45 protein-coding genes and 1 tRNA gene (1 of these 46 running past the window's edge) are annotated in these 57,671 nt (G+C 52.9%); 16 read left to right on the top strand and 30 right to left on the bottom strand.

Annotation, left to right across the window (positions count from 1 at the left end):
* From pgk to L975_RS13070, 6 genes are all read right to left on the bottom strand, one after another.
* Positions 1-350 carry the start of a phosphoglycerate kinase gene (gene pgk / locus L975_RS13095; protein WP_047708985.1) on the bottom strand. 814 nt of this gene lie to the left of the window's left edge, so 350 of the gene's 1,164 nt are visible here — the first part of the coding sequence; the start codon lies at positions 348-350; its stop codon lies beyond the left edge, outside the window.
* A gap of 104 nt (positions 351-454) precedes the next feature.
* The gene (gene epd, locus L975_RS13090) at positions 455-1,468 is read right to left on the bottom strand and encodes an erythrose-4-phosphate dehydrogenase (protein WP_010864408.1); all 1,014 of its coding nucleotides are present in this window, start codon (positions 1,466-1,468) and stop codon (positions 455-457) included.
* Between the two features lie 320 nt (positions 1,469-1,788).
* A complete protein-coding gene (gene tkt, locus L975_RS13085; RefSeq protein ID WP_047708984.1) occupies positions 1,789-3,786 on the bottom strand; it encodes a transketolase in 1,998 nt (665 codons plus the stop codon).
* Positions 3,787-4,043: 257 nt separating this feature from the next.
* Positions 4,044-4,490, bottom strand: a complete 447-nt coding sequence (locus L975_RS13080; RefSeq protein ID WP_047708983.1) for a flavodoxin — start codon at positions 4,488-4,490, stop codon at positions 4,044-4,046.
* 63 nt (positions 4,491-4,553) lie between these two features.
* Positions 4,554-5,387 carry a tRNA pseudouridine(65) synthase TruC gene (truC, locus tag L975_RS13075; RefSeq protein WP_081995692.1) on the bottom strand — a complete coding sequence of 278 codons (834 nt, stop codon included), beginning with the start codon at positions 5,385-5,387 and terminating at the stop codon, positions 4,554-4,556.
* Positions 5,387-5,710 (bottom strand): YqcC family protein, encoded by a 324-nt coding sequence (locus L975_RS13070; RefSeq protein WP_010864412.1) that lies wholly within the window; start codon positions 5,708-5,710, stop codon positions 5,387-5,389. Before L975_RS13070 ends, truC begins: the two co-directional genes overlap by 1 nt.
* Before the next feature lie 108 nt (positions 5,711-5,818).
* Here L975_RS13070 and L975_RS13065 point away from each other — a divergent pair, with 108 nt between their 5' ends.
* The gene (locus tag L975_RS13065) at positions 5,819-6,856 is read left to right on the top strand and encodes a DUF3549 family protein (protein WP_047708982.1); all 1,038 of its coding nucleotides are present in this window, start codon (positions 5,819-5,821) and stop codon (positions 6,854-6,856) included.
* 2,002 nt (positions 6,857-8,858) lie between these two features.
* Positions 8,859-9,143 carry a hypothetical protein gene (locus tag L975_RS13050; protein WP_047708979.1) on the top strand — a complete coding sequence of 95 codons (285 nt, stop codon included), beginning with the start codon at positions 8,859-8,861 and terminating at the stop codon, positions 9,141-9,143.
* Between the two features lie 105 nt (positions 9,144-9,248).
* On the opposite strand, the gene syd is transcribed toward L975_RS13050, so the two are convergent.
* Positions 9,249-9,815 (bottom strand): SecY-interacting protein, encoded by a 567-nt coding sequence (syd, locus tag L975_RS13045; protein ID WP_052181470.1) that lies wholly within the window; start codon positions 9,813-9,815, stop codon positions 9,249-9,251.
* A gap of 60 nt (positions 9,816-9,875) precedes the next feature.
* On the opposite strand from syd, the gene queF reads away from it, so the two are divergent.
* The 5 genes from queF to xni all read left to right on the top strand — a co-directional run bounded on the left by queF (position 9,876) and on the right by xni (position 17,555).
* Positions 9,876-10,739 (top strand): NADPH-dependent 7-cyano-7-deazaguanine reductase QueF, encoded by an 864-nt coding sequence (gene queF, locus L975_RS13040; protein ID WP_047708978.1) that lies wholly within the window; start codon positions 9,876-9,878, stop codon positions 10,737-10,739.
* A 119-nt stretch (positions 10,740-10,858) separates the two neighbouring features.
* Positions 10,859-13,201 (top strand): lipopolysaccharide assembly protein LapB, encoded by a 2,343-nt coding sequence (locus tag L975_RS13035; protein ID WP_047708977.1) that lies wholly within the window; start codon positions 10,859-10,861, stop codon positions 13,199-13,201.
* A gap of 51 nt (positions 13,202-13,252) precedes the next feature.
* Entirely contained in the window at positions 13,253-14,800 is a 1,548-nt protein-coding gene (locus L975_RS13030) for a diguanylate cyclase (RefSeq protein WP_010864419.1), read from the top strand.
* Between the two features lie 131 nt (positions 14,801-14,931).
* Complete coding sequence (gene ppnN, locus L975_RS13025; RefSeq protein ID WP_010864420.1) at positions 14,932-16,296, top strand: nucleotide 5'-monophosphate nucleosidase PpnN; 1,365 nt, start codon at positions 14,932-14,934, stop codon at positions 16,294-16,296.
* A 464-nt stretch (positions 16,297-16,760) separates the two neighbouring features.
* Positions 16,761-17,555, top strand: a complete 795-nt coding sequence (gene xni, locus L975_RS13020; RefSeq protein WP_047708976.1) for a flap endonuclease Xni — start codon at positions 16,761-16,763, stop codon at positions 17,553-17,555.
* A 77-nt stretch (positions 17,556-17,632) separates the two neighbouring features.
* Here the strand turns inward: xni and rlmM are convergent, their stop codons facing one another.
* From rlmM to L975_RS13005, 3 genes are read right to left on the bottom strand one after another with little or no spacing between them, the layout of a single operon-like run.
* Entirely contained in the window at positions 17,633-18,754 is a 1,122-nt protein-coding gene (gene rlmM, locus L975_RS13015) for a 23S rRNA (cytidine(2498)-2'-O)-methyltransferase RlmM (RefSeq protein WP_010864422.1), read from the bottom strand.
* A complete protein-coding gene (locus L975_RS13010; RefSeq protein ID WP_039045194.1) occupies positions 18,747-19,136 on the bottom strand; it encodes a DUF423 domain-containing protein in 390 nt (129 codons plus the stop codon). The genes rlmM and L975_RS13010 overlap by 8 nt, the downstream gene beginning before the upstream one ends.
* Positions 19,137-19,194: 58 nt before the next feature.
* Entirely contained in the window at positions 19,195-20,109 is a 915-nt protein-coding gene (locus tag L975_RS13005; RefSeq protein ID WP_010864424.1) for a transcriptional regulator GcvA, read from the bottom strand.
* A gap of 378 nt (positions 20,110-20,487) precedes the next feature.
* On the opposite strand from L975_RS13005, the gene csdA reads away from it, so the two are divergent.
* Together csdA and csdE are read left to right on the top strand one after the other, a co-directional pair.
* A complete protein-coding gene (gene csdA / locus L975_RS13000; protein ID WP_047708975.1) occupies positions 20,488-21,705 on the top strand; it encodes a cysteine desulfurase CsdA in 1,218 nt (405 codons plus the stop codon).
* A gap of 21 nt (positions 21,706-21,726) precedes the next feature.
* Complete coding sequence (gene csdE, locus L975_RS12995) at positions 21,727-22,167, top strand: cysteine desulfurase sulfur acceptor subunit CsdE (protein WP_047708974.1); 441 nt, start codon at positions 21,727-21,729, stop codon at positions 22,165-22,167.
* A 140-nt stretch (positions 22,168-22,307) separates the two neighbouring features.
* Here csdE and L975_RS12990 read toward each other — a convergent pair whose 3' ends face one another.
* From L975_RS12990 to mltA, 3 genes are all read right to left on the bottom strand, one after another.
* Complete coding sequence (locus L975_RS12990; RefSeq protein WP_047708973.1) at positions 22,308-22,505, bottom strand: hypothetical protein; 198 nt, start codon at positions 22,503-22,505, stop codon at positions 22,308-22,310.
* Positions 22,506-22,719: 214 nt separating this feature from the next.
* Complete coding sequence (tcdA, locus tag L975_RS12985) at positions 22,720-23,544, bottom strand: tRNA cyclic N6-threonylcarbamoyladenosine(37) synthase TcdA (protein WP_047708972.1); 825 nt, start codon at positions 23,542-23,544, stop codon at positions 22,720-22,722.
* A gap of 57 nt (positions 23,545-23,601) precedes the next feature.
* Positions 23,602-24,663: a murein transglycosylase A gene (gene mltA, locus L975_RS12980; RefSeq protein ID WP_047709010.1), complete on the bottom strand. Its 1,062-nt coding sequence runs from the start codon at positions 24,661-24,663 to the stop codon at positions 23,602-23,604.
* 440 nt (positions 24,664-25,103) lie between these two features.
* Between mltA and L975_RS12975 the strand changes: the two genes are divergently transcribed.
* The 4 genes from L975_RS12975 (at position 25,104) to L975_RS12960 (ending at position 28,150) form a co-directional block, all read left to right on the top strand.
* Positions 25,104-25,180, top strand: a tRNA-Met gene (locus L975_RS12975).
* A gap of 635 nt (positions 25,181-25,815) precedes the next feature.
* Positions 25,816-26,547, top strand: coding sequence for a nucleoside recognition domain-containing protein (locus L975_RS12970; RefSeq protein ID WP_010864430.1), 732 nt, complete (start codon positions 25,816-25,818; stop codon positions 26,545-26,547).
* 11 nt (positions 26,548-26,558) lie between these two features.
* Complete coding sequence (locus tag L975_RS12965) at positions 26,559-27,020, top strand: YjiG family protein (protein WP_010864431.1); 462 nt, start codon at positions 26,559-26,561, stop codon at positions 27,018-27,020.
* Positions 27,021-27,037: 17 nt separating this feature from the next.
* Positions 27,038-28,150 carry a M20 family metallopeptidase gene (locus L975_RS12960; protein ID WP_218185601.1) on the top strand — a complete coding sequence of 371 codons (1,113 nt, stop codon included), beginning with the start codon at positions 27,038-27,040 and terminating at the stop codon, positions 28,148-28,150.
* 400 nt (positions 28,151-28,550) lie between these two features.
* On the opposite strand, the gene L975_RS18210 is transcribed toward L975_RS12960, so the two are convergent.
* A complete protein-coding gene (locus L975_RS18210) occupies positions 28,551-28,769 on the bottom strand; it encodes a hypothetical protein (protein WP_133240532.1) in 219 nt (72 codons plus the stop codon).
* Between the two features lie 383 nt (positions 28,770-29,152).
* Between L975_RS18210 and argA the strand changes: the two genes are divergently transcribed.
* Complete coding sequence (gene argA, locus L975_RS12955) at positions 29,153-30,487, top strand: amino-acid N-acetyltransferase (protein WP_036769944.1); 1,335 nt, start codon at positions 29,153-29,155, stop codon at positions 30,485-30,487.
* 142 nt (positions 30,488-30,629) lie between these two features.
* Here argA and recD read toward each other — a convergent pair whose 3' ends face one another.
* From recD to L975_RS12895, 12 genes are all read right to left on the bottom strand, one after another.
* On the bottom strand, positions 30,630-32,567 hold the full coding sequence (gene recD, locus L975_RS12950) for an exodeoxyribonuclease V subunit alpha (RefSeq protein ID WP_047708970.1): 1,938 nt from the start codon (positions 32,565-32,567) through the stop codon (positions 30,630-30,632).
* A gap of 11 nt (positions 32,568-32,578) precedes the next feature.
* Positions 32,579-36,436 (bottom strand): exodeoxyribonuclease V subunit beta, encoded by a 3,858-nt coding sequence (gene recB / locus L975_RS12945; protein ID WP_047708969.1) that lies wholly within the window; start codon positions 36,434-36,436, stop codon positions 32,579-32,581.
* 191 nt (positions 36,437-36,627) lie between these two features.
* Positions 36,628-39,504 (bottom strand): pitrilysin, encoded by a 2,877-nt coding sequence (gene ptrA, locus L975_RS12940; RefSeq protein ID WP_047709009.1) that lies wholly within the window; start codon positions 39,502-39,504, stop codon positions 36,628-36,630.
* A gap of 62 nt (positions 39,505-39,566) precedes the next feature.
* Positions 39,567-43,022 (bottom strand): exodeoxyribonuclease V subunit gamma, encoded by a 3,456-nt coding sequence (gene recC, locus L975_RS12935; RefSeq protein ID WP_047708968.1) that lies wholly within the window; start codon positions 43,020-43,022, stop codon positions 39,567-39,569.
* 354 nt (positions 43,023-43,376) lie between these two features.
* Entirely contained in the window at positions 43,377-44,351 is a 975-nt protein-coding gene (locus L975_RS12930) for an ABC transporter permease (RefSeq protein ID WP_039045202.1), read from the bottom strand.
* A complete protein-coding gene (locus L975_RS12925) occupies positions 44,351-45,454 on the bottom strand; it encodes an ABC transporter permease (protein WP_047708967.1) in 1,104 nt (367 codons plus the stop codon). Before L975_RS12925 ends, L975_RS12930 begins: the two co-directional genes overlap by 1 nt.
* The gene (locus L975_RS12920; RefSeq protein WP_052181468.1) at positions 45,451-47,061 is read right to left on the bottom strand and encodes an ABC transporter ATP-binding protein; all 1,611 of its coding nucleotides are present in this window, start codon (positions 47,059-47,061) and stop codon (positions 45,451-45,453) included. Before L975_RS12920 ends, L975_RS12925 begins: the two co-directional genes overlap by 4 nt.
* A 152-nt stretch (positions 47,062-47,213) precedes the next feature.
* Positions 47,214-48,209, bottom strand: coding sequence for a BMP family protein (locus tag L975_RS12915; RefSeq protein WP_047708966.1), 996 nt, complete (start codon positions 48,207-48,209; stop codon positions 47,214-47,216).
* A gap of 234 nt (positions 48,210-48,443) precedes the next feature.
* A complete protein-coding gene (locus L975_RS12910) occupies positions 48,444-48,842 on the bottom strand; it encodes a prepilin-type N-terminal cleavage/methylation domain-containing protein (RefSeq protein WP_047708965.1) in 399 nt (132 codons plus the stop codon).
* The gene (locus L975_RS12905; protein ID WP_047708964.1) at positions 48,832-49,896 is read right to left on the bottom strand and encodes a hypothetical protein; all 1,065 of its coding nucleotides are present in this window, start codon (positions 49,894-49,896) and stop codon (positions 48,832-48,834) included. The genes L975_RS12910 and L975_RS12905 overlap by 11 nt, the downstream gene beginning before the upstream one ends.
* Positions 49,893-50,702 (bottom strand): prepilin-type N-terminal cleavage/methylation domain-containing protein, encoded by an 810-nt coding sequence (locus L975_RS12900; RefSeq protein ID WP_218185600.1) that lies wholly within the window; start codon positions 50,700-50,702, stop codon positions 49,893-49,895. The genes L975_RS12905 and L975_RS12900 overlap by 4 nt, the downstream gene beginning before the upstream one ends.
* Positions 50,702-51,238, bottom strand: a complete 537-nt coding sequence (locus tag L975_RS12895) for a prepilin-type N-terminal cleavage/methylation domain-containing protein (RefSeq protein ID WP_047708963.1) — start codon at positions 51,236-51,238, stop codon at positions 50,702-50,704. Before L975_RS12895 ends, L975_RS12900 begins: the two co-directional genes overlap by 1 nt.
* A gap of 104 nt (positions 51,239-51,342) precedes the next feature.
* Here L975_RS12895 and L975_RS12890 point away from each other — a divergent pair, with 104 nt between their 5' ends.
* On the top strand, positions 51,343-51,714 hold the full coding sequence (locus tag L975_RS12890; RefSeq protein WP_039045206.1) for a type IV pilin protein: 372 nt from the start codon (positions 51,343-51,345) through the stop codon (positions 51,712-51,714).
* A 27-nt stretch (positions 51,715-51,741) separates the two neighbouring features.
* Here L975_RS12890 and L975_RS12885 read toward each other — a convergent pair whose 3' ends face one another.
* A complete protein-coding gene (locus tag L975_RS12885; protein ID WP_047708962.1) occupies positions 51,742-52,584 on the bottom strand; it encodes a M48 family metallopeptidase in 843 nt (280 codons plus the stop codon).
* Positions 52,585-52,763: 179 nt separating this feature from the next.
* On the opposite strand from L975_RS12885, the gene L975_RS12880 reads away from it, so the two are divergent.
* Positions 52,764-54,026, top strand: coding sequence for an MgtC/SapB family protein (locus L975_RS12880; protein WP_047708961.1), 1,263 nt, complete (start codon positions 52,764-52,766; stop codon positions 54,024-54,026).
* Between the two features lie 177 nt (positions 54,027-54,203).
* On the opposite strand, the gene dnaJ is transcribed toward L975_RS12880, so the two are convergent.
* The 3 genes from dnaJ to L975_RS18465 form a co-directional block, all read right to left on the bottom strand.
* A complete protein-coding gene (gene dnaJ, locus L975_RS12875; protein ID WP_010864449.1) occupies positions 54,204-55,337 on the bottom strand; it encodes a molecular chaperone DnaJ in 1,134 nt (377 codons plus the stop codon).
* Between the two features lie 91 nt (positions 55,338-55,428).
* Positions 55,429-57,348, bottom strand: coding sequence for a molecular chaperone DnaK (gene dnaK / locus L975_RS12870; protein WP_010864450.1), 1,920 nt, complete (start codon positions 57,346-57,348; stop codon positions 55,429-55,431).
* A 43-nt stretch (positions 57,349-57,391) separates the two neighbouring features.
* The coding region (locus tag L975_RS18465) for a hypothetical protein (RefSeq protein WP_047708960.1) at positions 57,392-57,671 on the bottom strand (280 nt) is incomplete at its 5' end.

The raw sequence follows: 57,671 nt of genomic DNA, 5'->3' as shown, positions 1-57,671 counted from the left end.
CCTTTGTTAAAGCGAACGTTTTCCAGTACCACCAGCTCACCGGCAGCCACTTCTACGCCATCCAGGTAGTCTTTCGCCAGACGTACTGGTACAGACAGCACGTCTTTCAGGTAGTTAACTACTGGCAGCAGGGAGAATTCTTCGTTGTACTCACCTTCGGTCGGACGACCCAGGTGGGAGGTCACCATTACTGCTGCGCCTTGTTTCAGCGCCAGTTCAATGGTAGGCAGGGAAGCACGGATACGGGCATCAGAAGTCACTTTGCCTTCTTTTACCGGTACGTTCAGGTCAGCACGGATCAGTACGCGTTTACCAGCCAGATCCAGATCAGTCATGTTGATAACAGACATGGTGAGTCCTCTATTTAATTCCATGAAGATTTTCAATGCCGACCATCAACGTGTGCGTGGCCGACACCTAAACAATCAGTCAGTTTCCGTTTACTCTTCGCGAGTCACCGGGCTGTAGCCATGGCCAGCGTGGTATCGAGCATGCGATTCGCAAAACCCCATTCGTTATCACACCAAACCAGCGTCTTCACCAGACGCGTACCGCTCACCCGGGTTTGTGTCCCGTCCACGATAGCGCTGTGGCTGTCGTGGTTAAAATCAATTGAGACTAACGGCGCTTCCGTATAATCCACTATACCACGTAATACCCCTTGCGCTGCCTGCGCGAGGGCGTGGTTTACGTTGCAAACTTTCACATCCGTGCTCAAGGTCACACTTAAATCCATCGCGGTGACGTTTATTGTGGGCACCCGCACAGCGATGGCTTCAAACCTGTCGGAAAATTTCGGAAAAATCCGACCAATCCCGCGCGCCAGTTTGGTGTCTACCGGAATGATAGACTGGCCCGCCGCGCGAGTCCGACGCAGGTCACTGTGGTATGCATCAATCACCGGCTGATCATGCATCGCCGAGTGAATGGTGGTTACCGTGCCCGAATCAATGCCGAAGGTTTCATCCAGCACTTTAATAATCGGCACGATGCAGTTAGTGGTACACGAGCCGTTGGAGACGATCCGGTCGCTGGCTTTCAGCAACTGATGGTTCACACCATAAATGACCGTCGCATCGATATCGGTATCCGCCGGATGCGAGAACAGCACCTTGCCAGCACCGGCGCGCAAATGCGCTTCGCCATCGGCACGACTACCAAATTTACCGGTACAATCGAGCACCACATCCACCTGCAATTCTGCCCACGGCAGTTGTTCAAGTTCGCGGATATGCAGTAGCTGAATCGTATCACCATCTACATCTAATGTCTCGCCATCAATGCAAACCGAACGCGAAAATCGTCCATGGGTCGAATCGTATTGCAACAAATGTGCGATCCCTTCCGGTGCGGCGAGTTCATTAATCGCCACTACCTGCATCTGTTCGCGTTTTCCACTTTCGTACAGCGCGCGCAGAACGCTACGTCCGATCCGGCCAAAGCCGTTAATTGCCACACGGATAGTCATAATTATGGGGTGTCCTTTAAACAGAGGTCTTCCGGCAGGAAGCAAAACCTTGAGTATGCGGGATCTATTGTCTGATGAAATTGATTAGACTGGCAATCTGCCATGATTTTACCCAGCAGGCGGACATTTTTTTACTGCCCCCGCTTTGCCTTTTTGTTCTTGTCTCTTGTCCCTCGCATCCTTTCAACCATAACGGATATAAAACGCATATCACCCACATAAAAAAACCGATATATAAAAACCGATATAAAAAAAGCCGCCCGTAGGCAGCTTTTTGTTTTTATGCAGTGCTGTTAAGCAATAACGATAAGAAAACGGGATTACAGAATTTCTTTTGCTTTAGCTACCACGTTTTCGACGGTGAAGCCGAACTCTTTGAACAGCAGCTCTGCCGGTGCAGACTCACCAAAGGTAGTCATACCCACGATACGGCCACCGAAGCCCACATACTTGTACCAGAAGTCAGCGATACCTGCTTCTACCGCAACACGCGCGGTTACTGCCGCAGGCAGTACAGACTCACGGTAAGCGGCGTCTTGCTTGTCGAATACGTCAGTAGCCGGCATAGACACGACACGTACCTGACGGCCTTCGGCAGTCAGCTGTTCAGCCGCTTGCATGGCCAGCTCAACTTCGGAGCCAGTAGCGATGAAGATCAGCTCAGGCGTACCTGCGCAATCTTTCAGCACATAACCACCGCGTGCGATGTTAGCCAGCTGCTCGCTGCTGCGATCCATCTGAGTCAGGTTCTGACGCGAGAAGATCAGTGATGATGGACCATCTTGACGCTCAATCGCGTATTTCCACGCTACCGCAGACTCAACTTGGTCACATGGACGCCATGTGCTCATGTTTGGCGTCAGGCGCAGAGAAGCGATCTGCTCAACCGGCTGGTGAGTTGGACCATCTTCGCCCAGACCGATAGAGTCGTGGGTGTAAACGAAGATAGAACGCTGCTTCATCAGGGCTGCCATACGCAGTGCGTTACGGGCATATTCCATGAACATCAGGAAAGTCGCGCCGTATGGAATGAAACCACCGTGCAGAGCGATACCGTTCATGATGGCGGACATACCAAATTCACGCACACCGTAATGGATGTAGTTACCGCCCATGTCAGCGCCAGTCAGTGACTTGGAGCCAGACCACATGGTCAGGTTAGACGGCGCTAAGTCAGCGGAGCCGCCCATGAACTCTGGCAGCAGCTTACCAAACGCTTCCAGCGCGTTTTGTGACGCTTTACGGCTAGCAATCTTGGCTGGGTTAGCTTGCAGATGCTCGATAAAGGCTTGAGATTTCTCCGCCCAATCTGCTGGCAGCTCGCCCTTGATTACACGGCGCTCAAACTCAGCGGCCAGTTCAGGGAACGCAGCACGGTACACAGCAAATTTCGCATCCCAGTTGTGCTCTTGTGCTTGGCCCTTCTCTTTGGCATCCCACTCAGCGTAGATGTCTGCAGGAATAACAAACGGCGCTTCTTTCCAGCCCAGGAATTCGCGTGCCGCAGCAATTTCTTTGTCACCCAGCGGTGAACCGTGGCAATCGTGGGAGCCAGACTTGTTCGGTGAGCCAAAACCGATGATGGTTTTGCAGATGATCAGAGATGGCTTGTCAGTCACCGCTTGCGCTTCTTCTACTGCCGCTTTAATCGCTGCCGCATCGTGACCGTCAACCGCGCGCACTACGTGCCAGCCGTAAGACTCGAAACGCATGGCGGTGTCATCAGTGAACCAGCCTTCTACGTGACCATCGATAGAAATACCGTTGTCATCATAGAACGCCACCAGCTTGCCCAGACCCAGAGTACCGGCCAGAGAGCAGGCTTCGTGAGAAATACCTTCCATCAGGCAGCCATCACCCAGGAAACAGTAGGTGAAGTGGTCAACGATGTCGTGGCCAGGACGGTTAAACTGCGCGGCCAACGCTTTTTCAGCCATCGCCATACCTACGGCGTTGGTGATGCCCTGACCCAGAGGACCGGTAGTGGTTTCTACGCCTGGCGCATAACCGTACTCAGGGTGACCTGGGGTGCGAGAGTGCAGCTGACGGAATTGCTTCAGATCGTCGATAGACAGGTCATAACCGGTCAGGTGCAACAGGCTGTAAATCAGCATAGAGCCGTGGCCGTTAGACAGCACGAAACGGTCACGATCAGCCCAAGCTGGGTTGCTCGGGTTGTGCTTTAGAAAATCACGCCACAGAACTTCGGCAATATCAGCCATCCCCATAGGGGCGCCTGGGTGGCCAGAGTTGGCTTTTTGTACTGCATCCATACTCAGTACACGGATGGCATTAGCAAGTTCTTTGCGAGAAGGCATGTTCTACTCCTGGAGATTAGCAGGGCGGAAGAATGAAATCGGAGATCTATTTTCTCAGAGTCGCCATTAAAACGGCAAGCGCCGACTGAATAACGTGTTAGCGATCACAGTTTTATATGACTAATTACAGATTCTTTGCAGGAAATCGATTAACTAAACGAGTCAGCAGGTAGAAAAAACAACCGCCTGTAATGGAAGTGGGTCACTGCCGCCCGCCACGCGAGCGGCAAAAACAACCGAAAATGCAGAATGAAACGCTATAGCGCGCTAGAGAAAGCTTCAATCCACAAGCGAGCAGATAATTCTGGCTCGGGATGTTCGGTGGCGTCTAATTCCAGACGGTTCATTACCCGCTGTGCACCTTGCTCTTGCAGCAGAGCATCGAACTTGCGTCCGGCGCCGCAGAAGGTTTCATAGCTGCTATCACCTAATGCGATCACGCCATAGCGCAAGCTTGGCTGCCACAGCCCCGGCTCTTGCATGGCCAGATATAATGGCGCAATAGTATCTGGTAAATCACCTTGTCCGGTGGTGGATGTCACCACCAGTACCACAGCCTCGAGGTATTGCTGCCAGTCTTCCAGCGAGCCTTCCTCATAGATATTGGCATCATGCCCTGCGGTACGCAAAATCCGTTCGGCCTCGTCAGCCACCAGTTGTGCATTGCCATACACGGTGCCAACAAAGATCCCCACCCTAGCCATAGAGTTCCCTTGGTTATGAAAGTTAACTCATCTTGGCGTGTGGTGGGGTTTTGTGCAAGCCGGTTATGTCACAGGATTTTGCGCAGGCCAGCCAAATTGTTGCATCAGGCTCTGCCAGGTGTCGTCCCACGGCGCGTTAATCTGCAGCAATTCACCGGTCACCGGGTGTGGCAAGGTCAAACTGCTGGCATGCAACATCAAGCGCCCGGCACCACAATGCTCTTTCAGCGCTCGATTTTGCTTAAGATCGCCATGGGTGGTATCGCCCATGATCGGATGACGCAGATGGCTCATATGACGACGCAGCTGATGCTTACGGCCAGTTTTCGGCTGGAGCTCAACCAAGCTGTAGCGCGATGTCGCGTAACGACCAGCGGAATACGGCATCTCGACCGTTTGCAAACCGCGATAGTGGCTAACCGCCGGCTGCGCCGTGCGCTCTTGACTAGCAAACTTATCGGCAATCTTGTCCAGCTCTTCCACCAACGGATAATCCAACTCCGCTTCCCCAGTCAGATAGCCACGCACCACCGCATGGTAGGTTTTCTTGATCTGCTGAGTTTCGAACATGCCACTCAAGATACGCGCCACATCACTGGACAACGCCAGTAACAAAACGCCTGAAGTTGGCCGATCCAGACGGTGCACGGTATACACATGCTGACCAATCTGATCACGCACGGTTTGCATCACCACCACTTTTTCATGCCGGTCAAGCCAGCTGCGGTGCACCAGCCAACCGGCCGGTTTGTTGATGGCAATGATATGCTCATCCTGATACAACACCGGCAGTACCGGTGCGCTTTCGGTCACGGCATCGGACGCGCCCTCAATCGACTCTGACGGCAACAGCGCGCTATCTGGGCCAGAGGCCGGGCAAGAAGAAAAATCGTGCATTAGGTTTCCTGATTGAGTAGTTCATCCAGCGCACGCAGTGGCGCCAGCAACCGGCTAATCTGCTCCTGCTCTTTGAGCGCCTCTTCAAAATACGGGGTGATCGAAAAGCGAGTCGGTAACCCCGCGCCAGCGTCCAACAACGCATGCATGCGCGGTAAAAAGACCCACTGCAACCACTCCTGTGCTTCCATAGTATCGATACTGAACGGCTCGACACTCTGAAAAGCCTGTGGCTCTGGCGGCAATTTCTGCCACAAAGCCAATTCCATCATCACCAGCCGGATATCCTCCAGCAACTGACGAACTTGCTGCTCGCGTTCCATAATCCTTCCTCCGGTAAAAAATGGGGGCCAAGCATACCACTGAACCCAGAACCTCCCTATAATTTAACGTTTACTGACTCAACCGTAACCCGCGAAGACTACGACGCCATGACTGCAGCCCTGACAGAATTGCTCACCCGCGCACAGGTAAAAGCCTGTTTTTACGATCTGGGCCGTCGCCCGTATCCTTTATCGTTAGCTACCTTCGGCGTGTTGGAGAATCAGCAGCGCCCTTATCCTTATCCGCTTCGCGGCCAAGCGCATTTGGCACTGTGCTGCCAACGCCCCAGCGAAAGTGAACCGTCCATCTGGTTTTTACAGATTAATTTAGATGAGCGCGGACTGCTGATCCCGGAAGAGTGCGCCCGTTTTGCGCGCCTGCTGCTCAATACCCTGGGAGCCGATCTCAGCCGCGAGCCGCACACCGAAGAGGAGAAAAACGCACTGGCGCAGCATCCGCAGCACTGGCAACCGTCTCCTGAGCGGATGGCAATGTTTCATGCGCTGCTAGCGCGTGATTTGCACCAACCCGCCTCCCGCTATTATGAGCATGCGCAATTTTATCTCAGTGGCAAGGCAGGATGGGAAAATTGGCACGGTGTCGGGTTACAAGGGTTAGCGGATGTAGTGGTGCGCTGTGGTCAAGAGCAAAACCATGCCTTGCTGTGCCAAGCCTTAGCCCACGCACCCGAGCAAGCCTTGCAGGGGATCTGTTTGTGCTTGGAGCAAAGTGATATTAGCCGCGAGATGGCGCAAGTCTTATTACAACGCCAGCACTTACAGCATCAAAACCCTGAGGCCGATACTGAAAGCCGCCTATTGCTGTTACGTGCATTGGCCTATGCGCCGGATCTACCGGAGATCCGCGATTTTATCGTACAGCAATTACGCCAAGCCGATGTGAATGCCTGGTTGATCGTGCTAACCGCGCGCTTGATCCACCGCTTGAGCGATCCGCAGATCTTGCCGGTGTATCTGGAAGCGTTAGCAGGATCGCCACTGTTTGGTCGTCTGTACCCAGAAGTGATCACCCAGCCATTTTTGCGTAGCCAGATTTTTGCCATGCTACAAAGCGAAAGTGCGCCACGTGCGCTGATTGATGCGTTAACCGCATTACAGCAACAACTGCAGCTCAGAGCAGAATAAGTCGAGAATAAAGCGAATTAGATTAAGAGAGAAAAGAGAAAGGGGCACCGTATGGTGCCCCTTCCTGGTCTTGCTACAGCTGATCCTGCTGCGAATCGGTGCTCCCTGCATCATTCCGTGATACCGCCAAATCCGTTGGCTGAGTCCTTCTCGGGTTCTCCGCATCCGTGGAGCTGTCCTTTTAACCTTCCCGGTTATCTTCCTTGGCCATCCCTATGCGGTCAGACTTCTTGTCTGACGTCCATCTCCGTCCTGGAGGTGTCCTTTGCTTTATCCTTAAAGCATCCGCTCCCTCGTCCTGAGGCTGCATCCTCATTTCATCCTGAAATGTGTCCTGCATCATCCTGATACGTTTACAATCCAGTAAACGAGGCCCGAATCCTTCGGGTGTCCAATCCTGTATGGGCTCCGCCATACGTCTTCTTCCTGAAGACATCGATATCCGTTCGATGAATTAATCATATCCCCTTTTATTCTCTTCTCAATCCACTGTGCGCTTACAGCGCCAAACATTTCTGGATGTTTCGTGAGAATAAATATCTTAACTGCATGATTAAAAACAAATTAGATAAAAAAGCAAACGATAAAAAGCACAGCACAAATGAGGATAATCCCACACCGCGTGTAGGATATCTCGCACAAATTCAGCAGAGATATCGCAAGCAGCAAAACTACGTTACCGGTAACTTGTCAAGGACTTTTGTCCGCATTTACTGATTTTTTGTGTGACAAGTGCACTATTTGTACAACAAGAAATGTCGAAACTGACGGCGGTTGTTGCAAAACAATCCGCAAACTAGGAAGTGCACTGAAGAGGGGCAATGCGCCTCTGCTCACAGCCCAGCGTAAGGGCCGTGCGGTGATGTGAACTTTATGTATAAAAATGCAATTGGCTATGACGTAAAAAAAGACCGGTACTCACGTCAGTCAATGCCGCACCGCGAATGCCAGCCACATCGCAAAAGCCAACGAACAGCCTCAGTATCCCTTACATAAGAAACTTGCATGAGAAACTTATATAAGAAGAAAGGGGTATCGTCGAAACGATACCCCTCTCAGGTCTTGCTACAGCCATCCTGCTGCAAAGTGTGCTCCCTGCATCACTCCGTGAATCTCACCATATCCTATGGCTTGTCCTTTATGCTCTTCAATCCGTGAAGCTCTCCTTTTGTCGTCCTGACAATCGTCCTTGTACCGTCCTTGCGTCGCCGTACTGTCCTTATTCCGGCTCACTTCTCCATCCTGGAGGTGTCCCTGACTTCATCCTGAAGTATCCACTTCCTCATCCTGAGGCGCATCCTGATTCTTCATCCCGAAGAAGTCCGTTGTCATCCTTAACCAACCCGCATCCTTACCGGTTGCATCTGCATTACTGCAGCATCCTTGAGATATCCTGATCACGTGAACTCATCCTGAATTCCGGCTCTTTCATCCTGAAACAGCCACCGCATCCGTGGTTATCCTTGTCGTTATGCTTGCTTCCTGCCGACGCCCTTAAGACTACCTTTCTGCATAGTTTTCACAAGCGATATATCAAATAGTTATGTGTGATGTATTCGATTACTACGCAAAACATACAAATTAACTAATTGAATTATATTAAAAACGCTTTTTACATAGCGCAGTAACCGGTCAAAACCCGTTCCATAACTCGCACAACTACTGTAGGAAATATCTTACAAAACATATGGCCAATATCGCAATCTGCTGAATCGGTTTTAGAATAAGTCAACCCCATGGGCACAATTCGCTAAATTGAGCACACACTGCTAAACGCTAAAATCGACATAATCTCTATTTTGATCTAGACGTTGATTGACGTTTTGCAGCAACACTGGCCGCGTTCAGACCCATGCCACCGCTATGCGCGTGATGATGCGGTTAACGATGATGGGGTAAGGGCTTTTTTGTTAGATAAAGAAGCGTTACATAAAGAAGCGTTATATAAAGAAGGCTGAACGAGCGACGTGCACGCGAGATCGAGATAAGGAAAGGAAAAGCGATGAATGATGTAAGCCGCGAACTGGAGCAAGTATTACAGCAACTAAAAGCCGAGGGAAAACAGCCTTCGGTAGCCCTGCTGAAAAGCCGTCTCAGCCAGCCAGTCCCACTGCCGGTGATTGTCAGTGTACTGGCGCGCGATAAAGCCGGCCATAATCCGCTCGCTACGCCTGCGGAAGCAACAACTGAGCCAACACTTACGGAGCGTGTGAGCCAGTTAGAGCAGCAGGTTGCAACGCTACAAGCGCAGTTAACTACGCTCCTGTCAGCCCAAAATACGCAATAAGCGTACGCGGAAACAACAGCACGTTGGCGTTAGGAACAACCGACCTCACGCCAACCGCTGCGCATAGCAGGTTAGCTCTCGATTCTAGACATAACCATCAGGCACTTACAGCTCAGCGATACGCGGCTGCAAACCGCCCAAAAAGGCGACCAGATTGTCAGCCAGCACCGTGTGCTCGCTACTGCCCAGACGCTCAAGAACTACCGCGCCAGTGAGGTTACAGACCGACACTATCTGGTTATCATCATCGGTCAGCGCAACAAATAAGGTTGGCGTGCATTTTCGCTGACGCTGTGCCACCAGATGCCCAATCAGATTTTCCTGTAAACGAGACCAATCCTCTTCGTTCCAGACCTGCAACAAAATCAGGGCATGATTCTGCCAGTTCACGGCCATATCGGCGGCAAACTGGGCGCTGAAATAGGCGTGGATATCCTCTCGAATTTGAATATCAAGTGCCTGTTCGACGGCCTGTAAGTTGATGTCCTGACAACGCGGTTGTGGTTGCCAATACACCCGCTCACTATCCTGAGACACCACACAAGGTGATGAAATATCGCACAAACTGACACTCTGCGGCAGCGTTTGCATGTTATTCTGCCAACACTGCTCATAGCGCAGATTTAACTGTTGCAGGGCATCTATCACTTGCTGTTGCACTTGATCTCGCATCGTCTTACTCAGAATTTGGGGTAAACTGCCAGATATTGTAACCGACACTGAGCAGAAATCATGACCAAATACCACAATGATCCGGCGCTGCAGGGATTAACGCTGGGAAAATCCACGGACTACTGTGATCAATACAACCCGCAGTTGCTGCAACCGGTACCGCGAGCGCTCAATCGCGACGACCTGCAGCTGACCGGCTCGTTGCCTTTTTCGGGTGCCGATCTGTGGACGTTGTATGAATTGTCATGGCTGAACAATAACGGTGTGCCACAAGTGGCCATCGGCGATGTGTATATTCCGGCCACCAGCCGCAATCTGGTGGAGTCGAAAAGCTTTAAGCTGTACCTGAACAGCTTTAACCAGACTCGTTTTGCCGATTGGGAAAGCGTGGCGGCCACCTTACAACGCGATCTGAGCCAGTGCGCTGAGGGTGACGTAAAAGTGCTGCTGCACCGCGTGGATGCCTATCCAGGTCAAGCGATTGCCGATTTCCCTGGCGAATGTATTGATGAGCAGGATATCGTCATTGATGACTACCATTTCAATGCCGATTATCTGCAAGGTGCTGCCAGCCAAGCCAACGGTGAGCCAATGCCCGTGGTTGAAGAAACACTGGTCAGCCATTTGCTTAAATCTAACTGCCTGATCACCCGTCAGCCGGATTGGGGCTCTGTCAGCATTCATTATCGCGGCCCGCAGATTAATCGCGAAGCCCTGCTCCGCTATTTGATCTCGTTCCGTAGCCATAATGAGTTTCATGAGCAGTGCGTTGAGCGGATCTTTACCGATCTCAAACGTTTTTGCGCGCCTGAAAAACTGACCGTGTTTGCACGCTACACCCGCCGTGGTGGACTGGATATCAATCCGTTCCGCTCTGATTGGGAAGCGATGCCGGCGCAAAACCGCCGTTTGGCGCGTCAGTAATGTGATCGTTCACGATGCGGTATGCTTGGTTTCAGATACCGCATCCGTTACACTAAGAATAATTATTTTAGCCAATAAAAAAATCAATTTACTCTTAACAAATAACTAAGATATTTGCGATGTGGCGTGTTTTTTTTCTTCTGTTGTTCTCTTTTTTTTCTACCGGTAGCTATGCCATATCCCTTGATGATTTATCAACGTATGAGCCGACGCCGGAATTAGTTCAGGCAGAAGAACTGTTAAAAACAGACCCAGCGCTGGCGCTGGAAAAACTCAATGCGTACATTGAGAAGCCTGATCGCGGCCTGACCGCCAGTAATTCGGTGCGTAACCTGAGCCTACAATACCTGCAACAAAGCCGCGAAAATATGCTTCAAGCGCTGTTGCTAAAAAGCCAAGCACAAAACAAAACCGGAAATCACCGCGGCGCCTTAAAAACGCTAGATTACCTGATGCAACTGGCGAAGAACCTCAATAACTCGCATATCCAAGCCAAAGCCACATTGCTCAAGGCGCAGTATCTTTGGTTACAAACCGGTAATCCCCAAACTGCGTTACAGACACTGGCGCAATCCAACCTAACGCAAAATTTAACGCACTTATCTGCCAGTGTGCAGGTGCAATATCAGCTGCTGATGGCATCGATTTACCTCGATACGCTCTCGCCTTCACACCAAAAAGGCAGCATTCCACAAATTCAGGCATATCTGCACGATGCGCACGCGCTACTGAATAAAGTCAGTGAACCGCGCTTAAAAATTGAATATTACTTGGCAGAAAGTCGTCTAAATACTCTGTTGCAACATCGCAATGCCACACAAGAAGCATTAATGACCGCGATGGGCCTCGCCATCGCGCATCGAGAAGACGATTTGGTGGCCGATGCCCAATTGCAACTGGCTAACTTCTATGTCACGTATGGCGGCTACTCACTGGCCTTGAACTATGCCTCGCGCGCCGCGGGATTTTATGAAAAAGTGGGTGAAAAAAGCAGCCTTGTGAGTGCATTAAAGCTGATTGGTCATATCCACAGTTATGAAGATCGCCCTAATTTGGCGCTGGTCAATTACCTTAATGCCATTGATTTGGCCAATACAGCCCCCAATCCAGGAAAGTTGATTGATATTAAACTCGGCACGGCGTTTGTTTATTTACAGCTAAACGAGTTAGAAAAAGCCAAAGAATATATCGATCAGGTTGATAACATCATTAGCGCAGATAAAAAAGCGGGCCCATTGCTACACCCAGTCTATTTGCTATTAAAAGGCGAATATTTACTGCGTAGCGATAAAATAAAACCGGCATTAAGTGTCATCAATGAGGGGTTAAAAGAAACACCACCCGATGATCTGAGCTTGCGCAAATATGCATATTCATTATTAATTCAAGGTTATCAGAAAATAGGTAACCGTAATCAGGAAAATGCGTATTTACAGGATAAAGTTAAATTACTCGAGCAGATTCGTTCGCAACAAGTCGAGTTCAATGCCGAAACCCTGCTACAGCATGAGCAGTTGATTGACAAAATTAATACCAATCATGAATTACAAGCCAGCTACCAGTCACTGGAGCGGCAATATTCACGTGGCCGCAAACTTAATCAATTACTGCTCTGTGCCATATTAGTGGCGGTTGTAGCCATGTGTTACTTCATGATTGTCACTTCCGCTTATCGTGGCGCTCTGAGCCGTAACCGCAAAATCGGTTTTAGTCATCCCCGTACTCACTTGGCCAATCAGCGCAAGCTCAATGCCACGCTACCGGGCTACTTACAAGGCACGGTGCGCTTGTGCGAACAAGCAATCACAGGCGAACAGACCAACGTGTTGGACGACAACCCGTTTAAAGATTTACGCCTGAAAGTGGCGCTGATCCGCCTAAATTGGTTAACTGAACTACGGTTACGACCTGATTTCAGTTATCAAGCCATTGTGAAACTCGAAGGCGAGCTTGGGGACTACCTGCAAGCAACCTTAGGCAGCCGTGGGCAGCTGTTCCATCTGAATGACAGTGGCTTTTTATATGTCGAGCCGGGTGATGTGAGCCCGTCACCGGAAGAGTTTGCCGAGTACCTGTTGCGCACCTGCGAGCAATTCCCGCAGTACAAAGCGCCGGCCGGACAAATCAGTATTGGTGCCTGCCACTACCCACTGCTGCCACGGGCAATCAGTGGCGTACAGTTACCAGAATTGCTTAACGTGTTACAATTGGCGCAAACCGCAGCCGCACAACTTAATCAGCAATATGACCAGAACCATTGGGTGATGTTGTTACCGATCCCGACCGCCACACCGGCGTGTTTCCAGGGGGATCTGTATGTTGCCTGTCTGGACGCTATCCGGCGCGGGCTGATTAAAGTTGCCCATTCCGATACCCCCAATCCGGTCGACTGGGTCACCTTACTGGCACAATACTCGTCGCCAGCTCACACTCCTGCGAGGCTGGCCACAGTGGGTGAATAGTCAATGCGGTGAATTAGCGGTATATTCTGTCAACATTAACAGGCTAAATCTATGACTCAAACTCCGCAGGCTCAGGCGATGGATAGCATGACTGATTTACACCGGCAACTGGCTCAAATTCAGGATCACTATCAGCAACTGTCACGCAAAAGCATGCGGGAAAGTGAATTGTTACGTCGGGTATTGGGCCGACTGGCGCAATCACTGGAAGGATCGGACAGCGAGCTGGATCGCTTGTTGACCGACATCCGAATCGATCTTGATCGCACCAAAGACACCTCGTTGATGATCCCCCGTCTGGCTCTGCTGGAGCGTCTGGCATTTAAATACAGCCAGCAGCGTCTGACCCATAACAAACGCATCAATGAAGCGGTACTGCATACCGCCGAATGTCTGAAAGCCACTGCCGCTTTGCCACCACAGCTGCGCCAAGATGTGGTGATGCTGCTCGATCGCCAGCAAAACCCGGAGCAAATTGATCGCATCGAGCGGATCTTGAGTCTCTCCGAGCGTGCTATCCGGTTGCTGGCCTCATTAGGCGATCAGCAAGATGCGCGCCCAGCGCCAGCAGCGCTGCAGCAAGACACGCTGCAAAAAATGTCTGATGAGCTGCAACACCTGATCTCCGAACTGGATTTTGACTCTGATGCCGGTGAGCGTCTGCTCGAGATCCGCAATCAGCTGCTGATTGGCACCAGCGTGCAGCAATTGGTGCACTACAGCTTTGAAATCATCGAGCTAATTTTGCAAGGCACCCGCACTGAGCGGCGTTTATCACGCCGTTTTCTGGCGGCACTGAACGATGATTTAAGCGCCTTGCATCAAAGCATGAATAAATCGATGGAATCGGCCTACAGCGACCACAAAGGGATGCAAGGCTTGAACCGCGAGATGCAAGACACCCTGCAATTGCTAGAGCGCGCACCGAATCTCTCCGGTGAACAGGTGCAATTTGCCTTACAGCAACTGCGCAGTATTACCGAGCGTCACCATCGCTTGTGTCAGCAGATGTACAGCTCCATCGAACGTTCACAAAGCAACGAAGGACGCCTGTGCGCCATCATCGAGCAGACCACTGATTACCGTAATCGCTTGCTCGATCAACAGCACCGGCTATTCCTCGATCATCTGACCAAAGTGTACAACCGAGCTGCGCTGCAAGAGCGTTTGGATTTGGAGTACAAACGCTGGCAGCGCTATCAGCAGCCGCTGTGGTTTGTCATGGTGGATATCGACCGCTTTAAAGATCTGAACGATACTTATGGGCATCTGGCCGGCGATAAAGCGTTAAAAATCATTGCGCGCGCCATTCAACAATCGCTGCGCGAAACTGACTTTATCGCCCGTTTCGGTGGTGAAGAGTTTGCCTTGCTGATCTCGGATATGTCGCCGGACGAACTGAGTATCAAGCTCGAAGAGATCCGCGAGAAAATCAGCCAGTTACCATTTAAGTTCCACGCAGACAAAGTCTCCATCACAGTGTCGCTCGGCGCCAGTGAGTTACAAAGTGGTGACACCATCAGCACTTGGCAAGAACGAGCGGATAAGGCGTTGTACCACGCGAAAAACAACGGCCGAAATCAAATCTTCATACATTGAGAGTTGGCATCACCGGCCGCGCAGGCTAACGTGTCGGTACGGCAATCTCGCTTAGGTTGCCGTACACAACATGTAAAGTGAATACGCCTCACTATCAGGTTGCTGTCGTTTTCAATTGAAAGGAGGCATTCTTGATTACTCACCTCAATCCCATCGGTACGATGGATCAACTTTCCCAGCTCGAAGTGGACATGCTCAAACGCACCGCGTCCAGCGAGCTGTATCAACTGTTTCGTAACTGCTCCCTCGCAGTACTGAACTCGGGTAGCCAGACCGATAACAGCAAGGAGCTTCTGGCCAAACACAGCAGTTTTGACATCAACGTGGTGCGCCGTGAGCGCGGCGTTAAACTCGAATTGATCAATCCGCCGGAAACCGCGTTTGTCGACGGTAAAATTATCCGCGGCCTGCACGAACACCTGTTTGCGGTGCTGCGCGATATTCTGTTTGTGAACGGCCAGCTGGCCGCGATGCCCCACCTGCAACAACAGCTGCAAAAAGACTCGGTGCATATCACCAATCTGGTGTTCGCTTTGCTGCGTAACGCCAAGGTGTTGCACACTGGCGAATACCCGAACATGGTGGTGTGCTGGGGCGGCCACTCAATCAATGAAGGCGAATACCAGTACGCCCGTATGGTCGGCCATGAGCTTGGCTTGCGTGACCTGAATATTTGCACCGGCTGTGGCCCTGGCGCGATGGAAGCGCCGATGAAAGGCGCCGCGGTTGGGCATGCCAAACAGCGCATCAAAACCGGCCGCTTCTTAGGCATTACCGAGCCGTCGATTATTGCCGCTGAGCCGCCTAACCCACTGGTGACCGAGCTGGTGATCCTGCCGGATATCGAAAAGCGTTTGGAAGCCTTTGTGCGTATGGGCCACGGCATCATCATCTTCCCGGGCGGCGTCGGTACGGCTGAAGAGCTGCTGTATATCCTCGGCATCATGTTGCATCCAGATAACCGCGAGCAGCCAATGCCGATTGTGCTCACCGGCCCGAAACAGAGCGAAGCCTATTTTCGCACCTTGGATGCCTTCATTGGCAAAACCTTGGGCTCTGAGGCGCAAGCGCGTTACCAAATCGTGGTCGATAATCCGGTGAAAGTGGCGCAAATCATGAAAGAAGGCATGCCGGCGGTGAAAGAACACCGCATGCAAACGGGCGATGCTTACAGCTTCAACTGGTCACTGAAAATTGATGATGCATTCCAGCAGCCGTTTGAACCGAGCCATGAGAATATGCGTCAACTGAATCTGCATCTGGCACAACCGGCCGCCGAACTGGCCGCAGATCTTCGCCGCGCGTTCTCCGGTATTGTGGCCGGTAACGTGAAAGATAAGGGTATCCAAGCCATCGAAAAATACGGCCCGTATCAGATAGATGGTGATAAGCAACTGATGCAGGATATGGATCAATTGCTGGAAAGTTTTGTCCACCAGCACCGGATGAAACTGCCGGGCAGCGCCTACGTGCCTTGCTATGAAATATTGAAATAACCGTTAGCCGCGCGCCGCTGGTCGGTGTCGCGCTCTACGGGGTTTTCCCTATATCGCTATCATTGCCGCACAACGGATAAACGCAGCGTCATCTTTCACGATGCGCTACGTTTTTTATCCCCCACCTGCGGTTATTCGCCGTTATCTGGCCCTATCCTTTTCCCTGCCTTATTTGCGCTACCATGCCGCGCTCAAGTACCATCAACGGATGACGACAGCCTCACGGCTGCCATGTTTTTGATTAACCTGACCAACCGCTCTCTTTTCCCTGCTAGCAGAGCAACGCTTATCAACAGGGAAATATACCCAAACAACGTGGAGTTGCAGGTAGGTGGCACATAAGTGAATTCCCATACGCATAAGTAAACGCTGTGATTGGGGTGAACGAACATCGCCAACACCGCGGCTGCTTCAAGTAGAAAGGGTATCGGTAGCGTCAGGCTAACCTGAGATGGGTTTAACCGATGACGATTCATTTACTGGTGGTGGATGCCCTGAATCTTATCCGCCGCATTCATGCCGTGCATGAAAGCCATAAGACTTCGCCCGAACAGCCAGTGGATATGGCGCGCTGCATCAGCCAAAGCCGCAATGCGCTCGAGCAGCTGTTGCAGCACACCCAGCCAACGCATGCCGTGGCGGTGTTTGACAGCGCGCTGCGCGAACCTGGCTGGCGTCACCAGCTGCTGCCCAGCTACAAAGAGGGACGACCGGCCATGCCGGACGATCTGGCGGCAGCATTAACGCAGTTTCAAGATGCCTTTGCCGAACAGGGCGTGGCCAGTTTAACCGCACAAGATGATGAGGCCGATGATTTGGCCGCCACGCTGGCATGGCAAGTGTGCAGCCGCGGGCACCAAGCCACCATCGTATCCACCGATAAAGGCTATTGCCAGTTACTGGCACCTACCTTGCAAATTCGCGACTACTTCCAAAAACGCTGGTTGGATCAGCCCTTTGTTGAGCAAGAGTTTGGCGTGGCACCGGCCCTGCTTCCCGACTATTGGGGATTGGCCGGTATTAGCAGCAGTAAAATTCCCGGAGTTGCGGGGATCGGTGGCAAAACTGCCGCTACACTGCTCAACCGCTATGGCTCACTCGAGGCTGTACTCGCGGCCACCGACCATTCACCGGCGCTGCTCAAAAAGCTGAGTGACCAAGGCGAGATGGCACACCTGTGCCGCCAAGTGGCAACGCTGCGCCGTGATCTGCCTCTTGGGATCAACTTGCAGCAGTTACGTTGGCAAAAAAAATCCTGACCTTAAGGTCAGGATTTCCTGTTTCACTGAGCGCATATTCAGCGGCTCAAGCACGTCATCGTCATGCGTAAAGACCATTACTCGTCATCGCGATAGCGGCGGTAAGCATTGGCTTTTGGACTGGTCGCCGCCCAAATACGGCGCACGTGCACGGTGATCTCTTCACGGTCATGATACAGCTGCTTAGCGGCAATCTGCGCATTGACGCCATTGTCTTTCAGCGCCGTCTGCATTTTTTCCAGAATATGGCTCACTTCCTCATAGCGCTTTTTCATTGGCAGCTTGAGGTTGAAAATCGCCTCACGGCACCAGCCGTTCACCAGCCAATCGGTCATCAGCGCTGCCACTTTGGCCGGTTTTTCCACCATGTCACACACCAACCATGCAATATTGGAGCGTGGTGGCTGGAACTTAAAGCCATCTTCACGGCAGTGTGTTACCTGACCGGTCATCATCAGGCTTTCGGCCATTGGGCCGTTATCCACTGCGTACACAAACATGCTGCGCTGTACCAACTGATAGGTCCAACCGCCAGGGCAAGCACCTAAATCTACCGCCCACATGCCAGAGCCCAAACGCTCATCCCACTCATCGTGTGGCACAAACAGGTGCAACGCTTCTTCCAGCTTCAGGGTAGAACGGCTTGGCGCATCGGATGGGAATTTCAGACGCGGGATCCCCATGTACAACGGCGAGTTATTGTTGCTGTAGGAATAACCGACATAGCAGCAGCCCGGCGCGATGAAAAACACATGCAGCACCGGACGATAAGGGTTTTCCTTGTTCAGCAAAATACCGGCTTTACGCAGCGCCGCGCGCAGCGGAACCGAGAATTTACGGCAGAACTTAGACAGCTCTTTGGCTTCATTGGTGTCTGGCACTTCTACGCGCAGCTCACCCGGGCCTTCAATCACGTTAGTCAGCATGCCAACGATCGGCGTGATCCGATCTTCTTGCGGCAGATCTTTAAGCAGTTCACCCACCACGATCATCTGACGGGCAAAGATCAACGTCTTAAACGGGATCTCCTGCGCCAGCTTATCGGCGTCTTCATACTGATAACACTCAAACAGCACATAGCCGCTGTTATCTTTTACGCGGGCAAAACCATAGACCCCGAGTTGGGCGGCTTTATCCGTAATCTCCGCCGCACACTCTTTCTCAAAGCCTGGACGACAATACAGCGCCAGTTTATTCATGCGCGGTTCTCCTCAACTGTAATAATTTGCTCAGCAGCACCAGCCAACCGGCCAGAAAGCTCACGCCCCCGACCGGAGTTAACCACACCAGCCAATGTAGGCCGGACAATGCGTAGGCATACAAGCTGCCACTGAATAATAAAATGCCAAGTACCCACCACAAGCAGCCGAGATCCAGCCGCTGACGCGGATACTGCAAACCTAAAACTCCCACCGCCAGCAGTGCTGCGGTGTGAAACATCTGATAATTCAAACCCGTCTGGATCAAGGTCATCTGCGCCGCAGCCAGTGAACGGCTCAGCACATGAGCACCAAAAGCGCCAAACGCGACGACAAAAAATCCGCTCAGTGCACCAAACGGCAGAATAAATCGCAGCATCATGCTCTCCTTATCATCCCTGTCTGCTGTTAAGACCGCCGCGCCAGCATGGCGCTCACGGTTATACGCTGCGAAGTCGCAGCATGTCTTGTTCTTGCTGCGCCCGCGACAACATCCATTGCCGGAAGGCGGCTATTTTACCCAGTTCCGCCTGCGTGTCATGGCAAACCACATAAAAAGCGTTTTTACTCATCAACACATCATCAAACGGACAGACTAAGCGACCGGCTTTCAGCTCCGGTTGCGCCAGCACATTGTTAGCCAGCGCCACCCCTTGGCCATGAATCGCCGACTGCAACACCAGCGCCGTATGGCTGAAAATCGGCCCTTGATTAACGTTGATATCAGTCAGCCCTAACTGGCGGGTAAAGGCTTGCCAATCACGGCGCGAGGTGTCATGCAATAACGTATAGTGCACCAAATCATGCGGTGAAAGCAGCGGATGCTCGCCGGTCAGCAGCGCCGGTGAACACAGCGGGATCAGATACTCGTTACATAACAGGTCAACGCGCAGCCCGAACCACTTACCGCGGCCATAATAAATCGCCACGTCCACATCATCGGTCAGCGAACCTTCATCAATGTCTACCGCCTTGATGCGCACATCAATATCGGGGTGCGAGGCATTAAAATCCGCCAGCCGCGGCACCAACCATTGAATGGCGAAACTGGCCGGCAAGCTGACGGTCAAGGTGCCCTTGGCGGTGCGCGCTAACAACTTTTCGGTGGCATCGGACAACGCCGTGAAAATTTCCTTCATATCGAGGAAATAGGCCTGCCCTTCTTCGGTCAGCAGCAGCGAACGATTACGCCGCCGGAATAATTTTAGCCCCAGAAATTCTTCCAAAGCCTTAATCTGATGGCTGACAGCAGCCTGTGTAACAAACAGTTCCTCGGCTGCCCGGGTAAAGCTTAAATGGCGCGCGGCGGCTTCAAAAACTTTGAGCGAGTTGAGCGGCGGAAGTCGTCTTGACATACCCATAACCATTCAGCAACATATTAGATATTCTAATGTTGGGCATTATAATTTGTCCGTTGTTGAAGGGCTAGCAAATCCCTATATTAACCCACGCGGTCTGAGCCTAAACGGCAAGTAGCTCTTCGGAGATACTTTAGGTTCAAAGACATGCAATGTTGTGTTTGCACGTTGTCCGGTTTTTCCGGGCAGGTGACGAAAGTCACCATGTTTCACTTCCTGTACAATTTTGACCCTGTCTGTCAATAGTGAATTCTTTCCGCACTGCCTTTTGGCGGTGCTTTTTTTTATCTGTCATTTAGCCCGCCCTTGCACTGTCGCTGTGATCGCGCCAAGATCACCGCCAGAATTGATTGCCACTCAGATCAGATTACCGTCATGACCTTTGCTTTTGCTCCCGACTCGTTCCGCCGCCAATTTCCGGCATTGCAGGATAACGCTGGCGTCTACCTCGACAGCACCGCCACCATGCTCAAACCGCTGCCAGTGATTGAGGCCAGTGATGCCTATTACCGCAGCAATGGCGCAACCGTACACCGTAGCCAGCATCAGGCAGCAGCCAGTGCTACGCGCCGCTTTGAACATGCACGAAGCGCGTGCGCTGCGCTACTCAATGCGCCCGACCCACGCCAGATTATTTGGACGCGCGGAACCACTGAGGCCATCAACATGGTGGCCAATGGCTATCTGCGCGATCGCCTGCAACCGGGTGATGAGATCTTGGTCGGTGCGATGGAGCACCACGCTAATTTGGTGCCGTGGCTGCTGCTGGCAGAACAAACCGGCGCGACAATCGTTCGTCTGCCGATGACTGAAGAGTTGCTGCTCGATATCTCGGCGCTGCCAGCCCTGCTGAACGCACGCACCAAACTGGTGGCCGTAGGCATGGTGTCGAATGTCACCGGCAGTCGCCAGCCGGTAGAGATGATTATCCGCGCGGCGCACGCGGTTGGCGCGGTGGTGATGTTGGATGCAGCGCAGGCGGTGGCGCATGAAGCGGTGGATGTGCAAGCTCTGGATGCGGATTTTGTCGCGTTCTCAGCACACAAGCTCTACGGCCCGACCGGGGTTGGTGTGCTGTACGGCAAGATGGCGCTGCTGGAAAACATGCGCCCGTGGCATGGCGGCGGCAAAATGATCCAGCAAGTCAGCTTCGATGGCATTACACTGGCGCCGATCCCGCAGCGTTTTGAAGCCGGCACCCCCAACATCGCAGGTATTCTGGCTTTTGATGCGGCCCTAGAGTGGTTGGCGCAACAAGATCTGGCCGCCGCCGATCAGCATGCCTGCGCCCTCGCGGCAACGGCGGTGCAGCAGATGCAAGCCATTGATGGGCTGCAGCTGTATCGTCCGCCACACGCCAGCACGATCATCGCCTTTAATGTCGCAGGGCTTCACCATGGCGATCTGGCCACGTTGCTAGCGGAACAAGGGATTGCGCTACGCGCCGGTATGCACTGCGCGCAGCCGCTCACCGAAGCACTGGGCGTTTCCGGTACCGTGCGCGTCTCTTTTGCCCCGTATAACAGCGAGGCAGACGTCAGCGCCTTTATTAGCGCCTTACAGCGCGCCGTCGCGCTGCTACGCGAGGAATAACGAATACGCGAGGAATAACGGATGTTAGGTTCACACCCTTTTGGTACCCAAATCACGTGGTCTGAGCTAGAAAGTCGCTTTTCAGCCTGCAAGCTGTGGGAAGACCGCTATCGCCAACTGATCCTGCTCGCCCGTCAGCTGCCGAGCCTATCAGAGCAAGAGCGTGGCAGTCAGCTTGAGCTGTATGGTTGCGAGAATCGGGTCTGGCTGGGGATGCAAGTACAGCCCGATGGCCGCTTGCACTTTTATGCTGACAGTGAAGGGCGCATCGTAAAAGGCTTGTTGGCGGTCATTTTGACCCGTATCGAAGGCTTATCTGCAGACGATGTGCTGGCTCTCGATATTCCCGCGGCACTGGCCAGCCTCGGCATTGCCGATCAGTTGTCTAGCTCACGGGCGCAAGGCATTGAGGCGATCAGTGCCCGTCTTCATGAACTGGCACGTACCGCGCACGGCGCTTAAGCACTAATTTTTGCCAGCGACGCCAACAAAAACGGCAGCCACCACATTTCGTGGTGCTGCCGTTTTTACGTTATAGAACGCGGCGCTAGGCCGCGAGACTCATCACTGTCATACATCAGCACAGTATTACATTGACGCGCTTACTCGCGCGGCCCACCACGCTCATCATTATTCTGCCCCGACATCGGATAAAAGCCCCCTAGCGGCGACATCTTCATCATCTGCTGCGACACCTGTGACCAGAATTGCATTTGCAGATTCTGCCACAGCGCTTGATGGTTTTGCGTCAGCTCAGTGAGCTCTTGCGGCGTCAGATCTAACTCTACCCGTAATTTCATCGTGGCATCCCTTCTGGTTAGTAACTGGCTATCGATACCCAAACAACGTGAAGTTGCAAGTCGGCGGCAAGTGCGTGAAACCCCATGAGCATAGGTAAACTATGTGATTGAGGGTGAACAAACGTAGCCAACACCGCAGCAGCTTCAAGTAGGAAAGGTATCGCTTAAACGTCTTCCGTTACGCTTATTCTTGCTCTTACATTTGCTCTTGCTATTAAATGGGCTCTTGCGCCCGAGCCTGCGCTTTAGCCAGCAAACGCTGGATCACGCGCGATACAGCAATAAAACCGAAGCAGGCCGTGACCATGGTCGCAGCACCAAAACCGGACGCACAATCCATCCGCTTCGGGCCTTCTGCCGTTTGTTTGGCCTGACAAGCGCTGCCATCGGCTTGCGGGTAAATCAAATGCTCAGATGAAAACACGCAATCAATGCCGAATTTGCGCTTCGGATTTTTGCTGAAATTATACTCTTGGCGCAAGATCCCACGCACTTTGGCCGCCAGCGGATCTTGAATGGTCTTGGTTAGATCAGCCACTTGGATCTGCGTCGGATCAATCTGACCGCCCGCACCGCCCACCATAATGACCGGGATCTTATTGCGCTTACAATATGCCAGCATAGCCGCTTTCGGGCGCACACTGTCAATCGCATCAATCACATAATCATAGCCACGGCTTAAATACTCGGCCTGATTATCCGGCGTGATGAAATCATCAATCAAATGCACCGCACAATCGGGGTTGATAGCGCGGATCCGCTCGGCCATCACCTCGATTTTGGCGCGCCCCACCGTGCCGCTCATGGCATGGATCTGACGGTTGATGTTGGTGACGCACACGTCATCCATATCAATCAGGGTGATCGCGCCAACTCCCGTGCGTGCCAGCGCTTCTGCCGCCCATGAGCCGACACCGCCGATGCCCACTACACAGACATGCGCCGCTCGCAGGATCTCCAACTCGCTGCGCCCGTACAGACGGGCAGTACCGCCAAAGCGTTGTTGATACTCCGCAGATGCGGTCTGCTGCTTAGACATCTCAGCTCCTCGCTTGAATTCATGCTGATGTTACAGTTTTAGTATGCCGGCACAGGCTTATAAGCGCCCATCGGCGGGCGATTTCAGCACCCATACCCGGCCAAAATGTTGATAGAAACCGGCTTCTTTCCCAGCATCATCACCGACACCGTGGTAAATATCAAAGTGGTTACCTTTGACGGCGCCGCCCACATCCAGCGCCAGCATCAAACGCATCTCATGTTTGCCGGTAAAACGCCCCTGTCCATCCAACAACGGCACTTCGGCCAGCAATACGCTGCCCGGCGGAATTAAACTCTTGTCACCGGCCACCGAGGCCTTGGCCACCAGAGGAATACCACTGGCACCCACCACCGGCGCGGCAGCGCGCGGCTCAAAATAGACATAAGACTGGTTTTGCTCAAACAGCTCTTGCACCTGCTGCGGCGTGTGTGTATTGGCCCACTTGCGGATCGCATCCAGTGACATCTGCTCGCGTGGCACTTCGCCGCGCTCAATCAGCACACGACCAATACTGGTATAAGCATACCCGTTTTTCCCGGCATAACCGAAGTAAGCCAGCGGCTCACCATTGCCAAAATCCACATAACCGCTGCCTTGCACTTCCATCATGAAGTTATCCAGCATTGAGGCGCTGTAGGCCAACTCCAAGCCTTTGCCCTGTAAGGCACCGTTATAAATTTCGGCGCGGGTAAAGCGAGCATTGCCTTTAGGCAGGGCATACAGCGGGTAACGGTATACCGCATCTGGCTTATGGCGCGCTTGCAATACTGGTGTGTAATACCCAGTAAATAGCACGTTGCCTTGATTATCGCCCCCCGCCATCAGGTAAGGTTGCAAGCCAAATTGCGCTAATTTGCGCGGATCTGCCCCTGCATCGAGCCAACGGTAAATATCGGCATAGGTGTGTTGCTGGCGAAAGTGCAGTGACGGCGAACCGAATTTCACATTTTCAACCTGCTGGGAAAATTCATTCTGGTTTTGCGGCAGCAAACGGCTGTTCACCTGTGCCACCGGTTTCAATGGCTGGGTAATTTCGCCATCTTTATATTGCTGACCGCGATCTGTCGGTGGCGCTTTCGGGGCGCAGCCCGCCAAGGCCAGCAACAGGCACGCCATCAGTCCAATCCCGCAGCGCGATGGGCGCAACGAATAGGTGGCGCGGGCCACTGTTGCCTCGGCAGAGGCGGTGAAACGGGCAAATACAGGTCGCACGTCAGACTCCCTTCTTTTATAACTGGATAGCGGTAATACCGGTGAACACCGGAAAATCGGCGAAAAATAGCAAACGGCGACGCAGAAAGAAATCACTTTCTGTGATCAGTGCTGGATTATCGGTACGGGATATTTACACCACTATCATGCGCCATTTGGAAACGCTCGCCAAGACACTAGGCAGTGACAACTGATTGCACTAAGCCAGCAGCCCAGCGAGCAGCGTCTTCCCTATTTTGTGGCCTGAATCAGGTTTTAACGTGGCTTTGTCGCAAAAAAACGAATTTTCGTCACATAAAAAGCTTGCATTCCCGCGGCTGGAGCGTATTATGCACTGCATCGGACGCGGGGTGGAGCAGCTTGGTAGCTCGTCGGGCTCATAACCCGAAGGTCGTTGGTTCAAATCCAGCCCCCGCAACCAATTCTTCTGACTGTTTCGGGTCAGAAAGCAAAAGCCACCGTAAGGTGGTTTTTTTGTACCTAAATTTCAGTCACGTCCATAGTTACCTCTCTACGTTCCTGCTCTATCTTTCCTCCCTACTCTCTAATTCCTACTTAGATGATTTCCTCGTCTTCGCTTTCTTTGTTTTTTTCACTCTCTTTGTTTTTTCGCCTTCTTGAGTGCGTGCTACTGGCATTCACTTTTTGTACCGCGGTGCACGAGAGCCAAGAGCGGGCAGTAAAAAATTCTGCGATAAAATTCTGCTAACTGCCCATATTGCCGAATCAAAGTGACAGCTTCCTTATCGAAAAACATGACTATGTGCGCGATCCCTTGTCTCCTGTGGATTACATGGCAGAATTCCACACTATGCCAACATGGCGTAAACATATAACTCCACAAAAATAAACACAGGCAGAGGCATATATCTTATATGTGGGATTAAAAAGCATGACGTAGTTAAAATTTACAATTGGTCATACTTTTTCAATTTACAAAACTTGATCCATATCAATTTTTATCTCCCCGCCATCCCTATGCTGCCCGCATGAGCCGAATAAATGACTGTTCGCATATTTAACCTGGTTAACAGCCCAGAGCTTTGGAGAATGCCCATGAGTACACCCACCGATCAGAATAAACCCGTCCGCTGGGGCGCCTATGTAGCGCTGGCCTTTGCCCTGATTTTCTTCTCCGGCGCGATGAAAAGCACCGGCTGGCAAGGTGTGTTTGACTTCACCACCCTGAACGGTACCTTCGGTAAACTGGTCAGCGGCGTGAAACAAACTGGCGATGCCATCACCACCTCTACCTCCACCCTGCGCGGTGCAGGCGGTGACGGTGCGATGGAAGGTTTCCTGTTTGCCTTTGGTCTGATCCCAACCGTAATGTTCGCGCTGGGTGTGATTAACGTACTGGAGCACTACGGTGCGCTGGATGCCGCACGTAAGCTGCTGTCTCCGCTGCTGCGCCCACTGATGGGGATCTCCGGTAACACCGGTCTGGCCATGATTGGCAGCCTGCAAAGTACTGACGTAGGTGCTTCTCTGACCCGTGCACTGGCCGATGACAAACAAATCACTGAACGTGAAAAAGACGTTTTCACGATGTTCCAGTTCTCTGCTGGCGCAATGTTGGTGAACTTCTTCTCCTCCGGTGCGGTGCTGTTCACCCTGGTGGGTAGCGATGGCAACTTGGCCGTTCCTGCATCTATCGGTACCTGTGTGGCGGTGATGTTCGTGATGAAGATTGTCGGCGCTAACCTGTTCCGCATTTACCTGAAAGCGACTGAAGGTAAAGGCGATTCCGAATCTGACACCACCAAGCCTGCCCAGACTAACGCCTAAGGAGCATCCTGATGACTACTCAAACTAAACCAATGATCACGGATATCTTTGTTGCCGGTGCGCGTAAAGGTTGGAACATTGCAACTACCAGCACCGTACCCAATATCCTGATGGCTTTTGTTATCATCAAGGTGCTGAAAATCTCTGGTGCGCTGGATCTGATGGCCGGTGTATTTGAACCTGTGATGGCGCTGTTCGGCCTGCCAGGTGAAGCAGCGGCTGTGCTGCTGGGCGGCTGGATGTCAATGGGCGGCGGTGTTGGTGTGGCAGTGAGCCTGTTCACTGATGGCATCCTGACCGGTGAGCATCTGGCCATTCTGGCTCCGGCTATCTACCTGATGGGCTCCCAAGTGCAATACGCGGGTCGTATTCTGGGCGTAATCGGCACCCGTGCCAAACTGATCCCTGTCATGATCGGTATTTCCGTACTGAATGCCTTCGGTGCGATGTTACTGATGCGTGTGATTATCTAAATCGAGGTGTATTGGATATGCAACTGAACGCTTATCTGGAAGAACTGAAACCGCTGATCAATATCGACTGCGGCACCAGCACGGTAGAAGGCGTAGCCGCCGTTGCTGAGATGATGGCACAGAAATACCGTGACTTGAACTGGCACACCGAAGTGGTTGATCTGGGCGCGAAAGCCGGCCCTGGCGTGTTGGCCACTAACCAGCCAAACCCAGACCATTTTGATGTGCTGCTGATCGGGCACATGGATACCGTATTCCCTGTAGGAACCGCGGCTGAGCGTCCAATGAGCACCGATGCCGAGCGTGCTTACGGCCCGGGCGTATCTGACATGAAAGCCGGTCTACTGAACATTCTGTGGGCACTGCGTCATCTGGATCAAGAGACGCTGCAGCGTCTGTCCATTGGCGTGCTGATGAACCCAGACGAAGAGATTGGCTCCATCCACTCTCACGAATGGATCGAATCGGTCGCGAAGAAAGCCAAGAAAGTGCTGGTAGCCGAAGCCGCCCGTGCGGATGGTTCTCTGGTTAAAGCCCGTAAAGGGATGGCACGCTACAAGATCACTTTCCACGGTAAAGCGGCGCACGCCGGTAACGAGCCAGAAAATGGCCGCTCGGCCATCAGCGAGATGGCGCACTGGATCTTGGCTATCAATGCGATGACCAACTTTGAATCCGGCACCACCTTGAACGTCGGGATCGTCAAAGGCGGTAACGGCGCCAACATCGTGCCAGATCACGCTGAATTGCTGGTCGACGTACGTTTCTGGGACAACGCGGAATACCACGAAGTCCACGCCAAATTGACCGCTCAGCAAGAGCAAGCGTTCATCGACGGCGTACGTATCACGCTGGAGCGCGAAGCGCACAAACCGGCGATGACCCCGTCAGCAGAGACCGAAGAGCTGATGGCTCTGGTTGAGCGTTGCGGCGCAGAAGAAGGTATCGAGATCACGTGGAAAGCTGTCGGCGGTGGCTCTGATGCTAACCTGACAGCAGCGCTGGGGATCCCGTCACTGGATGGCTTAGGCCCAATCGGCGCCGGCTTCCACAGTCCAGATGAGTATCTGGTGCTGGACAGCATCCTGCCACGCGTACGCCTGTTACAGCGCGTTCTGCGTAGCCTGTAAGGCAAAGCTAGGCTGACTAACGGCTCCTCGTGAGCCGTTTTTTTGTGGTGCGTTTTTTACAGCGTGCCTTTCTCAGCACCTCGGTTTAGCTATACCCAAACAACTTGGGTTTCTTATTTGTCCACGCCCTCTTGCCCACGCCTCTTCCCCTCACGTCGAGCACTGCACACGCTCATCTCATGCACGAATAATCATGCAATAGCACGGGTAGACAAAACAGACAATGAGATACAAATCACATTTTCATGTATTACGTTTTTGATTACTTAAAAATCAACAAGTTAAAATGGTAAGCAAATCTTTCAGTTCGTTACTGATTACGATACAGTCGAATAGGACACAATGAACGCTATTAAGCAATGGTGATAACGATGTTGAGGTTAAGGTTATGATGATTATTTCAGGTATTATGTTTGTTCTGGCTATTGGGCTGCTCGGCAGCTACGTGGTAATTACCCAGCGCCTGCTGCGCCAGTGGAAGATGCTGCCAACCAAACAGGAATATCTGAAAGCCCATCCGGGCTGCGAACTCTTCAGCAAGATAAAATGCAACCATTGTCATAGCCGGAAAATACATCACTTCGGCGTCGACCGGGCGTACTCCTTCCGTCGTCAGCATGTGTGCACCAGTTGCGATAGCGTGCTGTACCGTAGCGAGTCATTCCAGTTCCCGGGTTTAGACGGCATCTTTAGCATGCCGAATCGGAATTCGTCACACTGATTCCACTGCGCGTCCCCTGTCGCAACAGCGTGGGGACGCGTAAAATCCGCTCTTCCCTCCATGCCTTACCGCGCATCCTGCTACTACTCATCTCACGTAAAGCATTTGTTACTGCTCACGCATTATTTCTAAGTGCGCCTAGCGCTTTCGCGCCGACTTTTTAGACACAAATGTTAAATTTCTTTCCGCGTATTGCAAATCCGCCCCGTTAAGAATAAAAAAGCAAAATAAGGGAATATTTATTCAATAATGTATTTTTTTGCGCACACGAGGACGCCCCATTGAAAGAACGCAGCATGGAGCTGGTACACGGCTTTCGTCAGTCTGCCCCGTATGTGAATGCACACCGGGGTAAAATCTTTGTCATCATGCTCGATGGCGAAGTGGTAGAGCACGCCAATTACAAAAACATTATCAGCGATCTGGGTCTGATGCACAGCCTCGGCATCAAGCTGGTAATTGTGTATGGCGCGCGACGCCAGATTGACCTGCTGCATGAACAGCACGCCTATCCATGCCGCTATCACAAACACACTCGAGTTACCGACAGCCGCTGCTTGGAGCTGGTCAAACAGGCCGCCGGTCAGCTGCAACTGGATCTGACGGCGCGTTTATCGATGAGTCTGTCTAACACCCCGATGGCCGGTGCGCACCTGAACGTGGTCAGTGGCAACTTTGTGATTGCCCAGCCGCTGGGGGTAGATGATGGCATTGATTACTGCCACAGTGGCCGCATTCGCCGGATTGATGTCGAAGGTATTCGCCGTCAGCTCAACAGTGGCAGCGTGGTGCTGCTGGGGCCGGTGGCGGTATCGGTCACCGGTGAGAGCTTCAATCTGACGTCGGAAGAGATTGCCACCCAACTGGCGATTAAATTGGAAGCCGACAAAATGCTGGGCTTTTGCGCCGAGCAAGGGGTGATGGAGCCGGACGATCCACAAAGCGTGATCTCCGAGTTATTCCCCAGCGAAGCACAGCAGTTGATCCAGCAGCAAGAGGCGCTCGGCAACTACCACTCGGCCACGATCCGTTTTCTGCGTGCCGCGGTCACCGCCTGTCGCGCGGGGGTCAAACGCTGCCATTTGCTGAGCTACGTGGAAGATGGCGCGCTGTTGCAAGAGCTGTTTTCTCGCGATGGGATCGGTACCCAGATCGTGATGGAGAGCGCCGAGCAAGTCCGCTCGGCCACCATTGATGATATTGGTGGGATCTTGGGATTAATTCGTCCGCTGGAAGAGCAAGGGATCTTGGTGCGTCGCTCTCGTGAGCAGCTAGAGATGGAGATCAGTCAGTTCACGCTGGTCGAGCGCGATGGTTTGGTGATCGCCTGTGCCGCGCTCTACCCGTTCCCTGAAGAGGAGATGGGCGAGATGGCATGCGTAGCCGTGCATCCCGAATACCGCAACTCCTCGCGCGGCGAAGTGCTGCTCGAACGGGTGATGGCGCAAGCTAAACGGATGGGGCTGAAGCAGTTGTTTGTGCTGACCACCCGCAGCATCCACTGGTTCCAAGAGCGGGGCTTTTCACCGGCCGGAGTTGAAGTGCTGCCTGAGCGTAAGCAGGCGCTGTATAACTATCAGCGTAAATCGAAAATTCTGATCACTGACGTGGTCTAACGCATGCCCAGCGCCCGTTTGCGCTATTCGCGACAAACGGGCGCTGAGTGAGCCTTATCTTTATCCTTTTTTTTTATACGGATACCACTTGCGTAGTCAATCCGGCAGGCTACATGGCAATCGCCATGCGTGCGCCACGAGCTCAATAGCCGCGCTGTAAACGGGCAGCAAAACCACTGTGGCGCAAGGTGCGCGTTTGTACTGCTCGGCGTAACACCTGCGCCTGTGCATACAGTGACAATTGCTGTTTAGCACGGGTAATCGCGGTGTACACCAACTCTCGCGTCAACAGCGGCGTATAGCGCGGCGGTAACACCAGCAGAGTATGGGCAAACTCCGAGCCTTGCGATTTGTGCACCGTCATCGCATACACCGTTTCGTGCGCCGGTAAGCGACTCGTCAGATAGGCGCGCACACTGCCATCGGGCATTTCAAACCACACCCGCAGTCGTCGCGTCCCTTCACGATCATAGTCTTCCAGCGTGATCCCGATATCCCCGTTAAACAGCCCCAAGGCGCTATCATTTTGCATGATCATCACCGGTCGCCCCGGATACCAGCGGCTTTGCTCATCGCGCCGGATCAAGCCCGCCTGCTCTAAGGCTTGTTCAATGCGCTGATTCAGGCCACTGACCCCAAACGGTCCTTCGCGCAGCGCGCACAATAACTGAAACTGGGCAAAATGATGCAAAATAGCGCGCACCGCCGACTCATCCAGCACACTGCCCTCTGGGGAGGCCTCCAGCAAAGAGCGCACCGCCGACAAATAGGGGCGATAACCACTCACGCACTGGCGTAGCAATTGCGGGTATTCTTGCGCAGTCCACGTCTGCTCGTTCAACGCGCAATAATGCAAATCGGCACTGCTGGCGCTATTGCTCAATAATGCCTCTACCGCCTCTGCATCGCCTACGTTTACTGCACTGGCCAGCAGCCCAATGCCAGAGCCGGCGGCAAAGCGATAGCTTTTACGTAGCAGACAAATCTGATCGCGCAGCGCCTCGCCGCGCGGCTGCACATAGGCCGATAAATCACTGCCGGTGAGCGCGCCAAGGCGTTCGGCTTGCGCGGGGCTATAGCCTTGCTGCGTAAGCTGACAGATATCGCCTAAAATCGCTCCCGCTTCTACCGAGGCTAACTGATCGCGATCGCCCAATAAAATCAAACGCGCATGCGCCGGCAAAGCTTCGACCAAGCGCGCCATCAAAGACACATCCACCATCGAGGCTTCATCCACCACCAGCAGATCCAGATGCAGACGGTTATCACGATGATAGCGAAAACGACTGCTGTTCGGCTGCGCCCCCAGCAAACGGTGCAGGGTGCCCGCCTCCGCCGGAATACGCTCACGGATCGCCTCCGGCACCGGCAAACTGGCGCGCGCGGCGCTGATTGACTCACTTAAGCGCGCCGCGGCTTTACCGGTCGGCGCCACGAGTTTGATCCGCAATTTGTGCTCACCGGCTTGCAGCAATAACGCCGCCAACATCCGAGTCACGGTAGTGGTTTTACCGGTACCGGGGCCGCCGGAGATCACGGCCATACTGCTGGTACACGCCAGCGCAGCTGCGGTTTTCTGCCAATCGACTTCCGGTGTCTGCGGTTCGGTACGCACAAACAGGGTATCGAGCATACTGCGTAATGGCGCGCTCGGTGTCTGTTGCTGCAACAGGGCGCTTTGCTGCACGCTGCGTTGCAAGAAAGCGATGATCTGCCCTTCGTCCTGCCACAAGCGGTGCAAATAGAGATAATCGCCATCCAAGACCAGTGGCGTTGGCTGAGAGCCATCCCCGATGGCAGGACAAGAACGCAGTAACGCAGGCCACTGCGCAAGTGGCAGCAGCCCGATGGCTTGCCATAGATGTTGAGTGTCACGCAAACCAAATAAACGCTGCGGATGCAAGCGGCGCAAATCCAGACAAATATGCCCGCTACCGGCTGCAAAACTGGTCATCGCCGCAACTAAAGCCAGTAATGGGCCTTGCGGTGCAGGTAAGTCGGCCGCCAGATAGCGTGCAAATTGATAATCCAATGGCCGGATCACCTGCTTGGCCACCAGCGCCTGTAATTCTTGTAGCATCTGCGCTCTCCTTATTCGCCAACGACAGCGGCGTCACTCGACGCGGCAAACAGTTGATCCAATTCGTTAATCAGCTGCACATCTGGGCGACAATGGAACACGCCGTTCGCGCCATGTTGCTCATCACCGTTAGAATCCGCCCCTTGCATGCCACGTAAAAACAGGTAATACACACCACCGATATGACGCTCATAGTCGTAATCCGGCACGCGCGTTTTCAAATAGCGGTGCAGTGCCAAGGTGTACAGCTGATATTGCAAGTCATAGCGGTGATCGAGCATGGCGCGCGCCAACGCATCTGGGGCGTAATCAGCCGCCGTATCGCCCAAATAGTTGGACTTATAATCGAGCACATAAAAGCGCCCCTGCCAGCGAAACACCAAGTCGATAAAGCCTTTGAGCATGCCTTGCACGCTGGCAAACTCCAGTCGCTGCGGCGCTTGGCGCGTGAGCGGATCGTAGCGCCGACACAGGCTATCTAGCCGCGCAGCGTGCAGTGGAGAGTCAATCGGCAGGTAAAACTCCAACTCCACACGTCGATCTTGTGGCCCGATTTGATTGAGGGTTAACGCCTCACCATCGAGCGGGGTCGATAGCACCTGCGTCAACCAATGCTGCAATACCGGCTGCCATTGAGCGTCCAGCCCGTGGGCGTCGCTCATCAGCGCCAACGGCGCAGACCACGTATCCGGAGCAGTGAACTCCAAGGTTTCAAACAAGCTGTGCAAAAACGTCCCTGGGCGAGCGCCGCGCGGGAAGGTAAACGGCGAGTATTCGATTTCTGGCGCCTCTGGCTCGGTTGGCTCAGCGGGATCGATTGACGCAAATGCGTTGGAATCTGCATCTGACGTGAGCTTGCCTGCCCAGCCACTTTCTTTATCACTAGCGTTATCACTGGAGCTATCAACGGCACTATCAATGGCACTATCAATGGCGAGCGTACCGAGCCACTCGGCGGCCATATCAGCCTCGGCAACCGCCAACGCAGTGCTATTTTCTGGGCTCACCACCGACTCTGCCGCGAGCGTCGCCGCACTGACAGGTTGCTCGCCGGCGGCGTCCTGATCAAAATGCGGTAGCCAGTCCACCGCTTCTTGGTGACGACTTAAGTGCGAGTAGCTGGTGATCCACCAGTTACGGTCGATATGACCGGTAAACTGCGCAGCGGCTAAGGTCGGCGCGCTTTCGCGCACCGGTGGCATAAATTGCGCCGCCTCAGGCAAACCGGCAAGCGCCACATTACCGCCCCCCACCTCACACAGATAGCTGCAACAGCTATCCAGCAAGGCGGCATCACCGGCTTCGCCGCGTTGCAGCAAATAGCCAAACGCGCTTTGGTGTACATCGGTGCTGTCGCGCTTGCCGTTCCCCACCGTCAGCGCCGCCACCCCCACTTGGCAGTGATAAATCGCGCGGGTCAGCGCAACGTAAATCAGACGGATATCTTCGGCCAAGCGCTCATATTCGGCGCGCTCCGCCGCGAGCGGATCGCCGGTTAAATCCAGCACCGGCTGTAAGCTGTCATCGTGGTACAAACTGCCATCGGCTTTACGAAAACTGCAAGCAAAGGGCAACCATACCAGACCGTATTCCAAGCCTTTGGATTTATGGATGGTGACGATTTTGACCAGATGGGCATCGCTTTCCAAACGCAGTTGCTGCTCCTCGCTACCGTAAGCCGGCTCAGCCAGTTGCAGCGCGAACCAGCGCAGAAGTGCATGCTCACTATCTAACTCGGCGGCCGCTTCTTGCAGCAACTCGCCCAAATGCAGCACGTTGGTCAACCGGCGCTCACCGTCAGCGCCCGCTAACAGCGTTTCCGCCAATTCGCGCTCGCGCAGTACCAGATGCAGCATCGGCAATACGCCTTGGCGCTGCCAGCAGCGGCGATACATTTCGAACTCCGCGACCACCTTTTCCCAGCGCTCTTCATCTTGGTTGAGCGCATCTAATTGGGCGGCACTCAGCCCCAGTAAGCTACTGGCCAGAGCCGCGCGCAGTAAACGCTCTTGTCCCGGTTGTAAACAGGCTTGCAGTAAGTGCAGCAAATCGGTGGCTTCCGCCGTACCAAATACGCTATCGCGGTTTGACAGATATACCGAGGCAACACCACGCGCGCTCAGAGCTTGTCGCACTAAGGCCGCTTCACGGCCAGTACGCACCAGCACGGCAATATCTTGCGCCTGTACTGGCCGCGATTGATCACCGCGCACAATCTGCCCGCGCCCTTCGGCACCGGCTTGTAGCCAACCGGCGATGGAATCGGCGCACGCCGCCGCCATCTGCTGTTGGTAATCGCCGCTGTTACAGCGCTCCCCCGGCAAACGACACAACGTGAGCGCCGGTTGCACTTGCTGCTCGAGCGTGAAATGCAACCCACTGGCCGCCGGCGATGCTTGTACCGGCGAAAATGGGATATCGGCGCGGAACAAAAATGGATCTGGCGAGAGGCTAAACAGGCGATTGACCGCATCCACCATCCCCGCGGACGAGCGCCAGTTGGTGTCTAGCGTATAGTGGGCACTTACATTGCGACGCGCCTCGATGTAGGTAAAGATATCCGCGCCACGAAACGCATAGATAGCCTGCTTCGGGTCACCAATCATCAATAAACCGGTATCGCTGCGCCCGCCATACAGAGTATGGAAAATGTGGTACTGCTGCGGATCGGTGTCCTGAAATTCATCAATCATCGCCAACGGATAACGCTGACGGATAGCCTCAGCCAGCACAGGACCACTTTCTTGCTGCAGCGCCTGCGACAAGCGCGTCAGCAAGTCATCAAACGACATCTCTCCGCGCTCAAGTTTATGCCGCTGCATCGCGCCGCGTAGCTCAGCGATAGCCTGCGCCAGCACGATATCACGCAAAGTAAGTGTTTGCTCACACAGCTGCTCAACCTGGTCAAATAAGGCTAGCGACGGGCATTCGCCTTTTTTCGTCGCCTCATGCAACCGCGACTGCGCAAAGCGTGCCAGCGAGTCAGGATAGCGATAATCACGAGTCGGCTGCATCGCCCATGCGGTGATTTCACCCACCCACTTGCTCACCCAATCGCCACGATACTTGTTCTTGGCAATTCCAGAGCCGGCAATCAGCGCCTCAATCTCACCCGCATTCGCCAGCCAAGCCTGCTTAAGTGCATCAAGCTGCGCGACAATTTGCTGATGGCGCGCCGCCAGATCGGTATCCTCGCCATGCCGATGAATGCGCGGTGCCGGTCCACTTAAGTAACGCACCACCTCATGTTGCAGCACTTCGGGTGAAGCCCACTCTTGGCTGATCACCGCCGCCATATCGCGCGATAGCGGATAAAAATGACGTCGCCAAAAGTCCGTGACCACCTGCCGCACCAAGCTTTGCTCATCGGTCACCAAGGTTTGCTCAAACAAACTGCCGGACTCAAAGGCATTTTGCGTCAGCATCCGTTGGCAAAAACCGTGGATGGTGTAGATAGCCGCCTCATCCATCTGCCGCTCTGCCGCCAGCAAAGTCTGCGCCGCCTCACAGCAATCGGCGGGAGCGATATCCATCATCTGTGCCAACAACGGATCTTTTTTCCCTTTCTCCGCTAGCAACAGGTCTCGCAGCGCTGGCTGCTGCACCATTTGCATCAATAGCAAACGTCCTTCACGAATACGCGCGCGGATCCGCTCACGCAGCTCACCGGTTGCCGCCTCGGTAAAGGTCACCACCAAGATTTCATCCACCCGTAGCGGACGCGTAAAGGCGGCTTCGCCGCCCAATCCGAGCAACAAGCGTAAATAGAGCGCCGCAATGGTATAGGTTTTCCCAGTACCGGCGGACGCTTCAATCAGGCGTTCGCCATATAAGGGCAGGCTAAGCGGATTCAGAGGTTGCGCAGTCATGCTAGATTCCTGTCTGACGGCGAGATAAAAAAGACTTCAATGTGAGCAGGTTATGATACCAGTGAGACCGGTGATTAGGCCAAACGGATTCGGCAAGCGCTTCACAAAATCGCATCCGATAGCTAACTTCAAAAAAATAAAAGCCGGACAAGCCGGCTTTTAATACGCAGAGTTCTTAATGCACAGAGATCTTAATGCGCTGCGCTGTTACTGATTTTATCCAGCGCCTGTTGCAACGCCGATACCGAAGCCTCAGCACTCCACTCGGCCGGGTGAGCAAAGCCCTCTTTGCCTTTACCGCCTTGTACTTGCGACAGTAATGACAAGCCCGTACCGCGCATCACCGCATTATGGTAGAAGCTGTACACCTGTGGCTGGGTTAGTTTTTCCAGTGCCGCAATCAGCTGCGCACGCCCATTAAAGGCCGCATTGCCACGGCTGAAATCACCACTCAAGCGCTGCGCTTCTTCATCCAGCGTTTGTGGTGGCTGGCGCAGTTCATTGAGCAACGCATTTTTAAACTGGGCAAACTCCTCCGCCGGCATGCTCTGTAAACGCGCATCGGCTTGCTTGAAGAACGCCTGATAACGCTCGAACAAATAAGCAGGTGTCTTCTCTGGGGTTTGTAGAACAAAATTCAGCCCCCACTGGCGACCAACCGGCATCGCGTAACTGAATACCGCATAACCCAGTTGCTCTTTGGTACGCAGCTGATTGAAGAACAACGGCTGCAAAATTTGTCCCAGCAAAGCCGCTTGCGCTTGGCTATCACGCTCGCTGTAGCCGGTCGGCACGTACAACGCCGCCAGTGCGGAGTCCGAGGCCGAGATGCGGCGCGCCAAATAACCATGATGCGCACGGCTCACCACCACGGTTTCGCCATACCACGCCTGCTTACCTTGGGTTTGCAGTTGTGATTTGATCTGTGTGGCCAGATTCTTCACCTGCTCTTCGCTGAAATTACCCACCGCCAACAGCGCTGGCGTAGATTGCTGCAGCAACTGCTGACGATACTGCAACAGCTCATCCAGCGTGATGCTATCGAGCAGTGCTAAACGCTCGCTACGCTCAAAATACGGCACCGCCGAGAGTGATTGCAGCGGTTGCACCGCTTGCTGGTAAGCACGCATTTTCTCCACGGAGTCCAAACGATCGCGATACCACGCCTTCGCTTGCGCCAGCTGCGCCGCGGTTGGGTTAAAGTCGCGATAGCCTTGCAACAGCGCCAGCATCAGTTTTGGCAGATGCTGAGTAAAACCACTGGCGCTGACCTGCAGGCCATTGTCATTACCGCTGTTAAAGCTGATCCCGCCGATGGCCGCCTGATAGCTCAGCTCATCCAGTGACAAACTGGCCAGATAGTCAGTCAGAGCAAACAACACCTGATGGCGCGCGCTGTTATCGGCCTGCGGATTGCGCAGATCCAGCGTCACAACCCCTTTCGGCTCATCGGCAAAGTACTGGCTCGGTGCCAGCCATGCCTGCAGATCGTTTTTCGCGATCACCGCCACCGGTTGACCGTTATCGGTTTTAACCGTTTTTTGCAGACTAAAATCATCTGGGATATACGGATTCAGTGCCGGCAGTTTCAGGTTCAAAGCCGCGCCTTGCTGCTGCCACAACGTGAATTGCTCTGGGGTAATCCGGCTTACCGAATACGGCGCATTCACAAAGTAAGCTTTCTTGTTGTGCGGCTCTTGCGGGCTGATATACCAAATTCGTGCGTGCTGCGGCGTCATGCTCGCCAAGCGTTCACGGATCGCATTCGGGTCAAATTGATCGGCTAACACACCGGAATTGAGTACATTTTGCACCGGAACGCGCAGCATGTTGTCGGATAAATCCTCCACATAGCTCATATCGCGCGTGATTGACTGATAACGGAAATCCAGCATCAGCACATCGGCAATCTCGTCGAAATAACTCTTCTGAATGCCTTTTTGCTCCAGCTCACGCAAATAGCGGAACACAGATGCCACAATCTCATCGCGATGCGCCAAACCTTTATCGGTCAGCGAAATGTAGATACTGAAAGTCCCCGCATTACGCGCCAGCATCGGATCGGCATTGCTCTGAATGCCGTCAGCCAACCCTTGGCGCAGCAGCCAGTCAGCCAACGTACCCGGGCTGCGGTTATCCAGCATGTAACCGATATAGGTGTTCACTTTATTGCGAAACGCAGCGCTGTCATTCGGGATAGTAAAATCAATGCGCAGCGCTTTGATTGGCTGCACCGGCACGTAGTGCAGGATAATCCCTTCTTCTTTTTCGGTGGTCAGCGGCACGGTCACTTGGGGCGCATTAATCTTATGATCGGCAATGCGACCAAAGCTGGCATCGGCCAGTTTCGCCATTTGCTCCAGCGGCTGGTTGGAATACAGCACCGCTTGCATGATATTGGCCGAATAATAGCGCTGATAGAATTTACGCAGCTCCGTATGCAGCTTACTGTTCGGTTTATCGGACAGGGTTTCCAGATTACCGCCAGAGAAGCGCGCCGTCGGGTGTTTCGGGTTCAGGGTTTCTGAATCCACCCCGGCCATACGCATGCCATCACGCGAGCGCGCCATCACTAGCTCCGCATTCACCGCATGACGCTCTTTATCGCCATTTTTGGCATCCAGCAGCGGCTCGGCCAACGCATCGGCCAAGCGGTCAACCGCCGGATCAAAGGCGCTGTTTTCCACTTCCAAATAATACGAGGTGCGATACGGCGCAGTGCTGGCGTTATGGCTGCCACCGTTTTTATTTAGGAACAGGGAAAAGCCATCCGCTTCGGGATATTTCTTCGATCCCATCAGGATCATGTGCTCCAGATAGTGTGCCAACCCTAACTGACTGTTCGGATCGTCCATCGAGCCCACCGGCAAAGTGACCGCCGCCAAGGATTTAGTGGCTTTGGGATCGGACACCAGCAACACCGTCATGCCATTATCCAGACGGATCGGCTGATACTCGCGGCTATCGCGCTCACTTTTTTGCACCGGCTCTGGCAATACCTGCCAGGCAGCCAATGATTGCTGACTCCAAAGCAGCGGCAGGCAGACCAACAGACTCCATACCCACATTTTCCAACGCCACGGTTGGTTCAGTTGCCGCATCAGGCATCCTCCCTCTTTAACAGTTCAGGTCACGCACTCAAGTGCTGCATAACCGGTAATAAATAACGTGTGGCCTGCGCAGTAATTTGCGCCAGCGCATCGTCACTGAGACCACCGAACAAACGCTGCAAATACGGGTCTTCCCCTTCACCGTTATGTTGGTATCCGCCCAAATAACAATCGCGTAGCGCCCGCAGGGCTTTTTGCTGACTCTCCGCATCGTCGGCTATCGCGCCATCACGATAACAGCGGCTAAGCCATGCCCAGCCGGTTTTCGGCAACAGTGACAACGGAGTCTGTAACCCCAGCTGATAGCCTTCCAGTAAGCGCGTCAAATGCGCGCGCGCCTCAGGCTCCGCCAGTGGCGCAAAGGCATACTGACTCTCATCACGCCCCAGCATACGGCTCACGCCCGGCTCGACCGCGTGCTGATGGCACACTAGGCAATAGACCAGATGCTCCAACCATAAGTTCAGTGCATCTACAGCATTTAATGTGCCAGGACGCCAGCGCAGTAGTCCGTCATCTTGCACGCCTTGCAACCAACCGCGCAGTTGTAACGACGCGCTATCGTCGCCTAACTCCAGCTCTACTTCCCAATCAAAGGTGTCTTGTCGCTCATGGGCAATACGCGCTGACAAGGCCTGCATATCCGCTAACAGATTCTCCCAAATCAACTCGCCAAAGCTGCCGTACGGCAAACGCCCTTCGGCGCGCAGGCGGCGGAAAAACTGCTCAGGCGATTCTTGATTGAGCAAAATATTCAGCAGCTGCTGATTGATACCGTAGCGGCCTAAACCATCCAGACCAAACGGCTCATTATCCGGCACCCCTGCTTGCGGCGCGTCAAAACTCACGCGCAGTCGCTGGCGGAAAAATGCCCGTACCGGATGACGATAAAATTGCCGCACCGCATCGAGCTCCAGTTCGCACTCACCGGCTTCCGGCTGCCAACTTTGCGCCCAGAACGCCGGAGCTGGCGTTCCCGAACGGGATGCCGACGGCAGCCACTGCCCCGCAAAACTGCTCGCCTCGGCGTTCGCTGCCGGCGCCGTATCACCTTCCTCTTTTGGCTCCGCCATAAAGTTGCGCGGACTGAACGGCGTAAGTGTCTGTTCTGAGACTAAATGTGCCTGCAAATGTGGCTCGGCGTCAGTGTAAAGTTGTAACAACTTTTGCGGCGATGCACTGGAGGTCTGCGCCTCAGCACAAGCGGCTTGAATTGCAGCGGCATCCGCAGCCAAAATCCGACTTTGCAGCAAATAATCGAGCAATTCACTGACCAGTACCGACGGTGCTCGTGGCGTATTATCCTGCGCCGAGCGCCCAACATAGCTGATATACAGCTGCTGCTGAGCGGACAAAATCGCTTCCAAAAACAGGTAGCGGTCATCATCGCGCCGCGAACGATCGCCACGCTGACTACGCCCCGCCATCAGGTCAAAACCCAGTGGCGGCAGGCTGCGCGGATACACGCCATCATTCATGCCCAGCAAACACACCACTTTGAACGGAATTGAGCGCATTGGCATCAGGGTACAGAAGTTCACCTGACCGGCCAGAAAACGCTGACTGATCCGCTCATTATCCAGTGCCGCCGACAGCGCATCACGCAGCACCGCCAGTGATAACGGAGCATCAAAGCGTGCCAGCGCAGCCTGCTCCACCAGCCGCTCAATTTGGCGGGTGATCAGCGCCAATACCGGTTCGGTTTCGGTATCGCTGACAAACAGCTGACTGAGAAAATCACTCAGCAGCGCCGCCCAAGCCTGTGGCGTGTGCGCACGGCTGAAGGCTTGTCGCCACAGCGCCAAGGTTTCCAGTAACGCCGCCAATTGCCCCACCAGCGCGGCACGTAAACCCGACACCTCATCATAGGGTAGCTGATCATCGAACAGACCGCTGTCGGTGCGCATGGCATAACCCAACAACATGCGCTCGACCCCAAAGCGCCAAGTATGACTGCCGGTCACCGGTAAGCCCTCCGCGGCCACCGCCGCATCATCCAGCCCCCAGCGAATACCGGACTCTTCCACCCACTGGCGCAGCAACACTAAGCCCTGCTCATCAATGCCAAATTGACGCGCCAGCGCCGGCACTTCCAGCAACGCTAAAATTTCCTCGGCGGCAAAACGGCTATACGGCAGCTGCAGCAGCTGTAAAAATGCCTGCAAAATCGGGTGCGCTTGACTGGCACTACGGTCAGAAATCGAGAACGGAATTCGCTGTACCTGCTCACTTGCGCCAGTTTTCGCTCCCGCCGAAAACACCGCCTGAATGTAGGGGCTGTAGCGGTTAATATCCGCCACCATCACCAGAATATCGCGCGGCGTCAGGTCCGGATCAGCTTGCAGCAGGTGCAGCAGATGGTCGTGTAGCACTTCCACTTCGCGCATCGGGCTGTGGCAGGCATTGATGCGAATCGAGTGATCGTTTTGCGCCACCGGATGGCGTGGATGCTCGGCGTCCGGCATCAACACCGTGCCGTCATCCAGATTTAAGATGTCGCGCTGCAACTGATGCAGCAGGTTATCGGTCTGTGGCTCAACGAACGCTTCAATGTCATTCGGCTCTAATTGCGCCAGCAGATAAAAGTTATCGCGCCCCAACTTGCCCATCGATGCGAGCAGCGGATTGCCAATATTCGGTGGCGGCAAAAATGGTCGCGTGGTATCCCCATCGCGAGAGCGCCATTGGCGAGCCACCCATTTCGGATCTTGAATATCGCCCCAATAATGGCGACTTGGGTTGGTAAACATCAGGTGCACATCGCAGTGCAAGCTGAGCGCCTTGAGGGCGCTGAGGTATACCGGCGGCAAGGCCGAAATCCCGAAAATGAACAGCCGTTTGGGGATCCCTTGTGGGCGAGTGGGGGCCTGCTCGAGCGCTTGAATAAACTTTTGGTACAAGTTTGCTCGGTGCCAGTGTGGTTGACCAAGCTCGGCCGTTAAACGCACCAATTCACGCCACAATACCGGCTGCCACGGATGCTCATCAGCCAACTCGGCGACCGTTTCGCCACGCTCCCAACTGGCAATCCACTCCGGGCGATACACCAAATATTGGTCAAACAAGTCCGCCACGCGTGCCGCTAACTGATACAGCTTGCGCTGGTTCTCATCGGCATGTAAATCGCCTTGCAGATAATGGCGTAACGGCTCAAACAAAGGGTTATCTAGCTGCGCAGGCAACAGCGTCATCAGCTTCCATGTCATGGCCTCTTTGCCAAACGCACTTTGCTTCGGGATATCGGGCAACACGCAGGTAAACATGTTCCAGATAAAGGTCGCCGGCAATGGAAACTCCATGTTCGCGGCAATACCGAACTCCTGCGCGACCTGCAAACGCAGCCACTGCGCCATCCCCGGGCTTTGCACCAACACCACATCCGGTTCAAACGGATCGTCCAGCGGATTAAGCCGCATCAATTGACACAACAGGGATTTGAGCAGATCCAGCTGATTGGAGTGGTAAACAGTGAACACGGGTAACCCTCAGACATCCATGATGACACATATTGTCAGCTAACCGCCGAGCGGCTGCCAATACCGATTATTTATTATGATGACAGATTCAGGCGACTAAAAGGCAAAAAACACAAATAAAACATTAACAAGGAAGGGAAAAGGTAGCAGAAAATCAGGCCTATCACGCAACAAGCCACAAACGTCGCTTATTGCTATTACACGCCGTGGCACCGCCAGTTTCACGCTTGTAAGTTTTCGGCCAGCGCGCACAAATCATCACACACCGGCCCGAGATTAAGCTGTATTAACGTGGCATGTAAACTCGCTAATGCCCTGCACTCATGGACATCAGCGAGATCAGTTCGTCAGCCCTCAACGCTCTTTAATGTACGGCTTGCCCACCGCTTTTGGCGCAACTGAACGGCCAATAAAGCCGGCCATCAAAATCACTGTCAGCACATACGGCAGCGCCGAGAAGACTTGGGTTGGCAATACACCAATGCCTGGCACCGAGACCCCTTGCATACGAGTTTCCAGCGCGGTCAAAAAACCGAACAGCAAACAAGCACCCAGCGTTGGCCACGGTCGCCACTTACCAAAAATCACCGCCGCTAACGCAATATAGCCTTGTCCAGCGGTCATCTCTCGCCCAAAGCCCGCATTTTGCGCCACCGACAAATAGGCACCAGCAAACCCGCACATCACCCCCGCTAACATCACGCCGCTATAGCGTAAACGCGCTACCGAGATCCCCGCGGTATCCACCGCATTCGGCTCTTCCCCCGCCGCGCGCAGACGTAAACCAAAGCGCGTTTGAAACAGCACCCAGCCCGTCACCACCACCGCCACAAATGCCAAATAGACCAATAAGGTATGGCCGGAAATCAGCTCTTCATACAGCGGGCCGATAATCGGGACATGGGCTTTCATCCATTCGCTACCTGGCAGGGTCTGCACCAAAAAACGCTGCCCACTTTCCAATGTTGGCGTCTGCCCACCGCGCCCAAACCACGCATGCCCGAGCGTGATGGTCATCCCCGAGGCAAAGAAATTCACCGCCAAGCCGGAAATCACCTGATCGCCGCGCTGATTGATACAGGCATAGCCATGCACCAGCGACAATAAAACCGATGCGCCAATAGCGGAAAACAGCCCCAACCACACAGAGCCACTCACCGCAGATACCGCCGCGGCCATAAAGGCGGCAAACAGCATCTTGCCTTCCAAGCCGATATCCACCACCCCTGAGCGTTCAGAGAAAATCCCCCCCATCGCAGCAAAAATCAGCGGTACCGCCAGACGCAACGAGGAGTCCAGCGTAGAGAGAGTCCAAGTAAACACATCCATCAGCTTGGCTCCTTCGGTTCAAACCAGCGCTCAACCGGCACCCGAATCAATCGATCTAGCGCGCCGGTAAAGAAAATCACCAACCCTTGGATCACCATAATCAGCTCCGGATTAAGCTCCTGCATCTCAAATTGCAGCTCGGTGCCGCCTTGGTACAACGCGCCAAACAGCAGCGCCGCCAGCACCACCCCGACCGGATGATTACGCCCCATCAAGGCCACCGCAATGCCGATAAAGCCAAAGCCATTAGTGAAGTTCATGATCAGACGGTTTTGCGCGCCATACACCTCATTCACCGCCATCATGCCGGCCAAAGCACCCGACAGCGCCATCACAATCATCACGATACGCGCCGTATCAATGCCCGCATATTCCGCCGCTTTCGGGTTTTCGCCCACCACCCGAATGGCATACCCCAAACGGGTGCGCCACACTAGCCACCACACCGCCCATGCCGCCAGCAAGGCCAATAATAACGAGGGGTTAAGCAGGGAAAAGGGCAGCTCAATCCCGTGTCCGGAGGCCCATTCATGCAACTTAGGGAAAACCGCCGAGGGCGCAAAATAGCGCGAGTCAGTGGCATTGCCGCCTAATTTAGCGATGTGCTCCACCACCAGATAACCCATCAGTGAGGCTGCAATAAAGTTGAACATGATGGTGGTCACCACCGTGTGCGAGCCTCGGCGCGCCTGTAACCAACCGGGGATCGCGCCCCACACCGCGCCAAACAGCGCGGCCATTAAAATCACGACCGGCGCCATCACCCACATCGGCCAACTCTGATCAAAGGCTAAGCACACCAAAGTGATCCCAAGCCCGCCCAGATACGCCTGCCCTTCCCCACCGATATTGAATAACCCCGCCTTAAAGGCCAGCGCGACCGCCAATCCGGTAAAGATAAAGTTAGTGGCGTAATACAAGGTGCTCGACAAGCCGCCGTTTTGTAAATTCAGCGCCCCATCCACCATCACATCAAACGCCCGTAGCGGGTCTTCCCCCACCATCAGCACCACCAAGCTAGAAACGCCCAGCGCCAGCAACAGCTGCAACAGCGGGATCAGTGCGCTACGTACCCACGCCGGCGCCATTTTTCCCTGCATCATGCCTTCTCCCCATCTTGCGACGCACGCTCGGGAAACTGGCTGCTGGTCATCAGCAAGCCGAGCTCCCGCTCATTAGTCTGCGCCGCTTTCACTTCCCCGGTGATTGCGCCATCGACCATCACCAAAATGCGATCGGCCAGCGCCATAATTTCATCCAACTCGACCGACACCAGCAGCACTGCCGCGCCAGCATCACGAGCCGCAATCAAATTACGATGGATAAATTCAATGGCGCCGATATCCACCCCACGGGTGGGCTGGCCGACCAATAAGACCTGCGGCTGACGTGACATTTCACGTGCCAAAATCAGTTTTTGCTGATTACCGCCGGAAAAATTGGCGGTTTTGAGGGAAGGTTGTGGCGGACGCACATCATGTGCCTGCATCAGCGCCTGTGCCGCATTCTCTACACGGAGCGGATCGAGCGAGCGACGCCCATATGCCGCATCATACTGGTAACCCAAGATGGCGTTTTCCGCCGCCGAAAAACTTTTCACTAAGCCTTGCCGCAGACGATCTTCCGGCACATGGGCTACCCCGAACTGACGCAGTTGCCGCGCATCGCGCCGATCCTTGGGGCCCAGATTCAGATTGCCTTTTTGCGTGGTCAGTGTCAGCTCACCGATTTGCGGTGTCAGGGTTCCGGCCAACACTTCCAGCAGCTGCGACTGGCCATTTCCCGACACACCGGCGATCCCTAAAATCTCACCGGCACGCAGTGCAAAACTGACATCCTTCAAACGCCATACGCCTTGCGGATCGCGATAGCTTAAATGCGATGCGCGCAAACAGACCTCACCAGGGTGGCCCGGCGCTTTATCGACCCGCAGCAACACTTTGCGCCCAACCATCAACTCCGCCAAGGCCGGTGGCGAGGTTTCTGCGGTTCGGCAATGCGCCACCATCTCACCACGACGCATCACAGAGACCGCATCAGTGATCGCCATGATCTCTTTGAGCTTGTGAGTGATCAGCAAGATCGTCACTCCTTGCGCACGCAAGGTATGCAAAATCGCAAATAACTGCTCGGCTTCTTGCGGCGTGAGGACCCCCGTCGGTTCATCCAAAATCAAAATGCGCGCCCCGCGGTACAACGCTTTTAAGATTTCCACCCGCTGCTGCATGCCAACCGGTAACTCGCCAACTACGCTGTCGGGATCGATAGCCAAACCATAACGCGCCGCAATCTCCTCCAACGCCTGACGCGCCTGACGACGGCTATGACGCAGCAATGCGCTGCTCTCCGCCCCCAGCATGACGTTTTCCAGCACTGTAAAGGTTTCCACCAACATAAAATGCTGATGCACCATCCCAATTCCGCAGGCAATGGCTTGCTGAGAGTTATGGATAGTGGCCGGTTGACCATCAATCAGGATCTCGCCGCTATCGGCTTGATAAAAGCCGTACAGGATGGACATCAGGGTTGATTTGCCGGCACCATTTTCACCGACAATGCCATGGATGGTGCCTGCCGTAACCTGCAGGCAGATATCGTGGTTGGCCACCACCGAACCAAAGCGTTTGCTGATGTGGCGCAGCTCAATAGCCAACGCCCCTTGCTCAGACTTTGCTAATGATTCCGGTAACGGCTGGAAGGGTTGTTGCATCCGCCAAGTCCTTTGATCACAACTGCCGGACATCATGTCCGGCAGAACAACATTCGATCACCGATAACGCACTGATTCACGACAGCGCTACCGATACCGCTTAACGACATGCCTAGCACATCACGCATCACACATGCCTATGCCTCAGCGCCTTAGTATTGGCAGGACTGCGTCAGATTGTAATCGTGCACTTTCACCTTGCCATCGATCACCGCTTGGCGCAGATCGTTCATCTGTTTTTCCATCTCTGGCGTCACCAGCGGACGGTTGTATTCATCCAAAGCCCAACCAACACCTTGCTCTTTCAGCCCCAGAGATTGCTCACCGGCGGTGAATTTGCCGTCTTGTGCATCTTTAAAGGCATTGTAGACCGCAACGTCGACCCGCTTAACCATCGAAGAGAGCATCACGCCCGGATGCAGATAGTTCTGGTTCGAGTCAACTCCGATAGCGTATTTCTTGCCATCCGCAGCAGCCTGATAAATCCCAACCCCCGTGCCGCCCGCCGCAGCAAAGACGACATCCACCCCTTGGTCAAACTGGGCTTTCGCCAGCTCCGCTCCTTTGGTCGGATCGTTCCACGCCGATGGCGTCGAGCCGGTCATATTCACTTGCACTTTCACCGCCGGCTGCTGGTATTTAGCCCCTTGCTCAAAGCCACAGGCAAAGTTACGGATCAGCGGAATATCCATGCCACCGATAAATCCCACATGCTGGCTCTGCGATTTCATCGCTGCCAGCGCGCCGACTAAAAAGGCCCCTTCTTGGTCTTTAAACACCACCGAACGGACATTCGGCATATCCAGCACCGCATCAATCAGCACAAACTGCGTGTTTGGGAACTGCTTCGCCACTTTTTCAATCACCGGTGCTTGCTGGAAGCCCACCGCCACAATCGGACTAAAGCCCTTTTGCGCCATACGCAACATCGCTTGCTCACGTTGCGCTTCATTGGTTATCTCGAACTCACCGTAGTTAATGCCAGTTTCTTTCTTAAACTGCTCCGCCCCGTTATAGGCTGACTGGTTGAACGATTTATCAAATTTGCCGCCCATGTCATAAATGACCGAGGGCTTGAGGGGTTGAGCTTGGGAAACGGAAGAAAGCAGTACGGTAAGCGCCGACAGCAAAAAGACACCCTTTTTCATTCATCACTCCTTGAGATATGAAATGAGGTTGACACGATAGTGAGTATGGCATCGCATAATTTCGTATAACTGATCACTATCTTACGAGTTGGTGAACAAAAAACATACGTAATTACGACAAAGATTAGAAAGTATTAGATATGGATCACGAAGCCAAACGACCTGACTAATTCAGCATATATGCCCACAAAAAATGTTACGCATCATCACTGAAATACGACCACTCGCCTGAACCTACTGATACACTCCACTGCCCATTTTGGCAATCATCAAACGGCTAACTTTTTGATAACGTAAACTTTGTTCCTCTCCACGATAAGAGTAATTAACTGACACGGTATATCGACCTGCACCATTAATTTCAATGCGTTCACAGTTTATGACGAAGTCAGTGTCTAGTTCTTTAACTATCTGTTGAGCAGGGCAAACGAGGAGTGATTGACTAGACTTCATCTTAGATGCAATAATTTCTAATTCATTATTAGCTATCCGTACGGCTCGCTTACTTAAATCGACCTCTTCATACGCCCTTACCTGCTGGCGTTGATACTGCACTAAAGCAACTGAAGAAATACCTAGCACCAATACAGCAACTAACACTTCTATTAGTCCAAACCCTCGATTAATAATCACGCCAGGTACCTCGAGTAAAGCCTAATGTAGACAGACTCTTATTTATAGCATTCAGTAATATTTCGTTATACACCATCGTTAACGATCCTGACGTAGTACTGAAACCAGAATCAGTAACCAAAGCACCTGAAATATTCAAGCTACCAGTCAGTCCCAATGTGCTTGCCAATCCTTTTTTATCAATAAAAACAAACATCCCTGACATCATTAATGTTCCTCCAGGAGGCCCGCCAAGGACTAGATTTGGTGACGTACTCCCCGATAAGTTTTCTACTACCAATGTAATTGCTTTAACTTGATCAATAGAACCGGTTGGATTACCTGCCGAAATTGGCGCAGGTAATTTACACTCAGCTGTATTCATAACCAACCATACATTCTTATTTTTATTAAGGTATTCGCTAGGATTAGCCTGAGCAAAAAACTCCTCACACGTTAACTTTTTAAATGCCGTATTGGATGAGGTAAATCCATCACCTAAATAATGTTCTGAGGGGAGTTTATTTTGTAAATGTTCCGCGTTAGGTTTAAGTGGTTTATTCGAAGGCGCTGCACTACCACTAATAGTGATATCTCCACCAGAAACAATGCTGTTCACGCCACCAGCGATGTTAACCGACCCACCAACAACAACAGAACCTTTAGAGATAAAAGCAGAATCAGGAATAGTAACCAAGCCAAGTAGTTTCATGATATTATGCTTGATAATATAGCGAATGCTTGAGCTGTCATCACTACCTCGCCCTTTAGAGTTGACGATAAAGTTGCCTGATGAGTCATGCTTAATTACACTCACATCGACCAATGGCTCCGAACAAGGTATGGAGCTGACAGTAGCTTGCAAATCATCTGGATTTTTACCTGCCAACCACATGCGAGCACAAGTCAAACCAGACTGCGCATTATTATAGGCTTCTAATGCTACAACACTTTCTTGCTCGTTTTTTATTCTCTGGTAAGTTTGATGCCCTGCGGTAAGAACTGCCATGGCCGCTAATAACATGATGCTCAGAACTACCGTTAAAGTAGCAAAACCATTTTGATAAGGTTTCATCGTAACGGGTTCTCCAAAGTAATAACTTGCTTGATTTCACCTCTAACAGCTGGGTTACTAGCCAAAACCGCGCGAATATTTAATTGATAGCGAGGATAAATTACTGCATTATCGCCACTGTCAACAATTTCATTAGAATCCGTCGTTCTAGTTAATGAAAAAGCCTCAATTCGCATAAAACGTGAATCAGTTATCGCCTCCCAATTACCTTTTGAGTTATTACATAGTGCACCTGAAAATACACTGTCATTACATGACACTTGCCCGGGCTGTAACTCAACACCAGGCCGAATACAGTCAAAGACAGGTTGAGATACTGCATTTTTCATTGTGTTGTTTGTTACTTCAATGACATTATCTTTTTTCCGATACCCAAAAATCTCACCCAATGGATACTTAGTGTTATTTTTGTCATTCAAAAAACAATCCGCACCTGGTAATTTGGCACCGACACAACCATCCATATTCAAATCATAAGTAAAAACAATGCACTCACCCACTGATGCGATGTAGTTTCTGAAGTAAGCTTTACCACTAGCGGGGAGCCCCTGTTCATGAACCGAAAAAAAATCAACATTAGATTTACTTTCTATCGTTTGATTGTGCTCAAAAGCGCCTGCCCGCCGAATATCTTTACTTATTTTTAGCGCAATAGAACTTAATTCATTATCTAATCGTTGCTGCTGCTCAAGAGCATTCAATGTGGCATTAGAAAAGTTCAGCATACTGCCAATAGCTAACAACACGCCAGAACCTAACATCATCGCTATTAGCAATTCAATTAGACTGAAGCCTTGCGAACGCATTAACCGCATACCTGACCTCCAGCATTATCAGGGGTAGTCAGCCCACACTCTCGCAAGCGTGCGACACTGGATATAAATATTTTTCTAGCGGTGGCACTTGAGATACTAGGCGCATCGACAATCACATTAGACGCATCCGCAAGCCCACGAACACCATTAAATGTAAATTGAAGAACATAGTTAGATGCAGGTAAAGATACGCCGTTTACACTAATCTTTATTATTTTTGATGGCTTATGTTTTAGTATTGGCAACCCAGACGGGCTTTCACACTTGGTCACGTTAGTGCTTTGCGCTTGATAATCTGCGACAAAACAATAACCAGACAAATCACTTATTGCATATACCTTAACCACGCCATTGGAATTATCAGCGAAGTGCTTAACCCTCTGCAAATAAGAATAAATCAGTTTAGAGTTACTCTCTATTTCTTGATTAGTTTTCATCAACTGATAGGATGGCAGCGCAACAGAGATAAGAATCACAGCAACCACGATTGCGACTAATAGCTCAACCAAAGTCATTCCTTTTTGCATGACTCGCTCCTTTTTATTCGCTACTATTATCTCCTCTAACTTAAATAAAACGAGCCATCCCGCATTTTACTTAGAGATAGATTCCAATTATCAGGGAAAGAAAAATGAAACGTGGATTTACGCTAATTGAACTTATGATTGTCGTTGCAGTACTCGGGATTTTAGCTGCAATAGCAGTTCCTGCTTATCAGAAGCATGTCACAAAATCACGACGTTCCGATGCCATAACACAATTACTGCAAGGTCAGCTAAAACAAGAGCAACTTTGGCTAACTAAATCCCCGCGAGCATATAGCAATCAAATAAGCGAGCTCGGCTTTACCAACAATAACTATTACCAATACTCTATCAAATCATCCAGTAACAATAGCTATACACTGCAAGCCACGGCCCAAAACTCGCAGCTAAGAGATAGCGGCTGTACTACGCTTACCATTGATCATAGTAATAATAAAACGCCTCCCGATTGCTGGTAACCGCATCCGAGAGGTGCCAGCGGACGCTTAACGCTTACACTGCGGACGCCGTCCTGCAGCATGCGCTTGTTGCATCAACGGTAAAGCTCTGGCTTCCCATGCTTGTAGTTGGCTGATACGAGTCTGACTCGACGGGTGCGTGGAGAGCAGCGCCACTGGTGCAGTGCCTTCTTGCGCCGCCATGCGCTGCCACAAAATCACGGCCTGACGCGGGTCAAAACCGGCCTGCGCCATCAAGGTTAAGCCTAAGTCATCGGCTTCACTTTCTTGCGCTCGGCCATACGGCAACAGCACCCCGACCTGAACCCCTAAGCCAAGCGCCGCCATAGCCTCTTGTCCGTATGCCTGCTCACCTAATACCGAGCCGGCGATGTTCATTCCGAGGGCCGCTAACTGTGACCGCGATAGCCGCTCATTACTGTGCTGCGCCAGCACATGCGATACTTCATGGCCAATCACGGTCGCCAGCTGATCTTGATTTTCAGCCACCTTCAGCAAGCCGCTGTAAACGCCAATTTTTCCGCCCGGCAGAGCAAACGCATTAACCTCTGGGCTATCAAACACCACCACTTCCCACTGCTGAGCACTAACTGCCGGATCGCCGGTATAAGCAGGCAAGGCCGAAGTCACCGCATCGGCGACACACTGCACATAGCGGCGAGTTCGCGCATCTTTCACCACCGGTTGCTGCTGCTTTAGCTGGCTAAACGACTGCTCGCCTAACTCCGCCATCTGCGCCGGTGAGTACATCAACACTTGCGAACGACCGGTCGGCGATGAAGCACAACCGGCTAGCCCGTAGGCCAATAGCGATACCAACATGCCGCGTTTAAGTATTTTGTGGACTGAAGGAAGACATCCCTGCTGCATAACAAACTCCGTCAGATTTTCCTAAGCTAACCATTGAGGTGAGATTTATTGCTGCGCACATTACCGCCCAGCTCAGCGAACTGCAAGCCTAGTACTTGCCCAGATGATTGATGATAATTTGTCCACTGCAGTCGTGCGGAGTATGCTGAAAGAATAAGCCTGCGCAGGGAGTCGACATCATGGAGCAGAACCTGCAATTAGCCCCGTTCTGGACACTACTGATCGCACTATGTCTGGGCGCGGTCATCGGTCTACAGCGCGGTTGGACATTACGTAATGAAGAAACTGGGCGACGCATTGCGGGGATCCGCACCTACTCACTGATCGGACTAACCGGCGGGATCAGCGGCTTACTGTCGCGCGCCTTCAGCCCGCTCGTCTTAGGTTTTGTACTGCTGGCGCTGGCAGCGATCATTGCACTGGCCTACCACTATCGCCAACAGCAGCACATGAATCTCAGCATTACCGATTCGGTCGGCATGCTGCTCACTTGCCTGCTTGGTGCACTGGCCACCGCCGGTTATCCGCTGTTGGCCGCGCCGGCGGCCGTACTGACCACGCTGATTTTGGATAACAAGCAAGAGCTGCACAATGCACTGCAAAAATTACAAGAGTACGAGTTAGATGCTGCTCTGCGCCTGCTGCTGATCTCGGTGGTCATGCTCCCGCTGCTGCCCAATGAAGGTTTTGGCCCTTGGCAGGCCATTAACCCGTACCAGATTTGGTGGATGGTGGTGTTGATTGCAGGGATCTCATTTATCAGTCATTTCGCTATCAAAATCGGCGGTCCGCAAAAGGGTATTCTCTTTACCTCGGTCTGTGCGGGGTTTAGCTCCTCTACGGCACTGACGCTGCAATTTTCGCACCTGTCGCGCCAAGAGCCTGAACTGAGCCCACTGCTGGCCAGCGGGATTTTGCTCAGTTGCGGCACCATGTTTCCGCGCGTTCTGCTCGTGTGCTTTGTGCTCAATCCAGCGCTGTTCCGTGAGCTGTGGCCGGCGATGCTGTTAATGATGCTCGGCTTTTATCTGCCCGCCAGCGTTATCTGGTGGTGTCACCGCCACCAGCAATATCAGCAACCGGCCAGCAGTCAAAACCCGCTGTCGCTCTCGGCGGCACTGTTTTTCGGCTTATTGCTGCTGCTGATTATTGTTCTGTCCAAAGCGTTAGGACTGTGGTTTGGTCAGGCGGGCACCTTGCTGCTGGCTGCAATATCAGGTTTAACCGATGTGGATGCCATCACGCTGGCCCTCGCGCAGCAAAGCCGGCACGGCGCGCTGACCATTGCGGTACAAGGGATTTTTATTGCCGCCGCCGTTAATAGCGTGGTTAAGATGGCCATGACTGTGTTTATCGGTAATCGCCGGTTGGGATTTTTGACCGGCGCACCGGTACTGCTTTCAGTTCTCGCCGGCAGTCTGCTCTTGCTGCGCACTTTTTAATGCGCCGGTAATGAACACGCATAAAATAACGCGCATAAAAAACCCCGTCACGCCAAGGCGAACGGGGTTTTCAGTCAGCTATCTTCTCTAATCATCTAAAACTTCACGCACTAGCGTCTTAACTCGTTCTCACCTCTCGGCACCACGATATGACGCCGTGAGATGATAGAACTGCGCTTAGCGAGTCAGATCGTCGAAGAATTTCTTCACGCCATCAAGGAAGCTTTTTTCTTTCGGGCTGTGCTTGCTGCGTGCATCACCGGTGAAGCTCTCTTCCAGCTCTTTGAGCAGCTCTTTTTGACGCTCGCTCAGTTTCACTGGCGTTTCCACCACCACGCGGCACATCAGATCGCCCACAGCGCCACCACGGACAGATTTCACGCCCTTGCCACGCATACGGAACATACGGCCAGTCTGGGTTTCGGCTGGGATCTTCAGGTTAACCCGACCATCCAAGGTTGGCACCTCAACTTCGCCGCCCAGAGCCGCCATGGTGAAGCTAATCGGCACTTCGCAGTACAGGTTGTTGTCTTCACGTTTGAAGATTGGGTGATCTTTAACGTGCACCTGTACATACAAGTCGCCAGCTGGCGCGCCAAACTCACCGGCTTCGCCTTCACCGGACAGACGAATGCGATCGCCGGTGTCTACCCCTGCCGGGATCTTAACCGACAGCGTCTTGGTCTTCTGCACACGGCCTTCACCGTGGCACTTGTTGCACGGATCTTGGATGATCTGGCCACGACCATGACAGGTTGGACAGGTCTGCTGCACCGCGAAGAAACCTTGGCGCATCTGGACTTGGCCGGCACCGTGACAGGTCGGACACGTGGTTGCCTTAGTACCGGCCTTAGCACCGCTACCATCGCAAACATCACAAGCTACCATGGTCGGTACCTTGATCTCTTTGGTTACACCTCGAACCGCTTCTTCCAGAGTCAGTTCCATGGTGTAACGCAGATCCGCACCACGGCTGGCACGTTGCGAACGGCGGCCGCCACCGAAAATGTCACCAAAAACATCACCGAAAATATCGCTGAAATCTGCACCGCCGCCAAAACCGCCTGCGCCGCCCATGCCACCTTGCTCGAACGCCGCGTGACCATACTGGTCATATGCCGCTTTCTTTTGAGCATCCGTTAAGATCTCATACGCTTCTTTAATTTCCTTGAAGCGGTCTTCAGATTCTTTGTCGCCCTGATTGCGGTCCGGGTGATATTTCATTGCCAGACGCTTGTACGCCTTTTTAATTTCCCGTTCATCCGCCTCGCGGGAAACTCCCAGAATCTCGTAATAATCGCGCTTCGCCATAATCTCTTTCACCTGCCCCTACATGAATGTACGGGCGCAGGATCTGCATCCAACGCCCGTACCATGTTCTCACAATCCCTTTATCAAGGAATTATTTTTTGTCTTTAACTTCTTCGAACTCAGCGTCAACAACGTCATCGTCTTGTTTTGCTGAGCCGGTATCCGCGCCGGATTGAGCCTGAGCTTGTGCTTGCGCTTCTTGCTGGCCCAGTTCCATCAGCTTGGCAGATGCTTCAACCAGAGCTTGGATTTTCGCTTCGATGTCGGCTTTATCTTCGCCTTTCGCCGCTTTTTCCAGCGCAGTCAGCGCTTCTTCGATCTTGGTCTTTTCATCTGCTGGCAGCTTGTCACCCAGCTCGGTGATTTGCTTACGGGTACCGTGGATCAGGTGATCCGCTTGGTTACGGGTCTGTACCAGCTCTTCAAACTTACGGTCTGCATCCGCGTTAGCTTCAGCATCACGTACCATTTGTTGGATTTCTTCATCGCTCAGACCAGAAGATGCCTTGATGGTGATCTTCTGCTCACGACCGGTGTTCTTGTCTTTAGCAGACACGTGCAGGATACCGTCGGCATCGATATCGAAGGTGACTTCGATCTGCGCTGTACCACGTGGTCCTGGCTGGATACCTTCTAAGTTGAACTGACCCAGAGACTTGTTATCACCGGCACGCTTACGCTCACCCTGCAGAACATGGATGGTTACTGCAGTTTGATTGTCCTCAGCAGTAGAGAACACTTGGCTGTGCTTGGTCGGGATAGTGGTGTTCTTCTCGATCAGCTTGGTCATCACGCTGCCCATGGTTTCGATACCCAGAGACAGAGGTGTTACGTCCAGCAGCAGTACGTCTTTCACGTCACCGGCCAGAACACCACCTTGAACCGCCGCACCGATAGCTACTGCTTCGTCTGGGTTCACGTCTTTACGTGGCTCTTTACCAAAGAATTCAGCAACTTTCTTCTGAACCATTGGCATACGAGTCTGACCACCCACCAAGATCACATCATCGATCTCAGAAACAGACAGGCCGGCATCTTGCAGCGCAACTTTCAGTGGCTCCAGAGAACGCTGAACCAGATCTTCTACCAGTGATTCCAGTTTGGCACGGGTCACTTTGATGTTCATGTGCTTAGGACCGGTAGCATCTGCAGTGATGTACGGCAGGTTCACGTCGGTCTGCTGTGCAGAAGACAGTTCGATCTTGGCTTTTTCTGCTGCTTCTTTCAGACGCTGCATCGCCAGTGGATCGTTACGCAGGTCGATACCCTGTTCTTTCTTGAATTCGTCTACCAGATAGTTGATCAGACGGTTATCGAAGTCTTCACCACCTAAGTGAGTATCACCGTTGGTTGCCAGTACTTCGAAAGTCTTGTCGCCATCCATCTCGTTGATTTCGATAATGGAGATATCGAAAGTACCACCACCTAAGTCATACACAGCGATGGTGTGATCACCACCTTCTTTGTCCAGACCGTAAGCCAGTGCCGCAGCAGTTGGTTCGTTGATGATACGTTTTACTTCCAGACCTGCGATACGGCCGGCATCTTTGGTTGCCTGACGCTGCGCATCGTTAAAGTAAGCAGGTACGGTGATAACAGCTTCAGTGACTGGCTCTCCCAGGAAGTCTTCTGCTGTTTTCTTCATTTTCTTCAGAACTTCAGCAGACACTTGTGGTGGCGCCATTTTCTGGCCTTTCGCTTCTACCCACGCATCGCCATTGTCCGCTTGAACAATTTTGAATGGCATGATGCTTTCGTCGCGCTGAACTTCTTCGTCAGTGAAACGACGACCGATCAGACGCTTGATAGCAAACAGTGTGTTTTGCGGGTTAGTTACTGCCTGACGTTTTGCCGGCTGACCTACCAGGATTTCACCGTCTTGAGTGTAAGCGATGATGGAAGGCGTGGTGCGATCACCTTCGCTGTTCTCAATAACACGTGGCTTGTCACCATCCATGATGGCAACACAGGAGTTGGTAGTACCCAGGTCAATACCGATAATCTTGCCCATAGTGCATCTCCAAAACTTTAACTTAAATTCTGTTTAATCCGGGCTAAGCCAGTCCACATTCTTGTCTGTGTTCGCTTAGGCTCACCCGTCGCTCTTGCGGTTGATTAATAAGTGGGGTCGCATTTTTGAACCTCAAGGGGGAGAAGCGAAATTTTTTTAATTTTTTTTGCCCCCCGCAGTGAAACTGGACGACCGGGTATTTTTTCAACCGTGTATTGATTATTTCAACAATAAACGTATCATTCGCGCGCGCAGTTAAGCGCATTAAAATTTTCTTACATTTTCCCCTAATTTTTATTTTCCGACGGTATGCCGTCTTTTTT

The organism is Plesiomonas sp. ZOR0011, assembly GCF_000800945.1.
GTDB classification, from domain to species: Bacteria; Pseudomonadota; Gammaproteobacteria; order Enterobacterales; family CAMTGL01; genus Plesiomonas; species Plesiomonas shigelloides.
This window is presented reverse-complemented; position numbering and strand designations above follow the sequence as displayed.

What these genes read in the sequence shown, in the direction of transcription:
- L975_RS13035 (WP_047708977.1), top strand. Translation starts at nt 10,859, where the DNA reads ATGTGGCGTGTTTTTTTTCTTCTGTTGTTCTCTTTTTTTTCTACCGGT.
- L975_RS12930 (WP_039045202.1), bottom strand. Translation starts at nt 44,351, where the DNA reads ATGGATGTGTTTACTTGGACTCTCTCTACGCTGGACTCCTCGTTGCGT.
- recD (WP_047708970.1), bottom strand. Translation starts at nt 32,567, where the DNA reads ATGCTACAAGAATTACAGGCGCTGGTGGCCAAGCAGGTGATCCGGCCA.
- L975_RS13080 (WP_047708983.1), bottom strand. Translation starts at nt 4,490, where the DNA reads ATGGCTAGGGTGGGGATCTTTGTTGGCACCGTGTATGGCAATGCACAA.
- L975_RS12925 (WP_047708967.1), bottom strand. Translation starts at nt 45,454, where the DNA reads ATGATGCAGGGAAAAATGGCGCCGGCGTGGGTACGTAGCGCACTGATC.
- truC (WP_081995692.1), bottom strand. Translation starts at nt 5,387, where the DNA reads ATGCACGATTTTTCTTCTTGCCCGGCCTCTGGCCCAGATAGCGCGCTG.
- L975_RS12960 (WP_218185601.1), top strand. Translation starts at nt 27,038, where the DNA reads ATGCAACTGAACGCTTATCTGGAAGAACTGAAACCGCTGATCAATATC.
- L975_RS12880 (WP_047708961.1), top strand. Translation starts at nt 52,764, where the DNA reads ATGGAGCAGAACCTGCAATTAGCCCCGTTCTGGACACTACTGATCGCA.
- L975_RS13065 (WP_047708982.1), top strand. Translation starts at nt 5,819, where the DNA reads ATGACTGCAGCCCTGACAGAATTGCTCACCCGCGCACAGGTAAAAGCC.
- epd (WP_010864408.1), bottom strand. Translation starts at nt 1,468, where the DNA reads ATGACTATCCGTGTGGCAATTAACGGCTTTGGCCGGATCGGACGTAGC.
- csdE (WP_047708974.1), top strand. Translation starts at nt 21,727, where the DNA reads ATGTTAGGTTCACACCCTTTTGGTACCCAAATCACGTGGTCTGAGCTA.
- ptrA (WP_047709009.1), bottom strand. Translation starts at nt 39,504, where the DNA reads ATGTGGGTATGGAGTCTGTTGGTCTGCCTGCCGCTGCTTTGGAGTCAG.
- tkt (WP_047708984.1), bottom strand. Translation starts at nt 3,786, where the DNA reads ATGCCTTCTCGCAAAGAACTTGCTAATGCCATCCGTGTACTGAGTATG.
- L975_RS13050 (WP_047708979.1), top strand. Translation starts at nt 8,859, where the DNA reads ATGAATGATGTAAGCCGCGAACTGGAGCAAGTATTACAGCAACTAAAA.
- dnaJ (WP_010864449.1), bottom strand. Translation starts at nt 55,337, where the DNA reads ATGGCGAAGCGCGATTATTACGAGATTCTGGGAGTTTCCCGCGAGGCG.
- dnaK (WP_010864450.1), bottom strand. Translation starts at nt 57,348, where the DNA reads ATGGGCAAGATTATCGGTATTGACCTGGGTACTACCAACTCCTGTGTT.
- L975_RS18210 (WP_133240532.1), bottom strand. Translation starts at nt 28,769, where the DNA reads ATGCTGACGACGGAAGGAGTACGCCCGGTCGACGCCGAAGTGATGTAT.
- L975_RS12990 (WP_047708973.1), bottom strand. Translation starts at nt 22,505, where the DNA reads ATGAAATTACGGGTAGAGTTAGATCTGACGCCGCAAGAGCTCACTGAG.
- L975_RS12920 (WP_052181468.1), bottom strand. Translation starts at nt 47,061, where the DNA reads ATGCAACAACCCTTCCAGCCGTTACCGGAATCATTAGCAAAGTCTGAG.
- L975_RS13005 (WP_010864424.1), bottom strand. Translation starts at nt 20,109, where the DNA reads ATGTCAAGACGACTTCCGCCGCTCAACTCGCTCAAAGTTTTTGAAGCC.
- L975_RS12900 (WP_218185600.1), bottom strand. Translation starts at nt 50,702, where the DNA reads ATGCGTTCGCAAGGCTTCAGTCTAATTGAATTGCTAATAGCGATGATG.
- L975_RS12965 (WP_010864431.1), top strand. Translation starts at nt 26,559, where the DNA reads ATGACTACTCAAACTAAACCAATGATCACGGATATCTTTGTTGCCGGT.
- L975_RS13030 (WP_010864419.1), top strand. Translation starts at nt 13,253, where the DNA reads ATGACTCAAACTCCGCAGGCTCAGGCGATGGATAGCATGACTGATTTA.
- L975_RS12970 (WP_010864430.1), top strand. Translation starts at nt 25,816, where the DNA reads ATGAGTACACCCACCGATCAGAATAAACCCGTCCGCTGGGGCGCCTAT.
- recB (WP_047708969.1), bottom strand. Translation starts at nt 36,436, where the DNA reads ATGACTGCGCAACCTCTGAATCCGCTTAGCCTGCCCTTATATGGCGAA.
- syd (WP_052181470.1), bottom strand. Translation starts at nt 9,815, where the DNA reads ATGCGAGATCAAGTGCAACAGCAAGTGATAGATGCCCTGCAACAGTTA.
- L975_RS12905 (WP_047708964.1), bottom strand. Translation starts at nt 49,896, where the DNA reads ATGAAACCTTATCAAAATGGTTTTGCTACTTTAACGGTAGTTCTGAGC.
- L975_RS12915 (WP_047708966.1), bottom strand. Translation starts at nt 48,209, where the DNA reads ATGAAAAAGGGTGTCTTTTTGCTGTCGGCGCTTACCGTACTGCTTTCT.
- L975_RS12885 (WP_047708962.1), bottom strand. Translation starts at nt 52,584, where the DNA reads ATGCAGCAGGGATGTCTTCCTTCAGTCCACAAAATACTTAAACGCGGC.
- L975_RS13070 (WP_010864412.1), bottom strand. Translation starts at nt 5,710, where the DNA reads ATGGAACGCGAGCAGCAAGTTCGTCAGTTGCTGGAGGATATCCGGCTG.
- L975_RS12895 (WP_047708963.1), bottom strand. Translation starts at nt 51,238, where the DNA reads ATGCAAAAAGGAATGACTTTGGTTGAGCTATTAGTCGCAATCGTGGTT.
- csdA (WP_047708975.1), top strand. Translation starts at nt 20,488, where the DNA reads ATGACCTTTGCTTTTGCTCCCGACTCGTTCCGCCGCCAATTTCCGGCA.
- queF (WP_047708978.1), top strand. Translation starts at nt 9,876, where the DNA reads ATGACCAAATACCACAATGATCCGGCGCTGCAGGGATTAACGCTGGGA.
- L975_RS12890 (WP_039045206.1), top strand. Translation starts at nt 51,343, where the DNA reads ATGAAACGTGGATTTACGCTAATTGAACTTATGATTGTCGTTGCAGTA.
- xni (WP_047708976.1), top strand. Translation starts at nt 16,761, where the DNA reads ATGACGATTCATTTACTGGTGGTGGATGCCCTGAATCTTATCCGCCGC.
- tcdA (WP_047708972.1), bottom strand. Translation starts at nt 23,544, where the DNA reads ATGTCTAAGCAGCAGACCGCATCTGCGGAGTATCAACAACGCTTTGGC.
- L975_RS13010 (WP_039045194.1), bottom strand. Translation starts at nt 19,136, where the DNA reads ATGATGCTGCGATTTATTCTGCCGTTTGGTGCACTGAGCGGATTTTTT.
- mltA (WP_047709010.1), bottom strand. Translation starts at nt 24,663, where the DNA reads ATGGCGTGCCTGTTGCTGGCCTTGGCGGGCTGCGCCCCGAAAGCGCCA.
- rlmM (WP_010864422.1), bottom strand. Translation starts at nt 18,754, where the DNA reads ATGAATAAACTGGCGCTGTATTGTCGTCCAGGCTTTGAGAAAGAGTGT.